The sequence below is a fragment of the Mesorhizobium sp. CA5 genome, assembly GCF_020165105.1.
Lineage (GTDB): Bacteria > Pseudomonadota > Alphaproteobacteria > Rhizobiales > Rhizobiaceae > Mesorhizobium.
Window position 1 is genome coordinate 1 of sequence record NZ_JAIUHJ010000015.1, and the last position, 57671, is coordinate 57671.

51 protein-coding genes and 1 pseudogene (1 of these 52 running past the window's edge) are annotated in these 57671 nt (G+C 63.9%); 29 read left to right on the forward strand and 23 right to left on the reverse strand.

Annotated elements, in window-relative coordinates:
* A pseudogene (locus tag LB529_RS19400) lies at positions 1 to 624 on the forward strand (hypothetical protein); the annotation flags it as partial.
* Positions 625 to 729: 105 nt separating this feature from the next.
* Here the strand turns inward: LB529_RS19400 and LB529_RS19405 are convergent.
* Entirely contained in the window at positions 730 to 1374 is a 645-nt protein-coding gene (locus tag LB529_RS19405) for a hypothetical protein (RefSeq protein WP_224712018.1), read from the reverse strand.
* A gap of 260 nt (positions 1375 to 1634) precedes the next feature.
* Between LB529_RS19405 and LB529_RS19410 the strand changes: the two genes are divergently transcribed.
* Positions 1635 to 2150 (forward strand): hypothetical protein, encoded by a 516-nt coding sequence (locus tag LB529_RS19410; RefSeq protein ID WP_224712019.1) that lies wholly within the window; start codon positions 1635 to 1637, stop codon positions 2148 to 2150.
* 401 nt (positions 2151 to 2551) lie between these two features.
* The gene (locus tag LB529_RS19415; protein ID WP_140633997.1) at positions 2552 to 2785 is read left to right on the forward strand and encodes a hypothetical protein; all 234 of its coding nucleotides are present in this window, start codon (positions 2552 to 2554) and stop codon (positions 2783 to 2785) included.
* Positions 2786 to 2916: 131 nt separating this feature from the next.
* Here LB529_RS19415 and LB529_RS19420 read toward each other — a convergent pair whose 3' ends face one another.
* The gene (locus LB529_RS19420; protein WP_224546736.1) at positions 2917 to 3090 is read right to left on the reverse strand and encodes a hypothetical protein; all 174 of its coding nucleotides are present in this window, start codon (positions 3088 to 3090) and stop codon (positions 2917 to 2919) included.
* A gap of 308 nt (positions 3091 to 3398) precedes the next feature.
* Between LB529_RS19420 and LB529_RS19425 the strand changes: the two genes are divergently transcribed.
* Positions 3399 to 3578, forward strand: a complete 180-nt coding sequence (locus LB529_RS19425) for a hypothetical protein (protein WP_224532755.1) — start codon at positions 3399 to 3401, stop codon at positions 3576 to 3578.
* Positions 3579 to 4525: 947 nt separating this feature from the next.
* Here LB529_RS19425 and LB529_RS19430 read toward each other — a convergent pair.
* From LB529_RS19430 to LB529_RS19440, 3 genes are all read right to left on the reverse strand, one after another.
* Entirely contained in the window at positions 4526 to 5959 is a 1434-nt protein-coding gene (locus LB529_RS19430; RefSeq protein WP_224712020.1) for an aldehyde dehydrogenase family protein, read from the reverse strand.
* A 125-nt stretch (positions 5960 to 6084) separates the two neighbouring features.
* Entirely contained in the window at positions 6085 to 6468 is a 384-nt protein-coding gene (locus tag LB529_RS19435) for an ACT domain-containing protein (protein WP_224712021.1), read from the reverse strand.
* Positions 6469 to 6595: 127 nt separating this feature from the next.
* On the reverse strand, positions 6596 to 7057 hold the full coding sequence (locus LB529_RS19440) for a GNAT family N-acetyltransferase (protein ID WP_224712022.1): 462 nt from the start codon (positions 7055 to 7057) through the stop codon (positions 6596 to 6598).
* A gap of 359 nt (positions 7058 to 7416) precedes the next feature.
* Here LB529_RS19440 and LB529_RS19445 point away from each other — a divergent pair, with 359 nt between their 5' ends.
* The gene (locus LB529_RS19445; RefSeq protein WP_224712023.1) at positions 7417 to 8478 is read left to right on the forward strand and encodes a YeiH family protein; all 1062 of its coding nucleotides are present in this window, start codon (positions 7417 to 7419) and stop codon (positions 8476 to 8478) included.
* Positions 8479 to 8502: 24 nt separating this feature from the next.
* Here the strand turns inward: LB529_RS19445 and LB529_RS19450 are convergent, their stop codons facing one another.
* Positions 8503 to 9012, reverse strand: a complete 510-nt coding sequence (locus LB529_RS19450; RefSeq protein WP_095767767.1) for a GAF domain-containing protein — start codon at positions 9010 to 9012, stop codon at positions 8503 to 8505.
* Between the two features lie 189 nt (positions 9013 to 9201).
* Here LB529_RS19450 and LB529_RS19455 point away from each other — a divergent pair, with 189 nt between their 5' ends.
* The 5 genes from LB529_RS19455 to LB529_RS19475 all read left to right on the forward strand — a co-directional run bounded on the left by LB529_RS19455 (position 9202) and on the right by LB529_RS19475 (position 15367).
* On the forward strand, positions 9202 to 10098 hold the full coding sequence (locus LB529_RS19455; RefSeq protein WP_224712107.1) for a GlxA family transcriptional regulator: 897 nt from the start codon (positions 9202 to 9204) through the stop codon (positions 10096 to 10098).
* A 289-nt stretch (positions 10099 to 10387) separates the two neighbouring features.
* On the forward strand, positions 10388 to 11686 hold the full coding sequence (locus LB529_RS19460; RefSeq protein WP_224712024.1) for a M24 family metallopeptidase: 1299 nt from the start codon (positions 10388 to 10390) through the stop codon (positions 11684 to 11686).
* A gap of 27 nt (positions 11687 to 11713) precedes the next feature.
* Complete coding sequence (locus tag LB529_RS19465; protein ID WP_224712025.1) at positions 11714 to 12391, forward strand: isochorismatase family protein; 678 nt, start codon at positions 11714 to 11716, stop codon at positions 12389 to 12391.
* Complete coding sequence (locus LB529_RS19470) at positions 12388 to 13365, forward strand: alpha/beta hydrolase (RefSeq protein WP_411962549.1); 978 nt, start codon at positions 12388 to 12390, stop codon at positions 13363 to 13365. The genes LB529_RS19465 and LB529_RS19470 overlap by 4 nt, the downstream gene beginning before the upstream one ends.
* A gap of 361 nt (positions 13366 to 13726) precedes the next feature.
* Entirely contained in the window at positions 13727 to 15367 is a 1641-nt protein-coding gene (locus LB529_RS19475) for an ABC transporter substrate-binding protein (protein ID WP_224712027.1), read from the forward strand.
* A 330-nt stretch (positions 15368 to 15697) separates the two neighbouring features.
* Here LB529_RS19475 and LB529_RS19480 read toward each other — a convergent pair whose 3' ends face one another.
* Complete coding sequence (locus LB529_RS19480; RefSeq protein ID WP_224712028.1) at positions 15698 to 16480, reverse strand: hypothetical protein; 783 nt, start codon at positions 16478 to 16480, stop codon at positions 15698 to 15700.
* 149 nt (positions 16481 to 16629) lie between these two features.
* Between LB529_RS19480 and LB529_RS19485 the strand changes: the two genes are divergently transcribed.
* From LB529_RS19485 to LB529_RS19515, 7 genes are read left to right on the forward strand one after another with little or no spacing between them, the layout of a single operon-like run.
* Positions 16630 to 17256: a DUF4129 domain-containing protein gene (locus tag LB529_RS19485; RefSeq protein WP_224712029.1), complete on the forward strand. Its 627-nt coding sequence runs from the start codon at positions 16630 to 16632 to the stop codon at positions 17254 to 17256.
* Positions 17253 to 18467, forward strand: a complete 1215-nt coding sequence (locus LB529_RS19490) for a DUF4350 domain-containing protein (protein ID WP_224712030.1) — start codon at positions 17253 to 17255, stop codon at positions 18465 to 18467. The genes LB529_RS19485 and LB529_RS19490 overlap by 4 nt, the downstream gene beginning before the upstream one ends.
* A complete protein-coding gene (locus LB529_RS19495; protein ID WP_224712031.1) occupies positions 18454 to 19410 on the forward strand; it encodes an AAA family ATPase in 957 nt (318 codons plus the stop codon). Before LB529_RS19490 ends, LB529_RS19495 begins: the two co-directional genes overlap by 14 nt.
* Positions 19407 to 20711: a DUF58 domain-containing protein gene (locus LB529_RS19500; RefSeq protein ID WP_224712032.1), complete on the forward strand. Its 1305-nt coding sequence runs from the start codon at positions 19407 to 19409 to the stop codon at positions 20709 to 20711. Before LB529_RS19495 ends, LB529_RS19500 begins: the two co-directional genes overlap by 4 nt.
* Positions 20708 to 21724, forward strand: a complete 1017-nt coding sequence (locus LB529_RS19505) for a stage II sporulation protein M (protein ID WP_224712033.1) — start codon at positions 20708 to 20710, stop codon at positions 21722 to 21724. The genes LB529_RS19500 and LB529_RS19505 overlap by 4 nt, the downstream gene beginning before the upstream one ends.
* Complete coding sequence (locus LB529_RS19510) at positions 21711 to 22589, forward strand: RDD family protein (RefSeq protein ID WP_224712034.1); 879 nt, start codon at positions 21711 to 21713, stop codon at positions 22587 to 22589. The genes LB529_RS19505 and LB529_RS19510 overlap by 14 nt, the downstream gene beginning before the upstream one ends.
* Positions 22590 to 22604: 15 nt before the next feature.
* A complete protein-coding gene (locus tag LB529_RS19515; RefSeq protein ID WP_224712035.1) occupies positions 22605 to 22964 on the forward strand; it encodes a hypothetical protein in 360 nt (119 codons plus the stop codon).
* A 1-nt stretch (position 22965) separates the two neighbouring features.
* Here LB529_RS19515 and LB529_RS19520 read toward each other — a convergent pair whose 3' ends face one another.
* Positions 22966 to 23652 carry a D-lyxose/D-mannose family sugar isomerase gene (locus LB529_RS19520; protein ID WP_095767778.1) on the reverse strand — a complete coding sequence of 229 codons (687 nt, stop codon included), beginning with the start codon at positions 23650 to 23652 and terminating at the stop codon, positions 22966 to 22968.
* 204 nt (positions 23653 to 23856) lie between these two features.
* On the opposite strand from LB529_RS19520, the gene LB529_RS19525 reads away from it, so the two are divergent.
* Positions 23857 to 24915, forward strand: coding sequence for a D-TA family PLP-dependent enzyme (locus tag LB529_RS19525; protein WP_224712036.1), 1059 nt, complete (start codon positions 23857 to 23859; stop codon positions 24913 to 24915).
* Positions 24916 to 25068: 153 nt separating this feature from the next.
* Here the strand turns inward: LB529_RS19525 and LB529_RS19530 are convergent, their stop codons facing one another.
* The 4 genes from LB529_RS19530 to LB529_RS19545 form a co-directional block, all read right to left on the reverse strand.
* Complete coding sequence (locus LB529_RS19530) at positions 25069 to 25827, reverse strand: heme ABC transporter permease (RefSeq protein ID WP_224544784.1); 759 nt, start codon at positions 25825 to 25827, stop codon at positions 25069 to 25071.
* 216 nt (positions 25828 to 26043) lie between these two features.
* A complete protein-coding gene (locus LB529_RS19535) occupies positions 26044 to 27813 on the reverse strand; it encodes a glucan ABC transporter ATP-binding protein/ permease (RefSeq protein ID WP_224529029.1) in 1770 nt (589 codons plus the stop codon).
* A 374-nt stretch (positions 27814 to 28187) separates the two neighbouring features.
* Complete coding sequence (locus tag LB529_RS19540) at positions 28188 to 36767, reverse strand: GH36-type glycosyl hydrolase domain-containing protein (protein ID WP_224712037.1); 8580 nt, start codon at positions 36765 to 36767, stop codon at positions 28188 to 28190.
* A 270-nt stretch (positions 36768 to 37037) separates the two neighbouring features.
* Positions 37038 to 37625, reverse strand: coding sequence for a HutD family protein (locus LB529_RS19545; protein ID WP_224712038.1), 588 nt, complete (start codon positions 37623 to 37625; stop codon positions 37038 to 37040).
* A gap of 96 nt (positions 37626 to 37721) precedes the next feature.
* On the opposite strand from LB529_RS19545, the gene LB529_RS19550 reads away from it, so the two are divergent.
* Positions 37722 to 37928: a hypothetical protein gene (locus LB529_RS19550; protein WP_263481788.1), complete on the forward strand. Its 207-nt coding sequence runs from the start codon at positions 37722 to 37724 to the stop codon at positions 37926 to 37928.
* A 17-nt stretch (positions 37929 to 37945) separates the two neighbouring features.
* Here the strand turns inward: LB529_RS19550 and hutU are convergent, their stop codons facing one another.
* The 4 genes from hutU to hutI all read right to left on the reverse strand — a co-directional run bounded on the left by hutU (position 37946) and on the right by hutI (position 43451).
* On the reverse strand, positions 37946 to 39619 hold the full coding sequence (hutU, locus tag LB529_RS19555; RefSeq protein ID WP_224712039.1) for a urocanate hydratase: 1674 nt from the start codon (positions 39617 to 39619) through the stop codon (positions 37946 to 37948).
* 31 nt (positions 39620 to 39650) lie between these two features.
* A complete protein-coding gene (hutG, locus tag LB529_RS19560; RefSeq protein ID WP_224712040.1) occupies positions 39651 to 40469 on the reverse strand; it encodes an N-formylglutamate deformylase in 819 nt (272 codons plus the stop codon).
* 220 nt (positions 40470 to 40689) lie between these two features.
* Positions 40690 to 42225: a histidine ammonia-lyase gene (gene hutH, locus LB529_RS19565; RefSeq protein ID WP_224712041.1), complete on the reverse strand. Its 1536-nt coding sequence runs from the start codon at positions 42223 to 42225 to the stop codon at positions 40690 to 40692.
* Positions 42222 to 43451 (reverse strand): imidazolonepropionase, encoded by a 1230-nt coding sequence (gene hutI / locus LB529_RS19570; protein ID WP_224712042.1) that lies wholly within the window; start codon positions 43449 to 43451, stop codon positions 42222 to 42224. The genes hutH and hutI overlap by 4 nt, the downstream gene beginning before the upstream one ends.
* Positions 43452 to 43548: 97 nt before the next feature.
* On the opposite strand from hutI, the gene LB529_RS19575 reads away from it, so the two are divergent.
* Together LB529_RS19575 and hutC are read left to right on the forward strand one after the other, a co-directional pair.
* Positions 43549 to 44904, forward strand: coding sequence for a formimidoylglutamate deiminase (locus LB529_RS19575; RefSeq protein WP_224712043.1), 1356 nt, complete (start codon positions 43549 to 43551; stop codon positions 44902 to 44904).
* A gap of 13 nt (positions 44905 to 44917) precedes the next feature.
* On the forward strand, positions 44918 to 45664 hold the full coding sequence (gene hutC, locus LB529_RS19580) for a histidine utilization repressor (protein WP_224712044.1): 747 nt from the start codon (positions 44918 to 44920) through the stop codon (positions 45662 to 45664).
* Between the two features lie 165 nt (positions 45665 to 45829).
* Here the strand turns inward: hutC and LB529_RS19585 are convergent, their stop codons facing one another.
* Positions 45830 to 46174: a RidA family protein gene (locus LB529_RS19585; RefSeq protein ID WP_140697768.1), complete on the reverse strand. Its 345-nt coding sequence runs from the start codon at positions 46172 to 46174 to the stop codon at positions 45830 to 45832.
* Between the two features lie 220 nt (positions 46175 to 46394).
* Here LB529_RS19585 and aztA point away from each other — a divergent pair, with 220 nt between their 5' ends.
* The 4 genes from aztA to LB529_RS19605 all read left to right on the forward strand — a co-directional run bounded on the left by aztA (position 46395) and on the right by LB529_RS19605 (position 49610).
* Positions 46395 to 47222, forward strand: a complete 828-nt coding sequence (gene aztA, locus LB529_RS19590) for a zinc ABC transporter ATP-binding protein AztA (protein WP_224712045.1) — start codon at positions 46395 to 46397, stop codon at positions 47220 to 47222.
* A complete protein-coding gene (aztB, locus tag LB529_RS19595) occupies positions 47222 to 48097 on the forward strand; it encodes a zinc ABC transporter permease AztB (RefSeq protein ID WP_224712108.1) in 876 nt (291 codons plus the stop codon). The genes aztA and aztB overlap by 1 nt, the downstream gene beginning before the upstream one ends.
* A 35-nt stretch (positions 48098 to 48132) precedes the next feature.
* The gene (aztC, locus tag LB529_RS19600) at positions 48133 to 49074 is read left to right on the forward strand and encodes a zinc ABC transporter substrate-binding protein AztC (protein WP_224632329.1); all 942 of its coding nucleotides are present in this window, start codon (positions 48133 to 48135) and stop codon (positions 49072 to 49074) included.
* Between the two features lie 197 nt (positions 49075 to 49271).
* Positions 49272 to 49610, forward strand: a complete 339-nt coding sequence (locus LB529_RS19605) for a TIGR01244 family sulfur transferase (protein ID WP_042646282.1) — start codon at positions 49272 to 49274, stop codon at positions 49608 to 49610.
* A gap of 155 nt (positions 49611 to 49765) precedes the next feature.
* Here the strand turns inward: LB529_RS19605 and LB529_RS19610 are convergent, their stop codons facing one another.
* Positions 49766 to 50233, reverse strand: coding sequence for an Lrp/AsnC family transcriptional regulator (locus tag LB529_RS19610; protein ID WP_040986687.1), 468 nt, complete (start codon positions 50231 to 50233; stop codon positions 49766 to 49768).
* A gap of 137 nt (positions 50234 to 50370) precedes the next feature.
* Between LB529_RS19610 and hppD the strand changes: the two genes are divergently transcribed.
* The 3 genes from hppD (at position 50371) to LB529_RS19625 (ending at position 52155) form a co-directional block, all read left to right on the forward strand.
* Positions 50371 to 51486, forward strand: coding sequence for a 4-hydroxyphenylpyruvate dioxygenase (gene hppD, locus LB529_RS19615; RefSeq protein WP_224712046.1), 1116 nt, complete (start codon positions 50371 to 50373; stop codon positions 51484 to 51486).
* 70 nt (positions 51487 to 51556) lie between these two features.
* A complete protein-coding gene (locus LB529_RS19620; RefSeq protein WP_128259409.1) occupies positions 51557 to 51781 on the forward strand; it encodes a type II toxin-antitoxin system Phd/YefM family antitoxin in 225 nt (74 codons plus the stop codon).
* Positions 51778 to 52155, forward strand: coding sequence for a type II toxin-antitoxin system VapC family toxin (locus LB529_RS19625; protein ID WP_224712047.1), 378 nt, complete (start codon positions 51778 to 51780; stop codon positions 52153 to 52155). The genes LB529_RS19620 and LB529_RS19625 overlap by 4 nt, the downstream gene beginning before the upstream one ends.
* Here the strand turns inward: LB529_RS19625 and LB529_RS19630 are convergent.
* From LB529_RS19630 to hmgA, 4 genes are read right to left on the reverse strand one after another with little or no spacing between them, the layout of a single operon-like run.
* Positions 52152 to 52694, reverse strand: coding sequence for a DinB family protein (locus tag LB529_RS19630; RefSeq protein WP_140841001.1), 543 nt, complete (start codon positions 52692 to 52694; stop codon positions 52152 to 52154). The two genes, LB529_RS19625 and LB529_RS19630, sit on opposite strands and share 4 nt — an antisense overlap.
* A gap of 10 nt (positions 52695 to 52704) precedes the next feature.
* On the reverse strand, positions 52705 to 53718 hold the full coding sequence (locus LB529_RS19635; RefSeq protein WP_224712048.1) for a fumarylacetoacetate hydrolase family protein: 1014 nt from the start codon (positions 53716 to 53718) through the stop codon (positions 52705 to 52707).
* Complete coding sequence (locus tag LB529_RS19640) at positions 53715 to 54614, reverse strand: MBL fold metallo-hydrolase (RefSeq protein WP_224712049.1); 900 nt, start codon at positions 54612 to 54614, stop codon at positions 53715 to 53717. Before LB529_RS19640 ends, LB529_RS19635 begins: the two co-directional genes overlap by 4 nt.
* Positions 54611 to 55924 carry a homogentisate 1,2-dioxygenase gene (hmgA, locus tag LB529_RS19645; protein WP_224601699.1) on the reverse strand — a complete coding sequence of 438 codons (1314 nt, stop codon included), beginning with the start codon at positions 55922 to 55924 and terminating at the stop codon, positions 54611 to 54613. The genes LB529_RS19640 and hmgA overlap by 4 nt, the downstream gene beginning before the upstream one ends.
* A 129-nt stretch (positions 55925 to 56053) precedes the next feature.
* On the opposite strand from hmgA, the gene LB529_RS19650 reads away from it, so the two are divergent.
* Complete coding sequence (locus tag LB529_RS19650) at positions 56054 to 56497, forward strand: MarR family winged helix-turn-helix transcriptional regulator (protein WP_224712050.1); 444 nt, start codon at positions 56054 to 56056, stop codon at positions 56495 to 56497.
* Between the two features lie 201 nt (positions 56498 to 56698).
* Here LB529_RS19650 and tdh read toward each other — a convergent pair whose 3' ends face one another.
* Positions 56699 to 57671, reverse strand: partial view of an L-threonine 3-dehydrogenase gene (gene tdh / locus LB529_RS19655; protein ID WP_140840991.1) — the 3' portion only. Its footprint extends 62 nt past the window's final position; 973 of the gene's 1035 nt are visible here — the last part of the coding sequence; its start codon lies off the right edge, out of view; its stop codon occupies positions 56699 to 56701.

Here is a 57671-nt window from a genome sequence, read left to right on the forward strand (position 1 = left end):
GAGCGCGACGCGGCTGAACAGGAACGAGCCAAGGCTGTCAAAGCAAAAGAGCGTGCGGAGCAGACCGCAGCCGAGACGGCGCAGGCTCTGACACGAGCACGCGCTTCCGCAGCATCGACCCGTGAGGACCTCGATAAAGCCCGCCTCGAGCGCGACGCGGCTGAACAGGAACGAGCCAAGGCTGTCAAAGCAAAAGAGCGTGCGGAGCAGACCGCAGCCGAGACGGCGCAGGCTCTGACACGAGAACGCGCTTCCGCAGCATCGACCCGTGAGGACCTTAATAAAGCCCGCCTGGAGCGCGGCACGTCCCCAGCACTTTCAGGAGAGGTCACCAGGCTGAACGAAGCTCTGGACAACCAGCGCGAAGCCACTGTTTCTCTGGCCCGCGACCTGGCTGCCAAACGCGCGGACAATGACAAGCTCAGGGCTGAGCGCCGCAGCGCGCAAATTGAGCCGCCGCTGCAGCCTCGCTCTGGCCGCGCATCGGCCGGCACCGGTCAGATAAAGGCTGTCAGCCAGAAGACGACTACACGCAGCAAGCTTCGCAACTCCTCGCAGGTGATCCGCGTGCGTACTATCGCGCTTCCCTTTGCCCTCCGGCCAATACACCCGACGTCGGATTGAATTCAAAACGGATTGCGACGACGGCGAACGCTCCAGTCATTAGCCTGCACCATTCGCAACACACGGAGGCCCGGAAAAGGGGATCGCAAGGAGTTCCGCTCTGCGCTACGTCAGACCGATCACGCTGCCTTTCGCGTTCAATTCGCACCCCACCGGCGCCTCACGCGTCTCCACCCGTCCCTGATGCATATAGTCGATGCTGACCTGAATGGGGGCCGAGATCCTGCGTTTGCTCAACCGACGTATGGAACCTGCGCTGCTGACGCGCACACTGGCCGCACCAAACTTGGCGGCGGCCTGCTCGATTGCGTCCTGGCAGGCTCGAACGACCTTATCCGGGACACCGGGCAGCGCTTCGATCGGGTGGACCGCTGATGGAACAGTGTTGTCTTCGAGAGGCTGCAGGGCGGGCGGGAGGTCGAGCGAATGTCCGCCGCCTGTGGACAGGTCGACAATGGCAGCTGGAGGTGACGGTATTGAGGCCGTTGGAGTGGTGCTGATCCCGTCATCGTTCGACGACGGACTGCCGCTGGCGCCTACGGGATCAGCGGGATCGCCGGCAGGTCCTTTGCCCTTGCCTTTGCCGTTGCCGCCGTTGTCATGGCTGCCATGGCCCCCGTTGTCACCCTGATGGCCGCCACCGTCATGCCCTCCGCCGTGCGGGCCGGCGGCTGCAGCCCCAGCGCAAGCTACCGCGATCGAGCAAGCAAATGCCAAATAAGCCAAGCTGAATCCAAGGGATTGACGCACGGTAGTCTCCAAATGTGCCCAGCCGTCCTTGCGCGGCATGCGGTCAGGACGTCTAAACCGCCGCTGCCCCAAGGCAAAAACTAGCGAATACGGTGCCCACGGAATTAACTAGTGGATCAATCCGCTGCATCAAGGATGCTGTTGGGGGGCGATCGATAGCGGCAACGCAGCAATTTTTCCCAAGACCCAGAAACCACAATGCCGCAACGTATCGCGGCGATGTTTCAGCTCCTTCTCCGCTGCTCACCTTGGAGAAAGTGATGACGACCACAATGTCCCCGTTTCTCACCGCCCTCACCTCCGATGGCCCTTCCGCCGACTGGGCGAAAGACATGGACCTGTACGCTTGGCTGATCGGCAGCTGGGACATGGACACGGTCCACCATCTCGACGATGGCACGATCCGGAAATGGGATGGGGAATGCCATTTCGGCTGGGTGCTCGAAGGCCGCGCCGTCCAGGACCTCTGGATCAGGCCGAGGCGCCCTGCCCGGTCGATCATGTACGGCACCACCTTGCGCGTCTTCGATCCCGGCATCGACGGCTGGCACATCATCTGGAGCGATCCGCTCAACCAGGATTACTCACGCCAGATCGGGCGGCTCGAGGGCAACGACATCGTCCAGATCGGCCATGACTCGCGCGGCCTGCAAGCGAGATGGCGCTTCACCGAGATCACGGCCGGCAGCTTTCATTGGATCGGCGAGGAAAGAGCTGCCGAGAGCGATCCCTGGCAGGTGACTTATCAGCATTTTGCGCGGCGGGCAGGTTCCTGACGCACTGTCTGTGGCCGATCGCAGATTTCCAGGACCGCTCCTCCTTCCGCGCGCGCTCGCTGTAACGAACCACGATCATACGGCCTTGACGATGCTGATTGGGGTGCGTGCCGACGCCTATCCGCGTCCCGGCACATAGGCGGCCTTCAACCGCTTACTTTGAGCCTTTCACCGCCAAGTGCCGATGTCGCTCGAACATCGCCAGTTTGTGCCCATATGTCATCCGCACCTCGGATCGGCACCCTTCGCATCTGAACGTTGTGATGCTCGATGCGCTTCTTACATTAGCAAGCAACGATATATTAATGGCTACTGTGCAGCCTGTTCGACTCGGGAAATCTCCCGATCGACGATCCGGCACTCGGTGTGCCGAGACGCTCGACCGATGCGGAGCAAAACGCATGAGTGTCGAAACAGCATTGGCGCAGCTACTGCGCATGATCCACCGTCGCGCCCTGAATTTGGCTGCACTACCGGACGATGAGAGAGATCCATACTACGATAGCATCCGCCGGTCCTGTTGCGGAGCGGCCGAGCACATCGGTCAATCCCCCGACAATGCCGCCATCACCGCAAACAGCATGGTCGAATTTACCCGGGCGATGGTCGGCATCATCGAGGCGGGGCGCGGATAAATCGCGCGTCAACACGCTCGCGACGAGCTCGGGAGGTGCCGACAAGCGCGGCTACGGCGCGTTGCTTGCGGCTCGCGCGGTGACGATTGCCATGCGCAGGTCGACGAGCGGGCTTCCGAGCGATCGCTATCTCAGATCCCGCCCCAGATGTTCGAGGACAGATGCTTGGTTGTCGGCATCACCGGCCAGCAAATATCCAGCTGATTGTCGGACGGCATGCCGTTCCGTATCCGCGTTGGCCTGCGGGCATCCTGCGCATATTTCAACGCCGCGCCCATGCGATTCAATGTCTTCAGGATCGACATAAAGTTTATCCTCAATTCGCCATGGCTGTAACGGGGCAATCCCGCCGCCTTCTTGATGGCGCCTTAGATGACCGACGAGCGTTTCCGCCGCATTGCACGCAAGCGCAAGGCTCGTAACGAGACAGACAGGCTTTGAAACATTTGTATGCGAACGAACCGCCATCGCTTGCGAGGCGTCTGGCCGGCTCGGCTACTGCCGTTGCCGTTTCGAAACAAATTTGCGTTCAAGCGCCATCAAACCGAAACCAAACTGCAGGAAAACCGCCATCGACCGGCTTGACCGGAATTTAAACAAAGGAAAAATCGAAATGTCCAAGATTGTTCGCAATGCAATTTTCGCTATTGTTGCTGTCGCCGGCTTTGCCGGCTCGGCTTATGCTCAGCAGGCGGCCCTCAATTCGTGCAGCAACCATGACGATTACTACGCCATGTGCCTGGGCGCGAACAACGGCGGCCACCATGATGGCCGCGGAAGCGATCGCCGTTAATCGACTATCCGCTGAAAAAGCCCCGCAGGCATCTCGCCGGCGGGGCTTTTTCGCGCTTCACCACATCCCACCGGAAGACCTATGCCCTCGGGTTGCCAGGCCATTGCTCCAAAAGTTCGGAAAGAACGGCATTTCAAATTGCGGCGGGTGGTGAGCCATGCTGGCAGCCACGCCCAGCTTTTACGCCGGGAGGCGGCCGTTAAGGCAGCCGCCGCATTTAATTAGCGTTAACTAATTATAGACCGCGCTGTTCTATTCTGACACAGCGCGGTCTACTGCCACACAATGACCGTGCAGGCGGCTCTGGCCCAATCCACCCCCCCCAAGCTGGAGCCGCCACTCTCACCATACTCGGCCCGGTTGAACTAATTCTTACCAAATATCCTTTCTGGTGTGTTTCGCAGAAAGGTTGCCTTGTAGCCAAATGCTCGGTCGGTCGAGCACGATGCTTGGCCCTGATCGCGGTTCCGTTGCCAGGAATCACTCTCGTTACAACGCGGCAGTCTGGCGGTCGCAGGACTGAAACATTGCTACTTTAACGTGCTATCGGTGGGTGCATAGGAGCGTGTGGCAAAATGTCGATTCCTAAAAACCTGAATGAGACAGATCTCAGATTCGAATGTCCAAGATGCCGGCATCCGATTATCCGGAAAGGCTCCTGGTTCAAGTCCGTGGCTACATTCAAATGCGGGGGCTGCCAGACACCGATACGGCTTGGATATCCGGCAAAGCTCCGATTGTTCGAGAAACACAGCCAGTCAGCCAGCCCCAATCGCATCAGCCAAGCCTAATAGATACGCGTCATCTCATCCCGACCAGGCGATGTCTCCGTTGGATCAGTCTTTGAGTATAGTGGCCGTCCCTGGTCGACTTGTTTTCAAAGATAAGAACGCGGTTGAACCGCGCCTTTTTTCACTTCAGCGCTGACGATCACTGGCTACGGTGCGCTACTCAGCCGCCGCATACCCCGCGATACCCTTGATCTCGAGAAAATCCTCCAGCCCGTATTCGGCATATTCGCGGCCGTTGCCGGACTGCTTGTAGCCGCCGAAGGGCAGGCCGGCGTCCCAGGCCGGGTAGTTGATGTAGACGGTGCCGGAGCGCATGCGGGCGGCCGCCTGGCGCGCCTTCTCGATGTCCTTGGCCTGGATATAGGAGGCAAGGCCGAAGACAGTGTCGTTGGCTTGCTCGATCGCCTGCTCGACCGTGTCGTAAGGCATGATCGACAGCACCGGTCCAAAGATTTCTTCCCTGGCGATGCGCATGTCATGCGTCACGTTGGCGAAGACGGTGGGGCGGACATAATAGCCGCGGTTGAGCTCGGCCGGGCGGCCGGGGCCGCCGGCAACCAGGGTGGCGCCTTCGTCGATGCCGCTCTGGATCAGGTCCTGGATCTTATCGAACTGCAGTTGGCTGACCACCGGACCGAGCTTCGACGTGGGCGCATCGGCCGGGCCGACGGTGAATTTCTCTGCCGCCTTCTTCGCATAGCCGGCGGCCTCGTCATGTCGGTCGCGCGGCACGAACATGCGGGTCGGCGCGTTGCAGGACTGGCCGCTGTTGCCGAAGCAGCCGGCGACGCCCTTGGTGACGGCCCGCTCCAGATCGATATCGGGGAACAGGATGTTGGCCGACTTGCCGCCGAGCTCCTGATGCACGCGCTTGACCGTGTCGGCCGCCGCCTTGGCGACCAGGATGCCGGCGCGGGTCGAGCCGGTGAAGGACATCATGTCGACATCCGGGTGGCTGGCCAGCGCCTGGCCGACGGTCGGGCCGTCACCGTTGACGAGGTTGAAGACGCCCTTCGGCACGCCGGCCTCGTCGATGATCTCGGCGAAGATGATGGCGTCGAGCGGCGCGATCTCGGACGGCTTGAGCACCATGGTGCAGCCGGCGGCAAGCGCGGGACCGACCTTGCAGGTGATCTGGTTGAGCGGCCAGTTCCACGGCGTGATCAGGCCGACGATGCCGATCGGCTCCTTGACGATGAGCGAGGTGCCCTTGATGTGGCGGAAGGGAAAGGTCTTCAGCACCTCGGCCATCTTCTCCAGATGCGCAAGGCCGACGCCGACCTGGCTGTCCAGCGCCATCTGGCGCGGCGCGCCCATCTCGCGCGAGACCGCGAGCGCAAGGTCCTTGCTGCGCTTCTTGTATATTTCGATGACGCGGTTGAGGATATCGAGCCGCTCCTCGACCGAAGTAAGGCCGAAAGTGGCGAAGGCGCGCTTGGCCGCCGCCACCGCCTTGTCGACATCGGCCTTGGAGCCCAGCGAAATCTGCGCGAAAGCGTCCTCGTTGGAGGGATCGATGACGTCGAGTGTATTGGGCACAACAGGATCGACCCACACGCCATCGATATAGAACTGCAGATTGTGGGACATGATTTCTCCTTGGGCGGGATATCTGATGTGATTGGGGGGCGATCGCCGGATCGTCGCATCGCGTCAGAGATGACGATGCGGCAAGAGCGATGTCAAACGCAAGGGCGGGCAATTGAGCCAGGCGGCTACAGAAGAGTGTGCCCCGCCGCGACCAGAAGCCCCCTTGCCGCGGCTTCATCCTTCACTTTGACGAGCAGATGGTCGCCATCGAAAGTGGATACCAGAAAAATGCCGAGTTCGTTTTCCGACAACGGCTTTATTACCGACAGCACAATGCCCGTTTCGTCGAAGGCAAAGGGACCCTGGAGTTTCAGGGCGACCCAGTCCCTGTCGTGCTGCACCCCGTCCGGCACCCGCTCCTGCAGGCAGACAACCGAAAGCTCGTCCTCGGTCCTGGTGATGCTGACGAAGCCCGGTCCGTCGGCCCAGCCGGGAATGCTCTCTTTTGCTGCGAGGCGCGAAACCGCATACCGCCCCGAGAGTGGCTTCAACCGGACCCTGATTGCCATCCGAACCTCCTCTGTTTGTCGGCGATCACGGATTCGATGCACGTCTGAGCGGCAGCAATCTGCTCCAAACCGAGATTCTCCGTCAACTTGGGAGCAATCCTACAGAGATCATCGATGGCGTTCTGCATCATGCCAGCTTCTTGCTCATATAGACCGTCGTGCCGTTCATGAACGGTTCTTCGCGGTCGATCGTATAGCCGTGCTTCTTGTAAAGCGACACATTGGCTGCGAAGGCGCCATTGGTCAGCAGGCGCAATTCGAAGCGGCTCGCCGCGCGCGCCTTGTGCTCGGCCCGTTCGAGCAACAGCCGGCCAATGCCCCTGCCCTGCGCGTCCGGCGCCACGCAGACATTCTCGATCCAGAGGTGATCCTCCTCCAGCATGGTCTCGATCATGCCGACAATGCGATCGCCCTCGACGGCAAGTTCAAACGGATGCTCGGCAACTGCTCTGTCATAGTCGGCGCGCATCGGCATCGGCTCGCGGCCGATCAACGGCACCCATCTGGAATAGGCGGCGCGCACGATGTCCCTGATCGTGGCAGAGTCAGCACGTTCGGCCGGCCGAAACCGGATGGAAGAATTGGTCACAGCAAGGCTCCAGACATGAAAGCCCCGCCGGCGGATGTCGCGGCGGGGCGGGAAACGAACAAACCGGAATTTATTCGGCCGGTGTTTGTCGTCGCGCAATCGGCTTACCGCTCCCCATCGTATAGAGGCGACGTCGCTTGGTGATGGCGGGTGCAAAAACGAACATGCGCCACGCTGGGACAGGAAGTTCAGCCCGTCAAGATTTTGAGATTGGCCCAGCCTGTCGAATTCGGGAGGTGTTCCATCGTCAGCTCAAAAACCAATCGTTCGTGAAAATCGATCATTCTAACCAGAACAATTCGTTGGAAAGATTTGTTCGGGAATGACATTCCTCCGGCCCACTCGCCTGGAGAATTGCATTGTCTTCCGCCACTCACATCGCGAACGATATTCCGACAAGCCCGATTTCTGCCGATCTGGCCGCGGGCCGCAAGCGGCTCGATTCAGCGTGGAACGGCATTATCCCCGGCATCGTGCTGGTGGCGATGATCACCGCTGTGGCCTTCTCAGCCCACAATGTCTCAGGCTTTGCCTTGTTCAGCCCGATGATCCTGGCCGTGGTGTCCGGCACGATCTATTCCAACGTGCTCGGCCTGCCCGCCCACGCCAAGGCCGGCATCGCCTTTTCGCAAAAGCGCCTGCTGCGCTTCGCCATCGTGCTGCTCGGCTTCCAGCTCACGTTCGGCCAGGTGTCGGGCATCGGCCTTGGCGGCATCGGCAGCGTCGCGGCCACGCTTGGCGCCACCTTCCTCTTCACCGTCGCGCTCGGCAAGCTGATCGGCGTCGATGCCAAGCTGGCCCAGTTGATCGCCGCCGGCACCTCGATCTGCGGAGCTTCGGCAATAGTCGCCACCAACATTGTCACCGACGCGCGCGACGAGGACGTGACCTACGCGGTTGCCGCGATCACGCTGTTCGGCACCACCGCCATGCTCGGCTTTCCGCTGCTGGCGCCGGTCTTCAGGCTCGACCAGCACGCCTTCGGCCTATGGGCGGGAGCCTCGATCCATGAGGTGGCGCAGGTGATCGGCGCCGGCTTCCAGAACGGTTCGCAGGCCGGCGAGACGGCGACCGTCGCCAAGCTGACGCGCGTCGCCATGCTGGCGCCGATGGTGATCGCGCTCGGTGTCATGGCACGCCGCGGCAGCAGTGATGCTTCCGGCGCCAGGCCGCCGCTGCCTTGGTTCGTCGCGGCTTTCGTCGCGGTGGTGGCGCTGAACAGCCTGATCGCGATCCCGGCGCAGATCCATTCGACGATCGCCCTCGCAGCACAGATCATGCTCACCATGGGCCTCGCGGCCATGGGCTTGCAGGCCGATATTTCGGGGCTTCGCTCGCGCGGACTGCGGCCGCTGATGCTGGCCTTCTCAGCCTTCATCTTCATCGGCTGCTTCAGCCTGATGCTGGTGAAGTTCGTGTAAGGCAGGCCGGGGTCGCCTCACCTATCAGCCTTCATCATCGTCCTCGAACTCACAGGCCGCGACATAGATCGCGGCGAGCTTCTCTATGCCTGCCTGGTCTTCCTTGTCGAAGCGCCCGGGCAGCGGGCTGTCGAGGTCGAGCACGCCGAACGCGCCTTCGGCATCGCGCAAAAGCACGACCAGCTCCGAGCGCGAATCGGCATCGCAGGCGATGTGGCCGGGAAATTCGTTGACGTCCTTGACCAGCATCGACATGTCGAGCTCGATGGCCTTGCCGCAGACGCCCTTGCCGACGGCAATGCGAACGCAGGCGGGCTTGCCCTGGAAGGGTCCGAGCACCAGCTCGTCATCGGAGGCGAGGAAATAGAAGCCGGCCCAGTTGAGGTCGGGCACCATCTGATAGATCAGCGCCGCGGTGTTGGCGGCGTTGGCGACGGAATCGCCCTCGCCTTCGAGCAGCGCTTTCAATTGCGTGGCCAACTCCTTGTAGAAGACCGGCTTGTTGCTTGTGTCGATTGCCGTTGCCGCAAACATCGTGTTGTTGCTCCGTTGCAAGCCAGCCGAGGGGCCGGCTACAGTTTGGTCTTCTCTGCCACCAATGCAGCACGTGGGAAATACAAAAACGTGAGCGACAGCCTCGCCAGCCGAAAACGCGACCGTGCGCCGCCGGAACCGCGCGAAGCGCCCCTCACCTTCGCAGTGCTGGTTTTCCCTGGCTTTCCGATGATGGCATTTTCGTCCGTCATCGAGCCGCTGCGCGCCGTCAACATTCTTGCCAAGCGCGACTGCTATCGATGGATGATCGTCGGCGCCGATAGGGGTAGCGTGGAGGCATCGAACGGCGTCGTCATCCAACCCGGTTTCTCGGCCGCCGACGCGCCGAAGGTCGACCGCATCGTAGTGTGCTCCGGCGGCGATGCCGACCATGTCGTGGCCGATGAGGCGATGAGCTGGATCCGCAAAAGCCTGCGTGGCGGCGCGCATATTGGCGCCGTCGCGGACGCCGCCTTCTTCCTCGCCCGCGCCGGCCTGCTCGACGGCCATGCCTGCACCTTGCACTGGACCAGCCAGGCAGCCTTCAGCGAGGCTTTTCCGGATATCGAGCTTCGGCGCGATCTGTTCGTCATCGACCGCAAGCGCTTCACCTCGGCCGGCGGCGTCGGCAGCCTCGACATGATGCTGGAAATCATCACGCGCGACTATGGCGCCGAAATCGCGGCGGGCGTCGCCGAATGGTTCGTGCACTCGCCATTGCGCTCCAGCGTCGACCGCAAGCTGATGCCGCTCAGGCTGCGCACCGGCGTCCAGAACGAGCTGGTGCTGTCGGCCATCGCCATCATGGAGGATGCGGTCGAGGAAAGGCTCGGCATGGCGGAACTGGCGGAACGGCTCGGCGTGTCGGCCGACAAGCTCGAGCGCAGTTTCCGCGCCGAGCTGGATATCTCGCCCAATGGATATTACCGGAGGCTGCGGCTGAAGCGCGCCGCCGACCTGCTGGCGCATTCGACGCTGATGGTGAGGGATGTGGCGCTGGCCTGCGGCTTTGCGTCGATGTCGAGCTTTGCAAGGGCGTTTCGCGAGGAGCATGGGCACGCGCCTAAGGCGATGCGGCGGCATTAGGTGGAGTGGTGCGGCTCCACGCTCCTTCGTCATCCTAGGGCGAAGCGACGCGCAGCGGAGCGAAGACCCTAGGATCCATGCCGTGACCTGAAAGCGTCTCGGCGATGCAGAATTGGCACCCGGCCGCAGCAAGGATTTTCTGCACCGCTGGGTCTGCGCGCGTCGCTTCGCTCCTTGCTCGCCCTAGAACGACGAAGTTATGATGCGGCATCCGGCACGACAATCGCGGAATTCCGCACAAGCTTCAACCCCGGCCCGGCTATGTTCGCCAAGAACAGGAGGCCTGCCCATGAGCATCGTCGTATTCGACCCCGACAGCACCGAGGATGTGGACTTCAAGGATCGCATGCGCCACCCCGTCGCGGCCGATCCGGCCGGCGGCATGTGGCTTTCGGACACGGAGCCGTCCTTCATCGACGCCGACGCGCTGCGCAAGGGGCGGCTGGCCAAGCTGCGCGCCTGGATGCGCGAGGCGGGCTATGGTGGCGTCGTTTTGTTCGATCCATACAACCAGCGCTACGCCACCGGCTCGCGCAACATGTTCGGCTATTTCCTGCGCAACTCGACCCGCTATTTCTTCGTGCCCACCGAAGGGCCGATCGTGCTGTTCGAATATCCGCAGAGCTACCATGTCTCGATGGTGCTCGACACGATCGACGAGGCGCGGCCTTCCAAGCTCGTCTGGTCGTCGGTTTCGGGCCGCGACGACGAGACCGCGGGGCCGTTCGCCGACGAGATCGCCGAGCTTCTGAAGAAGCATGGCGGCGGCTCGATGAAGCTCGGGCTCGACCGCTGCAGCCATCTGCAGGCGCTCGCGCTGGAAAAGCGCGGCTGCGAGGTGAAGGACTGCCAGGGCGAGATACTGGCGGTGCGCGCGGTCAAGACGCCGGAGGAAGTCAAATGCCTGCTGGCCTCGATGGCGGGCGCCGAGGCCGCGGTGGCGGCGGTGCGCGAGGCGATCAAGCCTGGCGTTTCCGAGAACGAGCTGTTCGCCATCATGTATGGCGAGGTGATCCGCCAAGGCGGCGAGTTCATCGAGACCCGGCTGCTCACCTCGGGACAGCGTACCAACCCGTGGTTCAACGAGGCGAGCGGGCGCAAGATCAGGCCGGGCGAGTTGCTGGCGCTCGATACCGACACGATCGGCTGCTACGGCTATTATTCCGACTTCTCGCGCACCTTCCGCTGCGGCCCGGGCAAGCCGACGCCCTATCAGAAATCGCTTTACCGTATGGCGCACGACCAGGTGCAGCACAACATCTCGATCGTGAAGCCCGGCATGGCGTTCCGCGAGATCGCCGAAAAAGCCTGGAAGATCCCGGACCGCTTCGTCGACCAGCGCTACACCTCGGTCATGCATGGCGTCGGCATGCATGGTGAGACGCCTTTCATCGCGCACGCGATGGACTACGAGGCCTATGGCCGCGATGGCATCATCGTGCCCGGCATGGTGGTGAGCGTGGAAAGCTATATCGGCGAGAAAGGCGGTCGCGAGGGCGTCAAGCTCGAGGATGAGATTCTCATTACCGAGACCGGCACGGAATTGCTTTCGCGATTTCCGTATGAAGACGAGTTTCTTGACAATTAGCGCCGACGCATCGACAGCACATTTCGCATGAAAACACCCGTTTCCATCCGACGCGGTACAGTGGCCGCGGTGTTCATCGATCTCCAGGAGGAGCATCGCAAGGACAAGCGCTATCTGGTCGAGGGTTTTGCCGACATCCTCGCCAATGTGCAGCGCCTGCAGGAGGCGGCGCGGCGCAACTTCGTGCCGCTCTATCATTGGGCGTATATCGTCGATCTCGCCGCGGCGCGGCCGTTCCACCCAGTCGATGAAAGCGGCAAATCGGCCTTCTCCGACAAGGACGATCCGCTGACCGCAATCTGCCATGAAGTGGCGCCGCAAAATGGCGAAGCCACGCTGGTCAAGCAGGAAGCTAGCGCCTTCGCCAGGAACGATTTTGGCGACAAGCTCAAGACCTCGGGCATCGAATGGCTGGTGATTGCGGGCGTTTGGACCGAGGCCTGCATCGACGCGACGGTGAAGGACGCGGTAGCGCGCGGCTTTCGCGTGCTTTTGGTCAAGGATGCCTGCGGCAGCGCCAGTGCCGCCATGCACCAGACCGGCATCCTCAACCTCGCCAACCGCCTCTATGGCGGCGCCGTCACCAACACGCTCGACGCCTGCCGGCTGTTGGCGGGAGACACCGTGAAGGTGTGGCAGGTCGAGGGCTCGGTGCCGCTGCGTTTCACCTTCGAGAACGCGGCGCAGCTCTACGCCGAGCTTTGACGGCAGTGACCCGAGCCCAAACCGATCCGTCGAGCCGCGGCCAATATGCCGACCGGCTCGATCCGGAGTTGTGGGATTATATCGACGAGGTCAACAGCTGGTACCCGCCGGAGATCGTCGCCGCGCCGATCGCGAAGCAGCGCGCGGTCTACAATCGGATGTGCGCGGCTTTTCATCAGGCTCGTCCCGAAGGCGTGACGACTAAAGACGGCCTCGTCGCGACGGCGACGCATCCGATACCGGTGCGGCACTATCGCATGGCGGGCAAGGCGGCGGCGGCGACCGTCGTCTATTACCATGGCGGCGGTTTTGTCCTTGGCGACCTCGATAGCCATGACGACATCTGCGCCGAAATCTGCGCCGGCACCGGTTTCGAGGTGGTCTCGGCCGACTACCGGCTGGCGCCGGAGCATCTGCACCCGGCCTCTTACGACGATGCGCTTGCCGTGTTCGAACGGGTCGCCGCGGCCAGCACACTGCCGATCGTGCTTTGCGGCGAAAGCGCCGGCGGAAATCTCGCTGCCGCGGTGGCGCAAGCGACGCGGCGCCATGAACGGCACGCTGTTGGCCAGATCTTGATCTATCCGGAGCTGGGCGGCGACGAGACCGGGCGCTCTTATGTCGAGCATGCCGAAGCGCCGCTGCTCAGCGTAAGCGACATCGAGTTCTACCGTCGCATCCGGTCCGCGCCCGGGCAGTCACAGGACGATCCAACGTTCTCGCCGCTTCGAGACCACGATTTCTCCGGCCTGCCGCCGACGATCATCGTCACCGCCGAATGCGATCCGCTGTCGTCGGACGGCGAAGTCTATCGCGAGCGCATCCTTGTCGCCGGCGGCCACGCCTGGTGGCGCGAGGAGCCGAGGCTGGTGCACAGTTTCTTGCGGGCAAGGATGACGGTGCCGCGCGCGGCGGAGGCGTTCGCGAGGATTGTTGCTGATGTTCACGCGCTCGGCGCAGCGACGAAGCGCTGATCTAGGAGCCTTGAGAGAAATCCTGCAGGACAGAGGCCTGTGAAGGATCGCGGCCCCGGGAGATCAAGGTTCCTCGCCCCACGAAAGTGGGGAGAGGTGGCTCGGCGAAGCCGAGACGGAGAGGGGAGCGCCCTACGAAGGCCCCCTCTCCGTCCGCTTCGCGGCCACCTCTCCCCCGCCTTCGGCGGGGGCGAGGAACCCAAGCTTGGTTACCCTGCGGAACAGCGCACAAGAACTGCGGAAACCCAACCATTTCGCGGCGGAAAGCGGACCTATCATTCCCTCGCAGGCAACGGCGCTCCAGCGGACGCATCCGCCCCCGCACGGCGGCCCGGAGCGCCCAACAACAGAGGGAACGACGATGAAATTCATGCTGACCGACAGAAAACTGCATCCGCAAGCCAAGCCGATCGCCGACGATTTCAGGAAGGGCGCGATCAGCCGGCGCGAATATCTGGCCTTGATGGCCGGCTTCGGCGTCAGCACCGCAGGTGCCTTCGCCCTGGGCGGGATCGCTGCCTCGCCTGCCCGCGCCGCCGAGCCGAAAAAGGGCGGCGTGCTGCGCGTCGCGATGAACGTCAAGGGCTTTAAGGATCCGCGCACCTTCGACGGCGTCGAGATGTCAAATGTCGCGCGTCAGTGCAACGAATATCTGGTGCGCTGGAAAACCGACTTCTCCTTCGAGCCCTGGCTGCTGGAAAGCTGGGAGACCAGCGACGACGCCAAGACGATCACCCTCAATGTGCGCAAGGGCATCACCTGGTCGAACGGCGACATTTTCAACGCCGAGGACGTGATCCACAACCTCAACCGCTGGTGCGATGCCTCGGTCGCCGGCAATTCGGTCGCCGCGCGCATGGGCGCGCTGGTCAATGCCGACACCAAGAAACCTGTCGACGGCGGCATCCAGAAGGTCGATGACTACACCGTCAAGCTCAACCTGCCCAAGCCCGACATCTCGCTGATTGCCGGAATGGCCGACTATCCGGCGCTGATCATGCACCGCTCCTATGAAGGCGATGCCGATCCGAAGAAGGCGTTGGCCATCACCACCGGCCCTTGCGAGCTGGTGAGTTGGGACGCTGAGACGGGCGCCGAGGTGAAGCGCAAGGACAAGCCGTGGTGGAAGGGCGAGTTCTATCTGGACGGCATAAAATGGGTGGACTACGGCTCCGATCCCAACGCCACGCTGTCCGCCTTCGAGTCCGGAGAGATCGACACCGACCACGAGACCACGGCGGATGCCGTGTCGCAGACCGACCAGATGGGCCTGCAGAATTCCGAGATCGCCACCGGCTCGACCATCGTCGCGCGCTTCAATGTCTCCAACGCGCCCTATGACGACCTCAAGGTGCGCCGCGCCGCCCAGCTTGCCGTCGACAATGCGGCCGTCCTGAAGCTCGGGCTCGACGGCCGCGGCAAGCCCGCCGACAACCACCATGTCGGCCCGATGCATCCGGAATTCGCCGATATCGGCCCGGCCAAACGCGATGTCGAACAGGCCAAGAAGCTTATTTCGGAATCCGGCAAGGCCGACCACGAATATGAGCTGATCTCGGTCGACGTCGAATGGCAAAAGAGCACCGCCGACGCGATCGCCGCGCAAATCCGCGAGGCCGGCCTGAAGATCAAGCGCACCGTGCTGCCGGCCGCGACCTTCTGGAACGACTGGGCCAAGTTCCCCTATTCCTGCACCGAATGGCTCGGCCGCCCGCTCGGCGTGCAGGTGCTGGCTTTGGCCTACAAATCGGGCGGCGCCTGGAACGAAAGCGCCTATGCGAACAAGGAGTTCGACGAGCTTCTCGACAAGGCGCTTGCAACGCCGGATGCCACCCAGCGCAAGGAGATCATGGCCAAGATCGAGACCAACCTGCGCGACTCCGGCATCATCGTCCAGCCCTATTGGCGCTCGGTCTACCGCACCTATCGCAAGGGCGTGCAGGGCTGCGAACAGCACCAGGCGCTTGAGCAGCATTTCGAGACGGTGTGGCTGGAGTCCTGATCCTCCCAGGAGCGAGCGGCCGGCGCGACCTTCCCGTCGCGTCGGCCGTTTGCCATTTGCCAGCGATTGCCTTCAGCTCAGATTGCGTCGGCGGCGCCGATTGCTAGGAAAAGACGGCCAACAGTTTGTCGACGCCACCGCCCTCCTTCGCCCGCCGCAAGGCTATGTATGTGGTCGTCGCGACGGCAGGGCGAAAAAGCACACGGCGACCGCCAGCGAGAGAACTGGATTCCGTCCGATGAACGAGAGCGCATTGCCGACTACCCCGCGCAGCCGGAATTTACCGGCTGCACCTGGGCTTTCCAAAGCCATCGGGTTGATCTCTGCTGCCTAGGAGAAGATCTCCGCCAGTTCGTCGATGCTTGCGCCTTCTTTCGCCTGGCGCAGCTCGACATAGCTCACCGCGGTTGCGATCGAGAGTACCATCGAGACCACCGTCTGCACCAGCGCGGCGCCGATCTCGGCGATGATGCCTCCGAACAGCACCAGAACGAGCAGCATCCCCCATTGGATAATCATCGCGATGATGATGAGAATGAGGAACAGGCCGAAAAGCCCCCAGCGGCTGCCCTTGGTGAGGACCCGGCTGCGCGACATCGAGCCGAACACGCCCCGCCGCTCCTGGATCAAGACCGGCACCGACATCGACCAGCCGAGCCAGAGGATAATGCCCGGCACGATCAACAGCATCAGGCCGATACCCGCACCGAGACCGACGAGCAGGCCGATGCCAAGCGTCGGCAGCAGAAAGCGGATCGCAATCTGGATGCAGTCGCCAAAGGACGGACGCTTGCCATTGAGGTCCTCGATGGTCGCCCGCACCAGCGCCGACTGCAGCAGCAGCGCGCACACGAACGAAATCAATCCGGCGATGATGGTGATGTAGGAATTGCGAAACATGGCGCCTGGGTCGGCCATGGTGCCGGGGTCGCGCTGCATCATGGCGTCGATCTGCGGCTGGGTCCACAGCCTGATGAGCAATGCCGGCAGACCGGAAAACAAAGCCGCCAACCCCACGCAAAGTCCGAGGTTTCGGCCAATCACTCCGAAGGTGTTGCTGAATACCTTGCCGATCTCGAATCGGCCGGGTCGTCCCAATGTTGCAGTCGTCATGATAATTTTCCCCCGAGTCACCACTGCGTTCATCGGCGACTTCAAAGTAAATTTGCCAAGATTGAAAGGCTACGTCCAGTGCGCTTGCAATTGTCATGGCGTATTGCCAGTGTCGGCCCCGAACCGCAGGTTGCAGGGGGAACGAGCGGGTGACAGCCGCAGGGACGGAAGAGGCCGGACGGCTGGCGCAGCTGCACAAGCAACTGCTCAGGGACGATTCGATCCAGTTCGCCTTGCCGACCTATGCGCGGCCCGAGCCGCCGGAGTGGCTGAAGCCGCTTCTGGACGGCTTGGCGAAGCTCGGTCCCTATATGATCTATCTCTTCTGGGGCGCGGTCATCATCGGCGTCGCGATCATTGCTTTTCTGCTTTTCCTCGAGGCGAAAGGCATTGCCTGGCGCCTGCCATGGCGGCGAAAACGCGAAGAAACCGAAGCGAAGGAAGAGTGGCGCCCTGACGCGGGCGCTGCCCAGGTCCTGCTCTCCGAGGCCGATGCGCTCGCCGCGCGCGGCGAGTATGACGAGGCGGTGCATCTACTGTTGCGCCGCAGCGTCTCCGATATCGCCACCCGGCTGCCCGATTTCCTGCGTCCATCGCTCACCGCACGCGACATCGCCGCCGCCGGCTCCATCCCCACCCGGCCCCGCGCCGCCTTCAGCGAGATCGCCCGCATCGTCGAGGCCGCCTTGTTTGCCCGCCGACCCGTCGGGGTCGAAGGCTGGCAGCAGGCGCGCGGAGCCTATGAGCGGTTCGCCTTCCGAGATGCCTGGGCATGACCGCGCAGATGACAGGCGCAGTGCAAGAACCGTTCAGCCGCAAGACCCTGTTCTGGGGCATTTTCGCCAGCCTGCTGGCGGCGGCCGGATTTTTCCTGCTGTCCACCTATGCGCCGGATTTCCGCCAGCCCCAGGGCGGTGCCACGCCGTTCTCGAAGGGCGGCACCGGCTATGCAGGGCTTGTCGAATGGCTGAAGCTCACCAACGGACAGGCGCCGCCGATGGAGCGCGGCGAGAAGGACCTCGCGTCCCCCGTGGCGTCGACCTTCCTGCTCGTCGTCACCATCGCGCCGGGCAGCGACCCGGCCGCGCTCGATCGCCTTATCAAGCTGCGCTCTGGCAAAGACACGCTGTTCGTGCTGCCCAAATGGCAGACCTTTCCCTTGTTCAGCCATGAAGGCTGGGAGGAAAAGGTCGAGCGGCTGCCCAACAACGTCGTCAACGACTGGCTCGGCCGCATCGCCAAGACCAAGCTCGGCGAGGCCAAGAACACGCTCTCGCAGATCAACATCGCCGGCCGCATGGTGGCCGCGCCGGAGGAACTGCAATGGGTGGCGGACGACCATCCGCTGATCGCGGCGGGCGACGGCAGGGCTATCCTGACCGAGTTCGACAACGAACCCTTCTACATCCTCACCGATCCCGATTTCCTCAACAATGCCGCGCTGAAGGACGAGCAGAAGGCGGCCGCCGCGCTCGACATCATCGCCATGCTGGAGCCCGCCAAGGGAGCCGTCATGTTCGACCTGACGCTGCACGGCATCGGCGGCAACTACGATCTTGCCAAGCTGCTGATCGAACCGCCTTTCCTGGCTTTGACGCTGTCGGTGCTGGTGGCGGCCGCGCTCGCCTTCCTGCACGGGCTCGGCCGCTTCGGTCCGCCGCGCGCCGAAGGGCGCGCCATCGCCTTCGGCAAGCGGGCGCTGGTCGACACCACGGCGATGCTTTTGAAGCGCGCCGGACGGCTGCAGGAGCTTGGCGACCGTTACGCAACGCTGATGCGCCAGCGCGCGGCCGTCCTGCTCGGCGCGCCGCACGGGCTGCAGGGCGAGGCGCTCGACCGCTGGCTCGATTCCCGCGACAAGGAAGAACAGCACGGCTTCACCGCCCGCTTCAGGGCAATACACGATTCCAACAATCTGGCCGCAATGCACGAAGCAGCCGAAAAGCTGCATGACTGGACGGCAAGGAGGCTCATTGAACGTCGATGAAGTGAAGACCCTGGCGAACGCGATCAGGGAAGAAGTGGCAAAAGCGATCACCGGCCAGCGCGACACGGTCGACCTGATGCTGACGGCGCTGTTTGCCGGCGGGCATATCCTGCTCGAAGGCCCGCCCGGCACCGCCAAGACGATGACGGCGCGCTGCTTCGCGCAGGCGCTTGGCGTCGCCTATGGCCGCATCCAGTTCACGCCCGACTTGATGCCCGGCGATATCGTCGGCGCCAACATCTATAACTTCCAGACCGGGCAGTTCACGCTGACGCGCGGCCCGATCTTCTGCGACCTTTTGCTCGCCGACGAAATCAACCGCACGCCGCCGAAGACTCAAGCCGCGCTGCTCGAGGCCATGCAGGAGCATGCCGTCACCTTCGACGGCACCACGCATTCGCTCGGCCGGAATTTCATGGTGGTGGCGACGCAGAACCCCATCGAGCACCAGGGCGTCTATCCGCTGCCCGAAGCGCAGCTCGACCGCTTCCTGTTCAAGCATCGGGTGAGCTATCCGGATCTCACCGAAGAGCGCGCCATCATCGTCCATCACGGCGGCGGCTCGGCCTCGCACGATATCGAGCAATACGGCATCAAGGCGCGGACCGACCGCGAGACGCTGGAAGCGGCGCTGGCCACGGTCGGCGACGTCACGCTGGTCGACGACGTCGTCGGCTATATCGCGGCACTTGTGCGCGGCACGCGCGAAAGCCCTGACCTGGAAGTGGGAGCGAGTCCACGCGCGGGCGCCATGCTGGCGAGAGCCGCGCGCGCCAGGGCGGCGCTCGACGGCCGCAACTATGTCATCCCCGACGACGTCAAGGCGCTGGCCGTGCCGGCTCTGCGTCACCGTGTCGTTCTCTCGCCGGCCGCGCAGATCGACGGGCGGCTGGTCGAGCAGATCGTCTCCGACCTCGTCGACAATACGGAAGCGCCGCGTTGATCTATCCGAGCGGGCGGGCGGTCTGGGCAGCGGCGGCGGGGGCGATCCCCGCCTTTCTGATCGCGCTCGCATTGCCGCATGTCTGGTATCTCGGCCTGTTGTGGATCTGCCTGCTGCTTGCCTTCCTGGCGGTGGACGCAGCCGCAGGCAGGGGTCGCACCTCGCTCAACGCCACGCTGACGGCGCCGCCGCAGGTGGGTATCGGCGGGCGCTTCACGTTGCACATCGCGGCCGGTGCCGGGGCAAAGCTGCGGCGCCTGCAGGCGCGTGTCGGGCATGACCAGCGGGTCCAGCCATTGGCCGGCACCGGCGGCGCGCTGCCGGCCAATGGCGGCACGCTCGATCTCGAATTCGAGGCCATCCGCCGCGGCATTGCCAGCTTCGACCGGCTGTGGCTGCGCTGGCAGGGACCGTTCGGTCTGATGTGGAACCAGGTCATATTGCCGGTCGACCGCAAGGTTGCGGTGCTGCCCAACGTCAACAGCGCGCGCGATGAGGCGATCACGCTCTTGCAGCGCTCGGCCCTTGCCGACGGCCATGCGCAGAAGCGTGCCGGCCAGGGCCGCGAGTTTGAGTCCCTAAAGGATTACCAGCCCGGCATGGGCCGGCGCATGATCGATTGGAAGCGCAGCGCCCGCCACGGCAAGCTTCTGGCGCGCGAGTTCCGGATCGAGGAGAACAACAACATCGTTCTGGCCATCGATAGCGGCCGGCTGATGTGCGAGCCGGTCGACGGGGTACCGAAGGTCGACCGCGCGGTGACGGCGGCGCTTCTGTCGGCCTTCATCGCGCTCAAGGGCGGCGACCTCGTCAGCCTGTTTTCCTTCGATGCCAGGCCGCGCGTATCGAGCGGCGCGGTGCGCGGCTCGCCGAGCTTCACCATGATCCAGAAGCGCGCCGCCGAGATCGACTATTCGACGGAGGAGACCAACTTCACCTTGGCGCTGACCACGCTTTCGGCGAAGCTCGACCGGCGCTCGCTGGTCATCGTCTTCACCGATTTCGTCGATCCGATCAGCGCCGAATTGATGTTGCGCACCGTCGGCCGGCTGACCGAGCGGCATCTGGTGCTGTTCATGCTGATGAAGGATGTGGAGCTCGAAATGCTGGCCGACATGGCGCCGGCGGCGCCCGAGGATGTCGCCCGCTCCGTCACCGCCGGCGACCTCTTGCGGCAGCGGCAGGTGGTGATCGGCAGGCTCAGGCTGCTTGGCGCGCATGTCATCGAGGCCGACCACCAGCGGCTCGGTCCAGCGCTGGTCGAGCGCTATATCCAGCTCAAGGAGGAGAACCTCTTATGACGCTGTCGGCCGGCACCGATTCCGTGCGCCAGTCGCTGGCAAGCTTCCGCCAGGAGCGCGAGGCCGACTGGAAAGCCTTCGAGGCGCTGCTCGCGCGCGTCGAAAAACGCCCGCCGCGCGCGCTCTCGGAAGACGAATTACTGTCGTTGCCGCTCCTCTACCGTTCGGCGCTGTCCTCGCTTTCAGTGGCGCGCGCGACCTCGCTCGACAGCGCGCTGATCGCCTATCTCGAGGCACTCTGCCTGCGCGGTTATTTTTATCTCTATGGCGCCCGGCGGAGCTTGAGAACGCGCATCGGCGATTTCTTCCTGCACGACTGGCCGGCCGCGATCCGCGACCTTTGGCGCGAAGTATGGACATCGGTCGGGCTCACCGTCATCGGTGCCATTGCCGGTTATTGGCTGGTCGGCGCCGACAAGCGCTGGTACGACGCCATCATCGCGCCGAGTCTGGCGGGCGGGCGCAACCCGGATTCGTCGGCCGAGGCGCTGCGCAGCGTGCTTTACGGCGGCGGCGACCATTTCCTGTCTGGGTTCGCCGCCTATCTCTTCACCCACAACACACAAGTCTCGATCCTGGCCTTCGCGCTGGGCTTCGCCTTTGCCGTGCCGAGCGTGCTGATCATCCTGATGAATGGCTGCATGCTCGGCGCCATTTTCCAGATTTATGCCGCCAAGGGCCTGGGCTTCGAACTCGGCGGCTGGCTTTCGATCCACGGCACGACGGAGCTGTTCGCCATCGCCATCGCGGGAGCTGCCGGCATGCGCATCGGCACCAGCATCGCCTTTCCCGGCGAACTGACCCGCATGGCTGCAGCGGCTCGGGCCGGACGCGTCGCGGCGACCGCCATGATCGGCGTCACGGTGATGCTGCTTTTTGCCGGACTGTTGGAAGGCATCGGCCGGCAGACAATCACCAGCGACCTCGCCCGCTATTCGATCGGCGGCGGCATGCTGGCGCTCTGGATTTCATATTTCTACCTGTTGCGGATGGTGCGGCATGGCGACCGCTAGGACAGCCAAGGCAAAGAACCCTGCCGCGCTGATACGTCCGCTGGTGACACCCGAAGGCGTGGACCTGCGGGTCAAGCTGGCGGATGCTGGCACCCGCGCTTCCGGATTCCTGCTCGACGTGGTGATCATCGTCGTCGCGGCCGTGGTCTTCTCGCTGGTGATGATCTTCGGCCTTGCAGGGCTTGGTATCCAGGATGCGGAGCCGCTGTTCATCGTCTGGATCATCTTCATCTTTTTCCTGCGCAACGTCTATTTCATCGCCTTCGAGGCGGGCCGGCGGGCAGCCACGCCGGGCAAGCGCATGGTTGGCGTGAGGGCCGCGTCGCGCAGCGGCGCCGGCCTCACTATCGACCAAGTCATCGCGCGCAATCTGATGCGCGAGATCGAAGTTTTTCTGCCGCTGTCGATCCTCGCCGCGCGCGCCAGCGCCGATGTCGCCGACACGCTGACGACCATCTTCGGTCTTGTCTGGGCGCTGCTGTTCTCGCTGTTCCCGTTGTTCAACCGCGACCGGCTGAGGATCGGCGACCTGCTCGCCGGCACCTGGGTGGTCGAGGCGCCGAAAGTGGCGTTGGTCGAAGACCTTTCGCAGCGCAAGGACCCGGTCGCGGCCCGCTTCCAGTTCAGCCCCGCACAGCTCGACGCCTATGGCATTGCCGAGTTGCAGAAGCTGGAGGAAGTGCTGCGCCGCGACGATTATTCCGCGCTGAAGGCGGTGGCGGAAACCATCGCCCGCAAGATCGGCGCAAGGGTGGAGCCGATCGATTCAAAAGCCTTTCTCACCGCCTATTACGGCGAGCTCCGGGCGCATCTGGAACGCAAGCTGCTGCTTGGGAATAGGAAGGCGGATAAGTACGCGCGGTAGGTTGGAGCTCTCAGCATGTCCACCACGATCAGCCAAGCCGAGAGCGCCAGGATAGAAAGCGCAATTCAGGCAGCGGTGTCCGGATCGTGGGAGGAATTTGCGAAACTCACCGACGAACCGTTTTCAAACGATGCGTCGATGAAGGAGCAATTCGAAGATTCCTATCCCCGGCTCAAGCAGGCCAGGGGAAATTGGCAAATGACCTCAGACATAGGTGCCGTGCCTGAAGATGGGACGCGCGTGATCACAGTCATACTCAAAGCACCGCCCACCGTGGATATCGTCCTGACACTGCACAGCACAAGCGATCGGGATGACAGCGCCATCAGCATTTGGACGTTTTTTCAGCAGCTGAATTGGGACGATAGGCCCTAGCCTAGCCCACCCACTTCTCGTAATCCGACACCAGCAGGTGCAGCGGCGCCACATCCTCGTCGATGTTGGAGAAGCGGCCGATCGGGTCGCGGAAGACGTTGTCGGTGAGGTCGTCATTGACGGTCGAGACCTCGCCGATCAGCACGTCCTTGCCCTCGGCCCAGAAGGCGTGCCAGACGCCGGGCAGCAGCGTCACGCTCTGGCCCGGATCGAGCTTCAGCAGCCCGCCCGCCGGCAGTCTGGTCATGGTGCCGTCGACCGGCACCGAGACTTCGGCCTTGGGGTCGATGCCGCCGTCGCGGTCGTGCATGAAAAGTTCCAGCACCAGCTTGCCGCCGCCGCGGTTGATGATGTCCTCGGCCTTGATGTTGTGGCGGTGCATCGGCGAGAGCTGGTCCTTGCGCGAGATCATGATCTTCTCGGCATAGAGCATGCCCATGCCGAGCTTCATGTCCTCGTAACGGCCGTTGCGCACGGTGAACAGGAACAGCCCGAGCTCGTCGAACTTCTCCTGGCCGTAGTCGGTGATGTCCCAGCCGAGACGGGAGGTGAAGATGGCCGGGGAGTCGCCCTTATGCGCCTTCATCTCTTCCGGCGACCAATAGGCGAAGGGCGGCATGATATAGCCGAAGGAGCGGATGAAGGCGTCGGCTTCGCGGATGATGTCGTTGATCTTGGAGCGCTTCATGGGTTCTCTTCCTTCCGGCCGCCGCCTGCTGAAATCCGTCCTTCCGAATAGCCCAATGCCGGTCCTCTGTCGACGCAAACCGGCGGATCTGGCCCCGTGACATGGGCTTCGTTCGGGGCCATAACCCAACTGATTTGTTTTAACGCAATGTCTTTGTCCCACAGCGGATCGCCGCGCGGAAGACATGCTCGGACGGGTGATCTCATGGCAAGCATAGCCGATCTCGACACACCGGCGATCCTCATCGATGCTGCCCGCGCCGAGGCGAACATCAAGAAAGCGCAGGCCCATGCGGATGCTCACGGGCTGAAGCTCCGCCCGCATATCAAGACGCACAAGCTGCCTTACTGGGCGAAGAAGCAGGTGGCGGCGGGCGCCGTCGGCATCACCTGCCAGAAGATCGGCGAGGCCGAGGTGATGGCCGATGCCGGGCTTGAGGATATTTTCCTGCCCTACAACATCCTTGGCCGCGCCAAGCTGGGGCGGCTGAAGGCGTTGCATGGCCGCGTCGCGCTTTCGGTGACGGCGGACAGCCACGAGACGCTGGAAGGGCTTGCCGCCACTTTCACCGATGCCGGCCATCCGTTGTCCGTTCTGGTCGAGTGCGACACCGGCATGGGCCGCTGCGGCGTGCAGAGCGCCGACGAAGCGCTGGCGCTGGCGAAGATCATCGACCAAGCCAAGGGTCTCGCCTTCGGCGGGCTGATGACCTATCCGGCGGCGGGGCGCGCCGCCGAAGCGGAGGCATGGCTGAAGGCAGCGCGCGGCGCGCTTGCCGCCGCGGGGCTCGAATGCGAACGCATCTCCAGCGGCGGCACGCCGGACATGTGGCGCTCCGGCGAGGACAGCGTCGTCACCGAATACCGGCCCGGCACCTACATCTATCTCGACCGCTACCAGGTCGCCAAAGGCGTCGGCACGCTGGACGACTGCGCGTTGACCGTGCTGGCAACCGTGGTCAGCCATCCCACGGCGACGCGCGCCATCCTCGACAGCGGCAGCAAGGCGCTGTCGTCCGATACGCTCGGCCTGCCGGAGTTCGGCGAGCTGCTCGGTGTGCCGGGCGCCCGCGTCACGGTCTTGAGCGAAGAGCACGGCACCGTCACGCTTTCGGACGGCGCCAAGCTGCGCATCGGCGAACGCGTGCGCGTCGTTCCCGATCATTGCTGCGTGGTGACGAATTTGTTCGACCAGGTGCATCTGATCGACGGCGACAAGGTGCTGGAAACGCTGCCGGTAGCGGCAAGGGGACGGATGGGGTGAGCGGTCTTTCCTTCTCCCCTTGTGGGAGAAGGTGGCCGCGAAGCGGCCGGATGAGGGGTGCTCCAGGCAACACAGACGTCTCACTCCGCTGGAACACCCCTCATCCGTCTCGGCGCTGCGCGCCGATCCACCTTCTCCCACAAGGGGAGAAGGTTAAGTGCGCTCCGCCTGCCGCGCGGCAACCCTGCGCATCGCGGTCACGCGGCGGCGGAATATCTCCGTGCGCATCGCCATCAGGTGCAGCGCGAAGAACAGCACGGTGAAGCCGAGCGCCATCACGGCCAACGGCCACAGCATAGAGGGATCGATGGTCGGGCCGCCGAGCCGGAACACGGAGGCCGGTTGGTGCAGCGTGTTCCACCAGTCGACCGAGAATTTGATGATTGGGATGTTGATGAAGCCGACCAGCGTGATGATGGCGGCGGCCCAGGCGGCGCGGCCGGCATCATCCAGCGCGCGGGTCAGCGCTATGATGCCGAGATACATCAGGAAAAGCACGAAGACCGAGGTCAGCCGCGCGTCCCATACCCACCAGGTGCCCCACATCGGCTTGCCCCAGATGGAGCCGGTGATCAGCGCCAGCGCGGTGAAGGTGGCGCCGATCGGGGCCGCCGCTTTCAGGGCCACATCGGCCAGCGGATGGCGCCAGACCAGCGTGCCCAGCGCCGAGATCGCCATGATCGTGTAGCACATCATGGCGAGCCAGGCGAAAGGCACGTGAATATACATGATGCGCACGGTGATGCCCTGCTGGAAATCCTCCGGCGCGGTGAAGCTCATGTAGAGGCCGACGGCGAGCAGGATCGCCGCGACCGCCGCCAGCCATGGAACGACTTTGTCCGCCAAGCCGACGAAGCGCGTCGGATTGGCGAGATCGGCCCAGGCGCTCAAGCGTGAGGTGGTGTCGCTCATGCCAACCTAAATAGACCGGAGATTGGCCTGGGGCAATCGGGGGAGTGTCGCGCTTTCCCTTCTCCCCTTGTGGGAGAAGGTGTCGCCGAAGGCGACGGATGAGGGGTGTTCCAGAAAAGCCAGCGTCTCACTCCGCTGGAACACCCCTCATCCGTCTCGGCGCTATCGCGCCGATCCACCTTCTCCCACAAGGGGAGAAGGGAGAAGCGTTCTGCCTTACGCCGCTTCCGTAACCGGACGGCTGAGGCGGCGGACTTCCTCGTCGTTGAGCAGGCCGCCGGCGCGCAGCAGGGCGGCGAAGCGGCCGTTGCGCAGCGACAGCTCGGTGAAGCCGCCCATCTCGACCACCCTGCCCTTGTCCATGAAGACGACGAGGTCGGCGTCGCGGACCGTGGTCAGGCGGTGGGCGATGATGAAGGTCGTGCGGTTGCGGCGCAGCTCGTCGATGGCCTCCTTGACGCGATCCTCGGTTTCGACGTCGAGCGCGCTGGTCGCCTCGTCGAGCACCAGGATCGGCGCATCCTTGAGCACCGCGCGGGCGATGGCGATACGCTGGCGCTCGCCGCCCGAGAGCTGGCCGCCGCGCTCGCCGACGACGGTGTCGTAGCCGCCGCTCTTGGCCAGGATGAAGTCCTGAGCGGCGGCGGCATTGGCGGCAGCGTGAACCTCGTCATTGCTGGCATCGGCGCGGCCGACACGGATGTTGTCCTCGATCGAGCGGTTGAGCAGGCCGGCGTCCTGGAAGACGGTGGCGATCGAATGGCGCAGCGACTTGCGGGTCACCGTGCGGGTGTCGATGCCGTCGATCAGGATGCGGCCGCTGGCGGGCGTGAAGACGCGCTGCAAGAGATTGATGAGCGTCGTCTTGCCGGCGCCGGTCGGGCCGACGATGGCGACCGTCTGGCCGGCCTGGACCTCGAAGGAGACGTCCTCGATGCCGTGGCCCGAATTGGCGAACTCGAAGCTGACATCCTCGAAGCGGACGTGGCCGGTGACGTTGGTCAACTCGCGCAATCCGTCGGGCTCGGCGGTCTCGGCAGCCGAATCCTCGAGGCGATAGAACTCCTCGAGCTTGGCACGAGCCTCGGAAATCTGGGTGGTGAAGGCCGACATCTGGTCGAGACGGGCGATCAGCATTCCGGCAAAGCCGGTGAAAGCAACGACATCGCCGACGCGGAGCTGGCCACGGGTGACGAGATAAGCGCCGATCGAGAGCACGATCATCATCGAGATGGTCGACGACAGGCGGTTCAGCGCATTGGCGATCGCCCACCAGTCGAGAACGGGGTTTTGCGCGTCGAGCAGATCCTTCACATAGCGCTTCAGCGTCGCGGTCTCGTGGGCGATGCGATTATAGCTCTGCAGCACGGCGACATTGCTGACGCTGTCGGTCACGTGGGCAAACACGGTGTGGTAGTGGCGTTCGACGGCAGTCTGCCCCGACTTGGTGCGGCGCATGACGATGCGTCCAATGCCAACGTAAAGCACGCCAAGGCCAAGCAGCACGACGGACATGCGGATGTCCATGGACAGCGCGGTCGGCACCAGCAGCACCAGCGCGATGGCCGTCGAGAGATGCACGCGCATGAATTCGAGCCACAGGCTGAACAGGGTCTCGACCGCGCGCAGCAGCGTGTGAAGGGAATTGGATGTGCCGCGCTGATGGTGCCAGGCAAGCGGCATGGTGATGACGCGCTCGAAGGACTGGCACAGCACTTCGGAGCGGCGGGCATGGGCGAAGCGGTCGGCGCCGCGAGCCACCAGCACGAAGGCGACGACGTTGAAGGCACCAAGAGCGGCCCAGACGGCGAGCGTCGAAAACACCGCGCCTTTTTCGGAGATGGCACCGATCACCCGGCCCAGCAGGATGGGCTCAAGGATCGCGATCGCCGCGAGCGCGACGTTGGCGCCGCAAATCAGCGCAACGCGCTTCTTGTCGGACGCCAGATAACCCAGCGCTCTAAAGTAGATCTGCAGAAGTGACACTTCAGCTACTCCGCCAAACTCTTGTCTGTGCTCAATGCCCGAATTGTGCACCGCACCATTTTCTGACACGTATCGGTTAACGTGTCGCGAAACAATGCGTCGTCTATCGCTTCCGTTCCCATTTAGCGAACAAAAGATGACGACGGTACGAAATCTGACGTGATCACCTAACGGTTTGAGATAAAAGGTGAAATGTCAGGCTTGCGGCAAAATAATGGCACCTGCCTCGCGCTGCCACATTTTTAATCACAAGCTGCTTGCTTAGGCTGCCCTAAAGGAAGGCGCGCGATCGGGCGCGAGAGGCCGCGCCAAGTAAAAAGGGCGTCGGCCGCGCACCCCGAAAGATGCGCGGCCGACGAACCAAACCTTTGATTTTACGCAGGTATCCTGACGACGACCTCGGTCTTGTCGCCAGCTTTCGGCTCGAAAGAGGCCGATTTTTTCTTCGAACCATCGACTTCTAGCGAGATCGACTTGGTCTTTTTGTCGCGGATAACACGAAGCTTGATCTCGCCGTCGAACATCTTGAGCGTCGCGGCGTAGCCGTCCCAGTGCCCGGGCAGCTTCGGCCTAAACGTGATCTCCTTGCCGCGCCGCTCGATACCGAGAATGCCCTCCACCGCGGCGCGGTAAAGCCAGCCGGCCGAGCCCGTGTACCAGGTCCAGCCGCCGCGGCCGCCCTTGCCTTCGCCGGCATAAATGTCGGCGGCCACGACATAGGGTTCCACGCGATAGTGCTCGGCCGCCGCCTCGTCCGAAGCGTGGTTGACCGGGTTCAGCATCGAGAAGCAGCGATAAGCCTCGTCGGTGCGGCCCATTTCAGCCAGCGCGATGACGAACCATGTCGCGGCATGGGTGTATTGGCCGCCATTCTCGCGCACCCCCGGCGGATAGCTCTTGATATAGCCGGGATCCTTCTCGCTCTTGGAGAAGGGCGGCGTGAACAGCTTGACGATCTTGAGCTCGTCATCGACCAGCATCTTGGTCGCCTGTTCCATGGCCGTCGTCGAACGGGCAGGATCGCCCTCGCCCGACAGCACGCTCCAGGACTGGGCGATGGAGTCGATCCTGCACTCGTCCGAATTGTGCGAGCCGAGCGGCGTACCGTCGTCGAAGCTGCCGCGCCGGTACCACTGGCCGTCCCAGGCGGTGCTTTCCAAGGCCCGTTTCAGCGCGTCCGCGTGCTTGGTCCAGGCCTGCGCCCGCTTGGTGTCGCCCTGCCCTTTGGCGACAGGCGCGAAGTCGGTGAGCGTCTTCAGCAGGAACCAGCCCAGCCACACGCTCTCGCCCTTGCCGCCCTCGCCGACACGGTTCATGCCGTCGTTCCAGTCGCCGCCAAGGATGAGCGGCAGGCCGGCGGGGCTGCTGCGCTTGATCGCGAGATCGAGCGCCCGCGCGCAATGTTCATAGAGCGGCGCGGTGTTCTTGGTGATCTCCGGCGTGAAGAAGGCGTCGTGCTCGCCCTCGCCGAGCTGCTGCCCGTCGATGAAGGGCAACTGCTCCTTGAGGATACCGGCGTCGCCCGTCACCTCGATGTAGCGGGCCGTCGCATGCGCCAGCCAGACGACGTCGTCCGAGATCATCGTGCGCACCCCGGCATCGGTGCGCGGCAGCCACCAATGCTGCACGTCGCCTTCCGGGAATTGCCGGCGCGCCGCGTTGAGGATCTGGTCGCGCGCCAGCGTCGAGTCATGCGCCAGAAGCGAGAGCGTGTCCTGCAACTGGTCGCGGAAGCCGAACGCGCCGCTCGCCTGGTAGAAGGCCGAGCGCGCGCGGATGCGGCAGGCCAGGCTCTGGTAAGGCAGCCAATGGTTGACCATGGCGTTCATCGCTTTGTCGGGCGTCTCGACCTGGATGGTGTCGAGGAAGCCGCGCCAGGCGCGCTCGTTATCGGCCAAGCGCTGATCGAAATCCTTGCCGCGATGGGTCTGCACCAGCGCGCTCGCCTCGGCGGGCGTGGCAGCGTCGCCAAGCAGCCAGGACAGTGTCACGTCGCCGCCGGCGGGAATGTCGATGTCGCTGGCGACGACAGCGCAGGGATCGTCGCCCGCCTCGATGCGGCCGGAAAGCGCAAGCCCACCAAGCACGGCCTGCGGATATTCGGTCGTGCCGTGCCTGCCGATGAACTCGCTGCGGTCGGCGGTTACCGAATGGACAGGATGGCTGGCTGCCAGGAAGGCGACACGCTCGCCGAAATCGAGGCCATAGGGATTCTGCGCCAGCATGGCGCCAGTGGCAGCGTCGCGCGACGGCACGATGGTCGCCGCCGTGCGCGAGCGATGGCCGCCCAGCACCCATTCGGCATAGGCGTAAATGCGCAGCCGCGCCGGCGCCGGCCCGGCATTCTGGATGCGCAGCCGGGTGATCTTCACAGGATCGGTGGGATCGACCACCTGCGTCAGGTCCATCGACAGCGAACCGCGCTTGGAGCGGAAGGTCGAGAAGCCCTGGCCGTGCCAGGTCTCATAGGTCATCGACGGATCGCGAACCGTCGCAGCCATCGGCGAGAAGGCCTTGCCGCTCAATTGGTCGAAAATATAGAAGCCTTCGCCCGGCCGGTTCGACACCGGGTCGTTCGACCACGGCGTCAGCTGGTAGTCGCGGCTGTTGCGACTCCAGGTGAAACCGGCGCCTTCGGCCGAGACGTGGAAGCCGAAGGAGGCGTTGGAGATCACGTTGATCCAGGGCTGCGGCGTCGAACGCCGGCCGGTCAGCCGGGTGACATAGTGGCGGCCGTCGCCGTCGAAGCCGCCAAAGCCGTTCCAGAGGCTGAGACCGCTGCCGTCGGCGGCGATATCGGCTCCGCCCCGGCTTGCCGGCACCGGCATGGGGAGCGGCGGAACGGGCTCGCGCGGCGTGCCGCCCTCGGCCTGCATCAAGGCGTCGCGGGCCTGGAGCGCCGCCGTCTCGGCACGTTCGAGCTGATCGAAGATCGTGCCGTTGCGGGTGTGCAGCACGACGCGCGCCACAGACAGCAAGGTCTTGTAGGTCGGCTCGTCCATCAGGTCGCGACGCACCGCGAAGATGTGCTGGCGGGGCCCGAGCTCACGGCCGCGCAGGCGGCTGTTCTCGCACAGCGTCTCCACCGCGCGCTGCAGGTCCTGCACATAGGACGAGGCCTGCTCGTTGACAACGACGAAGTCGATCATCATGCCCCGCGCCCGCATATATTCCTGGAAGCGGAGCGCCTGGGCGACGATCTCGAGATCGGCGACGTCGCCGATGCGCACGAGGAAGATCGGGAAATCGCCGGAGATGCTGGTCGGCCAAAGGCTCGACTGGCGGCCGAGGCCCGACGCTATGGATTCCGCCGGCAGGCGCAGGAACGGATCGGGATAGATCAAATAGCGCGCCAGCTTCTGCACATTGGCGGCGTCGGTGAGGCTGAGCCCCAGATGGCGCGTCTGCACCTGGCTGCGCGTCCAGGCAAGCATGGCCTGGCGGGCGAAGCTCTCCTGATGGTCGAGACGGGCGATCGCCTCGTCGAGCTCGCCGCGATTGGCGCCGACGGCGGTCCAGAAGGTCAGCGATATCTTCTTGTTGGCCGGAACGCGCACCTGGCGGCGCAGCGCCGCTACCGGGTCGAGGGTGAAGCCCTGGCTGCCCGAAAGCCTGACGCCGGGGTCGAAGGCGACGGCATCGGCGATGGTGCGGCCACGGCCGATGAAGGCGCGGCGGTCGGTCTCGGCCTCGGCATCGCGCGACGGGCCGGACGGGTCGGTGACGAAATGCACCATTGTGAGATCGGGATCGTTGTTGTCGCGCTTGCGCCTGGTGGCGAAGATCGCGCTGTTGTTCGGCGCGATCTCGGTCTCGACGAACATCTTGGAGAACGCCGGATGCGCGTTGTCCGACGTCTCGTTGCCGAGCACCAGCTCGGCGAAGGAGGTCACTTCGATGTGCCGGTCGGTGGCGCCGTCATTGTAGAGCGTGATGCGGCGGCCTTCGCCATTGCCTTCTGAAATGACGATGCATTCGACTTCCGAACGCAGCGAACCCACCGTCTTGGTGAAGCTCGCCTTGTCGTCGCCAAACAGCGTCTGGACGCGCTCGCCCTCGGCGCGCTTCGGCTCCGCGGTGGCGGACCACCAGTCGCCGGTCGCCGCGTCGCGCAGGAAGATATAGGAGCCGAGGCGATCCTCGCTCGGATCCGGCTGCCAGCGGGTGACGGCAAGCTCGCCGAAGCGGCTGTAGCCGGAGCCGGTGGCGGTGACCATGACCGAATAGCGGCCGTTGGACATGACGTTGGTCGCCCGCAGCGCCTTGATCGGATCGAGCACGACACGGCTGTCCGGGCTCTCGGCCTCGGTCTCGTCCTTGGAGCGCTCGTCGGCTTCCGTCCTGACGGTCGCCGTCGGAATGTCGCGCGGCGCCTTCTCCTGCAGCAGAAGCTCGGCCGATTCGATCACCGGGTCGCTGTGGAAACGCTCGCGCAGCCGGCCCTCGAAAATAGCGTCGGCTACCGCCGCGATCGTCATGCCGGAATGGTGCGCCATGTAGTTCTGCACCACAGCGTGGTCGGTGCCTTCGGGCACGCGTTGCGGCGTGAAATCGACCGCGTCGTAGAAGCCGTGGCGGCCGAGCGCCCCGATCGAACGCAGCCGCTGCAGGTTCTGCACCGCCTCGCGCGGATTGAACTGTGCGGCCAGGATCGTCGCATAGGGCGCGATCACGGTGTTCTGGCCAAGGCCGCGCTTCAGGCCGAGCCCGGGCACGCCGAAATTGGTGTACTGATAGGTGAGCTCGCGGTCGCGGGCGTTGTAGGCCGCTTCCGAAATGCCCCAGGGCACGTTCTTGGAACGCGCATACTGGATCTGGCGCTTGATGATGAGCTTGCTGGTCTGGTTGAGGATCGAACCCTGCGGCTCCTTCATCACCAGCGGCGGCATCAGATACTCGAACATCGAGCCCGACCAGGACATCAGCGCCCCTTGGAAGCCGATCTCGACGATCGGCCGTCCCAGACGGAACCAGTGCTCGGTCGGCAGGTCGCCCTTGGCGATGGCGAACAGGCTGGTGAGCCGCGCCTCGGAAGCAAGCAGGTCGTAGCAGCTCTCGTCGAGCTGGCGCTCCTCGACGCGGTAACCGATCGAGAGCAGCTTGCGCTCCTGCCGCATCAGGAAGGAGAAATCCATCTCGAAGGCGTAGCGGCGACAGCGCTCGCGCAAGGCGAGCAGCTTGGCGCGCAGAGCGGCGACCGCGCTATCGTCATTGTGCGAGTCGTGCACATGCGCCTCGCAGGTCGCTTCCAGCCTGGCCGCCCAGTCGGCGATGACATCGCTCTTCGGCGACGCCGCCTCGGTGTGGATGGCGGTGGCGAGCTTGCGGATCTCGCCGGCCAGCACCGCAAGGTTGATGGTGCGGATCGACGCCATCTCAGGCTGCGCCTTGATGGTCGCCACCGCGCGGCGCATGCCGTCGAGACGGTCGGCAAGGCGCTGGCGCAGCGGCCGCAGCTGCCGGCGGTCGTCCGGCAGCTCGTCCAGGCTCTCGTCGAGGATGGTGACGGTGTCGATGATGCCTTCGAAATCGCCTTGCAGATGCACGGACGGCGCTTCGGCCCATTCGGCGCAGGACGCCGCCACCGCGACGAGATGTCCAGCGAGATTGCCACTGTCGACCGCCGAGATGTAGAGCGGATAGAGCGGCTTCAGTGTCGTGGTGTCATACCAGTTATAGAGATGGCCGCGATCGCGCGGCATGTTCTCGATGGTCGTCATCGTGGCGTCGATGCGGGTGATGGCGTCCGACAGGCTGATCCAGCCGAAATCGCGCGCCGACACCACCGAGAGGAGATAGACGCCGATATTGGTCGGCGAGGTGCGCGGCGCCACAACCGGCGCCGGGCTTTCCTGGAAATTATCCGGCGGCAGGTGATGCTGCTCGGCCGTCACGAAGGTCTCGAAATAGTGCCAGGTGCGGCGCGCGAAGGTGCGCAGCGCGTGGATGTCGGCGGTCGAGATACGCAGCCTGTCCTCGGTCTCGGCCGAGCGGCTGATCCAGCAGGCGACGGCGGGCGAAGCGATCCAGAAGATGGCGAAGAAGAAGGCGACGAAGGCGCCGGTGGAATCGGCCAGCACCGGAATCGCCAGGCCGACGACGCCGATGATCACCGCGCCATACATCATGCCATAATAGGCGCCGAGATCGTTGCCGCCCTTGGCGGCTTGCGAGGCGGTACGCCATTCCAAAAGATTTTGCCGGCTGACGAAGAGCCGATAGATGGTGCGGATGATGGCATCGCCCATCATCCAGGCGAGATGCGCCATCAAAAGCACTTTCAATGCCACGAGCGCGGTGCCGAACACGGTATCGCGGGCCAAGGCGGAGAAATGGCCCCGCGGCGTCTGGTCGCCGCTCTTCGGCAGGATGCCGTTCACGATGTCGAAGGTCGGCGCCATGAACAGGCTGAGGATCATAAGAGCCTGCCACTGCGCCGCCTGGGTGAAGGGCAGCAGCGTCCAGCCGGCAATGCAGGCCATGACCCAGAAGATCGGGGTGACCGAGCGGCGCAGATTGTCGACCATCTTCCAGCGCGACAGCGCAGGCACGCCGGAGCGCGGGTCGAAGATGTAGCCGAGCAGCTGCCAGTCGCCGCGCGCCCAGCGGTGGTGGCGCGAGGCGTCGACCGAGTAGCGGGTCGGATAGTCCTCGACCAGCTCGACGTCGGTGACCAGCGCGGCGCGCGCCAGCGCGCCTTCGAGCAGGTCATGGCTGAGGATGGTGTTTTCGTCGATGCGGTTCTTCAGAGCCGCTTCGAAGGCGTCGATATGGTAGAGGCCCTTGCCGGTGAAGGAGCCGTCGCCGAAGACGTCCTGGTAGAGGTCGGAGACCGCGAAGACATAGGGGTCGAGGCCGCGATTGGCCGAGAAGACACGCTGGAAGAAGGAGGCGTCGTCGCCGCTGGTGAGCGAAGCGGTGATGCGCGGCTGCAGGATGGTGTAGCCGGCGGTGACGATACGCTTGACCGGATCGAAATGCGGGCGGTTCAGCGGATGGGCGAGCTTGCCGACCAGGTCCGAAACCGCGTCGCGCGTGGTACGCGTGTCGGCGTCGAGCGTCATCACATAGACGACGTTTTCCGGCAGCGGCACGTCGAGCGGCAGGAAGGTAGTGTCGCTGTCGCCGCGCAAAAGAAGGTTCAGCTCATGCAGCTTGCCGCGCTTGCGCTCCCAGCCCATCCAGCAGCCCTGAGCCTGGTTATAGAGCCGGCGGCGATGCAAGAGGTAAAAGCGCGGCGAACCTTCGGACGGATAGCGGGCATTGAGCCTGGCGATCTCGTCGCGGGCATATTGCAGGATCTCGATGTCGGCGACGTCGATCTCGGTCTTGGAATCCGGCCAGTCGGACAACAGCGCGAAACGGATCTCGTCCGCCGTGTTGGCGAGGTGGTGCACCTCGATGTTGCGGATGTTTTCCTCCACGTCGTCGCGCGAGCCGATCAGCGAAGGCACCACGACCAAGGTGCGCGATTCGGCCGGGATGCCGTGCTTGTTGTAATCGTAGCCGACAAGCCTGGTCGGCTTCAGGAACAGCGCCACCACGGTGTTGAAGAAGGCCAGCGCGCCTTCGCTGGCTGGAACGGCGAACAGCGCCAGTATCAGCGTGATCGATTCCACCGACAGGCCGAGATTGACGAGCGCTTTGCCCGACAGCACCAGCAGCAGCGCCGTCAACAGGAAAACCGGCACGACGATGCCCAGCCAGCCGGCGCTGGCAAAGCCTCGTTTGAAGGTCACATAGAAAGGCGGCCGGTAGCCGATCGCCCTTTCCAGCTCCTGCCGGCGCGGGCCGACCAGGAAGAAGCCGACATCGGTGTGCACGGCGGGGTCCGCTGTTTCCGGCACGCCGGACGCATCGGTGAGGCCGGGTGTGTGGCCGGCAAGCTCGATCGCCTTTTCGGCGACGCGGTACTCGGAGAGATGCGAGCGGCGCGCCAGCTGTTCGATCGCGGTGCGGTACTGGTCGCGCGAGAAGAAATCGAGGTTGGCGAAATCGGTCTTGTCGCGCAGCAGCGTGTCGATGCGGCTGACGCCCTCGAACCAGACCGTCCAGTCGACGTCATTGATGAGGCGCAGACCGCGAATGATGTTGCCGGTGGTGACATTGCCCGAGGACAGCGTCTGATGCTCGGAGATGATGATCTCCTCGGCATCGGAACCGGTCTTTTCGAGCTCGCCTTCCAGCCATTCCAGCGCGCGGCCGGCGTTCTGCGACCCGTCGCGCAGGCGATAGAGCAGTTGGGTGGCGAAAGTGGTGTCCTGCGCATGCGCGCTGTAGTGCGACAGGATCCTGGTGCGGTCGGCATTATCGTCGGTCGCCAGAACCCGGTCGGCGACCTCGTTGGCGGTCTGGCGCATCTGCCTGGTGCGCTCGACGCGCACGGCGATGCGGCGCAGATTCTCGATCAGCACGAAGCGCAGCAGCGACGGCAGCGCCCAGAGCTCGCCGATCTTCATCGGCTCGACCGACTGGAAACCCTCGACGATCGCCTTGAACATGTTGGCCGAGACGGAGCTGTCGGAATGCTCGACATAGCTCCAGGCCACGACGAAGGCGCGTGGCAGCACCGTGCCGTCGCCGAGCGTGAGCGTCGGCAACTGCCGGTAGAAGCGGCGCGGCAGGTCGCGCTTGACCTGGAAGATGGTCTCCTCGACCAGATAATTGTTGTCGAGTAGCCATTGCGCGGCCGGCGTGATGGTCTCGCCCTTGGCCTGCGCGGCATTGGTCGAGCGGTAGACTTCGAGAATCTTCTTGGCGCTGTCGCGGATGCGGGCCTGAAACTCGAACGGAGCGAGGCCGAACAATTCCTTGACCTCGCCCTTGGCGAGCGCGACGCCCAAGGCGCGCAGCCGATCCTCAGGCAGGAAATTGGAGCGTATCGGCGCATCCGTCGCCGCCGGGAAGCCGGCGCTTGTCTGTTCGATCTTGTTGGGATTGGTCTGAATGTTCATTGAAAATTCCGTAAGCGGGGGCGCAATGCGGCGTCACCGCCACGGCAATGGCCCTAAAACCGGTTCAATTGCAATTGGTTGCATCACTGATCGGCCGAAAGTTTGTTTTGCGCACCACAACCGGGGCGTGCCCTTTCGACAGCTTGTGGGCGACCGCCCCTCGCTCTCCGCCCCCGGTTGGATCAGGGCAAGGATTCGGGCTTTTTCGTGATACATGCAAGGGGCCGGGCGATAATTCGCCCGAGCCGCGATCATGTTTGGCAACAGCCGTTAATGGTTGGCCGCGAGGCGGTGGAGCCCGATCACGAAAAGCAGGCCCGGCCCCTTGGGCTGAAGCCGCATTTCCGGGCTGTCGCGGTCGAGGATCAGCGTGTCGAGCGGTCCGAGGCTCGACGCATCGTCCGTGAAGAGGGTGGCGCCGGCGCCGACGGCAAGAACGAGCGTGGTGTCGGCGCGCGGCGCGATCCGAATCTCGGCGGTGAAAGACCGGCGCTCGACCTCATGGACCATGCGGCCACGGCGCGTCATGACGTTGAGATCGGTGATTGGACCTCCGATCAGCGCCGCGCCGGTCGGCACGTCGCCCGGAAAGGCGAGCGGCGCCGAGGCCGTGGTCAACCGCGCCGGCGCCTGGCCGGCAATGTCGAGAATGATCCCTTCGCCTTCCAGCACCGACAGTGTTCGATCTATGCCTGCGAAGCTTGAGAACGGCCCGCTCGTCTCGACCCGGGCCATCGAGACGCGCCAGTCGAAATCCTCGAGCCCGGCGCCGTCGGGCGACACGGCGATTTCGGTGGTCGTGCCGCCGCCATTCTTCCACGGCATGACGCGGTAATCGGCGGCACGAAGGATTTTCATTTTTGATCGCATTCCTAGAAATCTGTTTCCGTTATGTTCCGACTTGTGCTAGGCATCGAATCGAACCGAGCGTCATCCGAATCGAGGCTTTTCAACATGATCAAACAACCTGGACTTGATGGTCGCCATAGAGATGAGAATGGCCGTATTAGCGAGAAACACGGCAACACTCTTGTCGGCACACTGAGGGAAACCTACGGCGACAACTTCGCAGAGGGCCGCCGCTCTGACATGAAGTTAAGCACGCTTCTGGAGCAGAGCGGCGCCCAATCTTTGAGTGACTATCTCAAGAACAACAGATAGCCGCCGCCCTTACGTCGTCAGCCCAGGATGCCCGGCAGGTTGAGCTGGTGCTCCTTGGCGCACTGGATGGCGATGTCGTAGCCGGCATCGGCATGGCGCATCACGCCTGTCGCCGGGTCGTTCCACAACACGCGCTCCAGGCGCTTTGCCGCGTCAGCCGTGCCGTCGGCGACGATGACCATGCCGGCATGCTGCGAGAAGCCCATGCCGACGCCGCCGCCATGGTGCAGCGACACCCAGGTCGCGCCCGACGCGGTGTTGAGCAGCGCGTTGAGCAGCGGCCAGTCGGAAATCGCGTCGGAGCCATCCTTCATCGCTTCGGTCTCGCGGTTCGGCGAGGCGACCGAGCCGGAATCGAGATGGTCGCGGCCGATGACGACAGGCGCCTTGAGCTCGCCCTTGGCCACCATCTCATTAAAAGCGAGGCCGAGGCGATGGCGATCACCGAGACCGACCCAGCAGATGCGCGCCGGCAATCCCTGGAACGAGATGCGCTCGCGCGCCATGTCGAGCCAGTTGTGCAGATGGGTATTGCCAGGAATGAGCTCGCGCACCTTGGCGTCGGTCTTGTAGATATCTTCCGGATCGCCCGAGAGAGCGGCCCAGCGGAACGGGCCGATACCGCGGCAGAACAGCGGCCGGATATAGGCCGGCACGAAGCCCGGGAATGCAAAGGCGTTCTCGAAACCCTCGTCCTTGGCGACCTGGCGGATGTTGTTGCCGTAGTCGAGCGTCGGCACGCCGGCGTTCCAGAACGCCACCATCGCCTCGACATGCTCGCGCATCGAAGCGCGGGCGGCCTTTTCGACGGCCTTCGGGTCCGAGATGCGCTTCTCGCGCCACTCGGCCATCGTCCAGCCCTTCGGCAGATAGCCGTTGATCGGGTCATGCGCCGAGGTCTGGTCGGTGAGGATGTCGGGGCGGATACCGCGCCTGAATATCTCCGGCACGATCTCGGCGGCGTTGCCGAGCAGCCCGACCGATTTTGCTTCGCCGGCCTTGGTCCAGCGATTGATCATGTCCATCGCTTCGTCGAGCGTCTCGGCCTTCTCGTCGACATAGCGGGTGCGCAGGCGGAAATCGATCGAGTCCGGGTTGCACTCAATCGCGAGGCAGGAAGCGCCGGCCATGACGGCGGCCAGAGGCTGGGCGCCGCCCATGCCGCCGAGGCCGCCGGTCAGGATCCATTTGCCCTTGAGGTCGCCATTGTAGTGCTGGCGGCCGGCTTCCACGAAAGTCTCGTAGGTGCCCTGAACGATGCCTTGCGTGCCGATATAGATCCAGGAGCCGGCCGTCATCTGGCCGTACATCATCAGGCCCTTCCTATCGAGCTCATTGAACTTCTCCCAGGTCGCCCAGTGCGGCACGATGTTGGAGTTGGCGATGAGCACGCGCGGCGCATTGGCGTGGGTCTTGAAGACGCCGACCGGCTTGCCCGACTGCACCAGCAGCGTCTCGTCCTCGCCCAGCGTCTTCAGCGACGCGACGATACGGTCGAAATCGTTCCAGGTGCGCGCCGCCCGACCGATGCCGCCATAGACGACGAGCTCGTTCGGGTTCTCGGCGACCTCGGGATCGAGGTTGTTCATCAGCATGCGCAGCGGCGCTTCCGTCGTCCAGTAGCGAGCATTGAGCTTGTCGCCGCGGGGGGCGCGCACTTCACGTATGTTGTGACGAGGATCGGTCATCATTGTCCCTTTCAAGCAAGGCGGGCGGCGCGGGTCAGCGCCCGGCCCAGTCAATGGCGGTTTCGAGGATTGTTTTCAGCGTGGCGCGGATCGGCGCGGCATAGCTTGGGTCGTAAGGCACCGGCCAATTTTCCGGCGAACCTTTTTCCGCAGGCTCGCGCATGTAGCCACGGTTGGAGAGCTCCATCTGCAGCGCATGCACGCCGTTCCCGGGCTGGCCGAAGCTTCTGGTGATCCAGCCGCCCTTGAAGCGGCCGTTGACCACCCAGGTCTCGCCGGTCGCGGCCAGGATGGCGGCCACTTTTTCCTGCAGCACGGGATCGGTGCTCTTGCCGTCATTGGTGCCAAGGTTGAAGACCGGCAGCGTGCCGTCGAACAGGCGCGGCAGCACCGAGCGGATCGAATGGCAGTCATAGAGCACGATCTTGTCATGTATGCCGCGCAACCGGTCGATCTCGGCCTGGAGGGCGGCATGGTAAGGCTCGAAATAGGTCTCGCGGCGCTGGTCGATCTCGGATGGGCTCGGCTCCTCACCCATGCGGTAGAGCGGATCGCCGTCAAACGTGTCTGTCGGGCAAAGGGTGGTCGTCGCCTGCCCGGGATAGAGCGAAACGCCCGACGGATCGCGGTTGACGTCGATAACAGTACGCGAGATGGCGGTGTGCACGACGGTTGCGCCGAGGTCGGCGGCGAAATCATAGAGCTTGTCGATCCACCAGTCGCAATCGCGCCGCCCGAGCCAAGTCGAGACGAGGCGCGAGTCGAGGCCTGCCAGGTCGATGCCGGTGTGCGGGATCGAAACCAGCAGCGGCGCGGTGCCCTGGGTGACCGTGAGCCAACTGGGTGAGGTCATGAGAGACCTCCATACGTTGGCGCTCTACGGCGCCCCCCTCTACTCTGCCGGGCATCTCCCCCTCTTGGGGGGAGATCAGATGTCACGACGGCTTTCGCCAATTGCCTGCGTTGAAGGAAGAGCGGCGCCAAAGCCGCTGCTGATCTCCCCCCTAGAGGGGGAGATGGCCGGCAGGCCAGAGGGGGGCGCGAAGGAACTCGATCTAGCCTGGAGAGCGCTCTCACGACGCAACCCCCGGCAGCTTCACGGCACCGGCCGCATTCACCGCGGCGCCGTTGCGGACCATGGCGATCGCCTTTTCCATGTCGGGGTGGAAATGGCGATCATTGTCGAGATGCGGGACTTCGGCCCGGACCAATTTGCGCACCGCCTCCAGCGCCTCGCTGGATGCAAGCGGCGCGTGAAAATCGCAGCCTTGCGCGGCGGCCAGCAATTCGATGCCGATGACGGCGGTCGCATTCTCGATCATGCCGAGCAGCCGGCGCGCGCCGTGGGCGGCCATCGAGACATGATCTTCCTGGTTGGCCGACGTCGGAATGGAATCGACGCTCGCCGGATAGGCCTTCTGCTTGTTTTCGGAAACGAGCGCCGCCGCCGTCACCTGCGGGATCATGAAACCGGAGTTCAGACCGGGCTTCGGCGTCAGGAAGGCCGGCATGCCGGACAATGCCGGGTCGACCAGCATGGCAATGCGACGCTCCGACAGCGAGCCGATCTCGCAGACGGCAAGCGCAATCATGTCGGCGGCGAAGGCCACCGGCTCGGCGTGGAAATTGCCGCCCGAGAGCGCGGTGTCGTCCTCGGCGAAGATCAGCGGGTTGTCGGTGACGCCGTTGGCTTCCGTCTCGAGCGTGTCGGCGGCCTTGCGCAGCACGTCGAGCGCAGCGCCCATCACCTGCGGCTGGCAGCGCAGGCAGTACGGATCCTGCACGCGCTCATCGCCGACACGGTGCGATTCACGAATGGCGCTGCCGGCCATGAGATTACGCAGCGCGTCCGCCGTCTCGATCTGGCCGCGATGCTTGCGCAACAGATGGATGCGCGGGTCGAAGGGGGCGTCCGAACCCTTGGCGGCATCGGTCGACAGCGCGCCGGCGACCAGCGCCGACTGGTAAAGAACCTCGGCCTCGAACAGGCCGGCGAGCGCGAAGGCGGTGGAGAACTGCGTGCCGTTGAGCAGCGCGAGACCCTCCTTGGCGCCTAATGTCACCGCCTCCAGTCCATGCGAGACGAAGGCCACCTTGGCCGGGAACCGGCCATGCGGGGTAAAGCATTCGCCGACGCCGATCATGACGGCGGTCATATGCGAAAGCGGCGCGAGGTCGCCGGAAGCGCCGACCGAGCCTTGCGCCGGCACCACCGGAATGACGTCGTTGGCGAGCATTGCTTCCAGCAATTCTATGGTCTGAGGCCGCACGCCGGATGCGCCCTGGGCCAGGCTGGCGAGCTTCAGCGCCATCATCAGCCGCACCACGGCGACAGGCATCGGCTCGCCGACGCCGGCGGCATGCGACAGCACGATGTTGCGCTGGAGCGTTTCGAGGTCGTTTGCCGGGATGCGGACGCTGGCGAGCTTGCCGAAGCCGGTGTTGATGCCATAGACCGGCTCGCCCTTGGCGACGATGCGGGCCACCGCCTCGGCGCTGTCCCGGATCTTCGGCCGGCAGGCGGCGTCAAGCTTCGGCACGGCGCCGCGATAGATGGCGCGCCAGTCGGCAAGCGTGGCGCTGCCGGGCGTCAGGGTAAGTTCGGTCATTGTCCTCTCCAGATACGGGCATGGAGCGGGTTGAAGCCCATGCGGTAGACGAGTTCGGCCGGGCGCTCGATGTCCCAGATGGCGAGGTCGGCCGATTTGCCGGCTTCCAACGTGCCGGTCTGTTCAAGCAAGCCCAACGCCCGCGCGGCTTCGCGGGTGACGCCAGCCAGGCATTCGTCGACAGTCATGCCGAACAGCGTCGCGGCCATGTTCATGGTGAGCAGCAGCGAGGTGAGCGGCGACGTGCCGGGATTGGAGTCGGTGGCGACAGCCATCTTCACGCCGTGGCGGCGAAAAAGATCGACCGGCGGCTTCTTGGTCTCGCGGATGAAGTAGTAAGCGCCGGGCAGGATGGTCGCCACGGTGCCGGCCTTGGCCATCGCTTCGGCGCCTCCCTCGTCCGTATATTCGAGATGGTCGGCCGATAGTGCGCCATAGCGGGCGGCAAGCGCTGCGCCGTGCAGGTTGGAGAGTTGGTCGGCGTGGAGTTTTACCGGCAGGCCGAGCGCTTTCGCCTTATCGAACACGCGCGCCATTTGCTCCGGCGAGAAGGCGATGCCCTCGCAGAACCCATCGACGGCATCGGCGAGCTTTTCGGCGGCGACTTGCGGCAGGATCGTGCCGGCGACGAGATCGATGAAGGCGTCCTTGTCGCCCTTGGCTTCCGGCGGCAGGGCGTGGGCGGCGAGACAAGTGGTGCGGATCGTCACCGGACGCTCACCGGCCAGACGGCGGGCTGCGCGCAGCGACTTCTTCTCATTATCGGCATCAAGGCCGTAGCCGGACTTGATCTCGACGGTGGTGACGCCTTCGGCGATCAGCGCGTCGAGCCGCGGCAGCGTCTGGGCGACGAGTTCGTCCTCGCTTGCGGCGCGCAGCGACTTGACCGAGGAGACGATGCCGCCGCCGGCGCGTGCCACTTCCTCATATGTGGCGCCGTCCAGCCGCATCTCGAACTCATTGGCGCGGTTTCCCGCATAGACAAGATGCGTGTGACAGTCGATCAGGCCGGGGGTGATCCAGCGTCCAGCGCAATCGACGGTCTCGGCGCCCTGCCCGGCCGCAGCCGGCATGTCGGCTTCGGAGCCGGCATAGACGATAAGCCCGTCACGCGCGGCGACCGCGCCTTTCTCGACGATGCCGAGACCGGCCGCACCCTCGGCCATGGTCGCCAGGCGCGCATTGCGCCAAACCCGATGGCCGCTCCTGTTGTTTGCTCCACCCATCATCTTTTCCATTTGAAAGGATGCTGATTATGTATATACATATTGAAACGCGACGCAAGCAATATCGTCGCTCACGCATCGAGATTTGGAGACGCAGGTGACGGCGATCTTTGCGGAACAGGCGCTTCTGCCCGAGGGCTGGCAAAGCAATGTGAGGATCACTTTCGACGGCAGCCGCATCTCGAAGGTCGAGGCCAGCGCTTCCGTGCAAGCCGGCGACGAGCGCCATGCCATCGTCGTGCCCGGCATGCCCAATTTGCACAGCCACGCCTTCCAGCGCGGCATGGCGGGTCTGGCCGAATTGCGCGGCCCTTCGGCCGACAGTTTCTGGAGCTGGCGCGAGGTGATGTACCGCTGCGCGCTGTCGATGACGCCGGACCAGGTCGAGGCTGTGGCGGCGCAGCTTTATGTCGAAATGCTGGAGGCCGGTTTTTCGCGCGTCGGCGAGTTTCATTATCTGCATCACGACCGCGACGGGCAGCCTTATGCCAATATCGCTGAGATGGCAGAGCGGATCTCGGCTGCCGCCTCAGACACCGGCATTGGTCTGACGCTGCTGCCGGTTTTTTACGCCCATTCGTCCTTCGGCGGCGCGGCTCCCAACCAGGGCCAGCGGCGATTCATCAATGATGTCGACCGCTTCGCACGTCTGCTTGAGAAAAGCCGCGAGGGGGTTCATTCGCTGGAGCAGGCCGTCATCGGCGTTGCGCCGCACAGCCTGCGCGCCGCGACGCCGGATGAGCTCGATGCGGTCGTCGCGATGGCGCCGGACGGACCGATCCATATCCATGTCGCCGAGCAGATGAAGGAAGTCGAGGATTGCGTTTCCTGGTCGGGCAAGCGTCCGGTCGAATTCCTGCTCGCCAACGCCAAAGTGGACAATCGCTGGTGCCTGATCCACGCCACCCATATGACCGAGGCCGAGACGATTGCCATGGCCCGGACCGGTGCCGTCGCCGGGCTCTGTCCGATCACCGAAGCCAATCTCGGCGATGGCACTTTTGCGGCACCTTTGTTTATCGAGCATGGCGGCCGCTTTGGGGTCGGCTCCGATTCCAACGTGCTGATCGGCCTGCCGGACGAGCTTCGGCAGCTCGAATATTCGCAGCGCCTCGCCCATCGCGCCCGCAACGTGCTGGCCCGCGCCGGCGGCTCGACGGGGCGTGCCCTGTGCGATGCTTCGCTCGACGGCGGCAGCCAGGCGCTCGGCGCCGGCCAGTCGCGGATTATCGCCGGCGGCCCCGCCGATTTGGTCTCGCTCGACGCTGGCCATCCTTCGCTTGCCGGCAAGGCTGGCGACGCGATCCTCGACGCCTGGATTTTCGCCAATGGCAGCAAGGTCGATTGCGTGTGGGTGCATGGCAAAAAGCAGGTCAGCGGCGGCAGGCATGCGAAGCGCGAGGCGGTCGCCAAGCGGTTCCGCGAAGTCATGACAGCATTGTCGCAGGCCTGAACAGGAACATCCGATGAGCCTGGTCGAGACAGACGATGTCGAGGGCGGCGAGATCCTCTCGTTGCATCAGCGCATCCTGTCGGACATTCGCGAGAAGATCCTGTCGGGCGCCTGGGCGCCGGGCCATCGCATCCCCTTCGAGCACGAGCTGACCGCTCACTACAATTGCTCGCGCATGACGGTGAACAAGGCGCTGTCGCAGTTGGCCAAGGCCGGGCTGATCGAGCGCCGCCGCCGCTCAGGCAGTTTCGTGCGCCAGCCGCAGTCGCAGGCGGCGGTGCTTGAGCTGCATGACATCCGGATCGAGGTCGAGGCGCTCGGCCTGGCCTATCGCTATGAGCGACTGGAACGCTTCAAGCGGCGCAGTGGCGCCGAGGACCGTGCGCGTCTCGGGCTTTCCGCGCCGGGTCCGGTGCTGGCGCTGGAGGGCCTGCATTTTGCCGGCGAACGTCCGTTCGCGCTAGAGCAGCGCCTGATCAATCTTTCAGCGGTGGCCGAGGCAGCCGAGGAGGAATTTCTCGACATCGCGCCGGGCCCGTGGCTGATCGGCCGCGTTCCGTGGAGCGAGGCCGAGCACCGCATCCGCGCCATGGCCGCCGACGAGACGATCGCCGATGCGCTGGATATCGACGTGGGCGCGCCCTGCCTGGTGGTCGAACGCCGCACCTGGAGCGCCGAGCATCCGGTGACCCATGTACGGTTCATCTATCCGGCGGAGAGCCACACGCTGGTGGCGCGGTTTACCCCATCACAGGGGTGAGCTCTTCTCCTTCTCCCCTTGCGGGAGAAGGTGGGTCGGCGCGCAGCGCCGAGACGGATGAGGGGTGTTCCAGCGGAGTGAGACGCTGGCATTCCCTGGAGCACCCCTCATCCGGCCGCTTCGCGGCCACCTTCTCCCACAAGGGGAGAAGGGAAAGTCGGCGCCTCAGATCGCCGCAGTCACAATAATCTCGACCAGATATTCCGGGGCGGCGAGCTTGGCTTCGCCGGTGGCGCGTGCCGGGGTATGGCCTTGCGGCACCCACTTGTCCCATTCCGAGTTCATTTCGGCGAAGGTGCCCATGTCGGCCAGCCAGATGATCGCCTGGACGATCTTGGTCTTGTCGGTGCCGGCCTTGGCGAGCAATTCGTCGATGGTCTTGAGGATGTCGCGGGTCTGCGAGGCGACGTTGCCGCCGGGCTCGCCGACCTGGCCGGCCAGATAGACGGTGTTGCCATGGATGACGATCTGGCTCATGCGCGGGCCGACATCGATGCGACGAATGCTCATTGGAGGTTCCTTCGTTGTGGGACTCGCTGCTCTTTAGAGTCCGGGCGGACGCGGAGCAAGGCCGGCGGACGCGAAACCAATTGAGCCAAGTGTCCGGTCTCTGCCGCCCACCTACACGGCGAGTTGACCGGTCGTGACACAATTGCGCCAGCCTGGCGTGTTGACTAATGTAATAACATCACATATCGACAGCTCGCTCGATTTCGCGGACCGCCGCCCGATGACCAATGCCTGCCTGACTTTCCGCGACCTGACGCTGGGCTACAACAGCCACGCGGCCATCCATCATTTGAACGGCACCGTCCGCAAAGGTTCGCTAACCGCGGTGGTCGGCGCCAACGGCTCGGGCAAATCGACGCTGATGAAGGGCATCGTCGGCGTGCTGAAGCCGATGGAAGGCGCGGTGGTTCGCATGCCGGGTGTCCGCACCGCCTATCTTCCGCAGCAGTCGGAGCTCGACCGCTCCTTTCCGGCGCGCGTCGTCGATCTGGTCTCGCTCGGCCTATGGCCAAAGCGCGGCATGCTCGGGCGCTACACCAAAGAGGACCGAGAATCCGTCAGCAAGGCGCTGATGGCGGTCGGGCTCGGCGGCTTCGAGAAGCGGCCGATCGACACGCTGTCCGGCGGCCAGCTGCAGCGCACGCTGTTTGCCCGCGTGCTGTTGCAGGACGCCGACCTCATCCTGCTCGACGAGCCGTTCAACGCGGTCGACTCCAAGACCGTGGGCGATCTCATCCAGTTGATAAAGCGCTGGCATGGCGAGGAGCGCACGATCATGGTCGTGATTCACGACCTCGACCTGGTGCGGCAGAATTTCCCCGAGACGCTGCTGCTTGCCCGCCAGCCCGTTGCCTGGGGTGACACCAAGGAAACGCTGCGGCCGGAAAATCTGCTCAAGGCAAGGCGCTTCCACGAGGCGTGGGAAGAAAATGCGCCGTGGTGCGAGCCGAGTGAGCATGAACACAGCCATGATCACGCGCACGATCATGATCATGGGCATGACCACCGACACGACCATCATCACGGCTCCGGACCGAGGGCGGCATGATGGATTTCCTCTACGGCCTGTTCATCGCGCCCTTCGCCGACTTCGCCTTCATGCAGCGGGCGCTGTTCGGCTCGCTGATGCTGTCGCTCGGCGCCTGCCCGGTCGGCGTCTTCCTGATGCTTAGGCGCATGAGCCTGTCCGGCGACGCGATGGCGCATGCCATCCTGCCGGGCGCCGCCGCCGGCTTCCTGCTTTATGGCCTCGAAATCCTGCCGATGACCGTCGGCGGGCTGATCGCCGGCATCATCGTCGCGCTCGGCGCTGGCGCCGTCTCTCGCTTCACCATCCAGCGCGAGGACGCCTCCATGGCGGCCTTCTATCTCATCTCGCTTGCCGTCGGCGTGCTGATGGTGTCGGTCCGCGGCTCCAGCGTCGACCTGATGCATGTGCTGTTCGGCACGGTGCTGGCGCTCAACGATGAGGCGCTCATCCTGATCGGCGGAATCGTGGCGGTGACGCTCGCCTGTCTCGCCATCTTCTGGCGCGCGCTTGTCGCCGAGTGCCTCGACCCGCTGTTCCTGCGCTCGGTGAGCCGCATGGGCAGCCCGGTGCATTTCATTTTCTTGGGCCTTGTCGTGCTCAACCTCGTCGGCGGCTTCCAGGCGTTGGGCACGCTGCTGTCGGTCGGACTGATGATGCTGCCTGCCGCCGCGGCCCGCTTCTGGACGGCGCGCGTGGAGCCGATGTGCGCGCTCGCCGTGCTGATCGGCTTCGCCTCCTGCATCGCCGGGCTGCTCTTGTCCTATCACGCCTCGTTGCCTTCCGGTCCGGCGATCATCCTTTCGTCCGGCGTCGTCTATTTCTGCTCGATCCTGTTCGGCACGCGCGGCGTGCTGCGCGCCCGCATCGTGCATCACCGGCACCGCACCGCCTGACCCTCATTCCCACCCCTTAAAAGGAGACGTTGCCAATGCTGAAATCCTTCCGAGCCGCCCTGGCGTTGAGCGTTATAACATTAAGCGCCTTCGCAACCTCGTCAGCCTTCGCGGTGCCGCTCAAGGTCGTGGCGAGCTTCACTGTGATTGCCGACTTCGCGAAAAATGTCGGCGGCGACCGGGTTAACATCACCACCATTGTCGGGCCGGACGGCGACGCGCATGTCTATGAGCCGAGCCCGGCGGACGCGGTGGCGATGGCCAAAGCCGATGTCGTGCTGGTCAACGGCCTGCATTTCGAGGGTTTCCTGCAGCGCCTGGTCGACGCCAGCGCCACCAAGGCCGCGATCGTGACGCTGACCAAGGGCGTGACGCCGATCGACTTCAAGCCGGAATTCGCCGATGCGGACGCCGCCGAAGGTGCTGGCACCGGCGGCGGCAAGACCGTCACCGATCCGCATGCCTTCCAGTCGATCGCCAACGCCAAGATCTATGTGAAGAACATCGCCGACGCGTTCTGCACGGCCGATAGCGCAGGCTGCGACAGCTACACGGCCAATGCCGCCGCCTATATTGCCAAGCTCGATGGGCTGGAGGGCGAGGTGAAGGCGGCGATCCAGTCGATCCCGGAAGCCAAGCGCGTGGTCATCACCTCGCATGATGCCTTCGGCTATTTCGAACATGAATACGGGCTGACCTTCCTCGCGCCGGAAGGCATCTCGACCGAATCCGAGCCCTCGGCGGCCGATGTCGCCAAGCTGGTTAGCCAAGTGAAGCAGGACAAGGCGGCGGCGATCTTCGTGGAAAACATCACCAATCCGCGGCTCATCGAGCAGATCGCCGGCGAGACCGGCATCAAGGTCGGCGGCACGCTCTATTCGGACGCGCTGTCTCAGCCCGATGGTCCCGCCTCGACCTATATCGACATGATGCACAACAACATCACGCAGATCAAAGGCGCGATCCTCGGCAGCTGAGCGGCGAGGCGTCAACCGGCCCGGCATCTTGGGTTGCCGCAGCGTCCATTACGTATCCAAGAGGTACGCGGCGCTGCGGGAGCCGGTTGGATTTTCCGGCGCACATTCTCTATTTGGCAGAGAAATCCGCTCGTACGGATTGCCGCTCATGCCCCGGGGTGGCATGACTGCGCCAAAGAGATTGCGAGGACCACATCATGGAATACCGCCAGATCAGCGACGACTATTCGGTCTCCGGCCAGATCCAGCCGCAGGATATTGCCGCCATCAAGGACGCCGGCTTCAAAAGCGTGATCTGCAACCGGCCGGACGACGAGCAGCCGGGCCAGCCTTCGGCCGATAGCGTCAAGGCAGCGGCCGAGGCGGCCGGCCTTGCCTTCCGCTATATCCCGGTCATCAGCGGCCAGATCACCATGGACAATGTCGAGGACCAGGCCGCCGCGCTCGACGAGCTCGAAGGCCCGGTCTTCGCCTATTGCCGCTCAGGCGCGCGCTGCACCAACCTTTACGGACTGATCCAGCAGCAGCGGGGGTGACGGATTTGCCGCGAAAGTGTGCTGAGATTCAGGTCAGGCCGAGCCGAAAATGGTGGCTTCCGAGAACCGGAGCGGAGCGTACTTAAAGTACGTGAGCACCGGAAGCGCAGGAAGCCGCCATTTGCAGGCCGGCCTCACCTGAATATCGGCACACTTTAAATCGGCAGCGCGCCGGTCTCCTTCAGCGTCTCCAGCACGATCGCGGTCTTCACGTGCTGCACGGATTCGTGCGGCAGGAGCACGCCGTTGACGAATTCGGACAACGACTTGAGATCGGGCGTCACCACCTTCAGAATGTAGTCCATCTCGCCGGTCAGCGCGTGCGCCTCCTGCACTTCGGGCAGGCGGGCGACCAGCTCGCCGAAGCGGCGGGCGTTGTCGCGATTGTGGGTGGCTAACGTCACCGAGATGACGTTGACCAGCGAAAAGCCCAGACGGTCGCGGTCGAGCACGGCACGGTAGCCCTTGATATAGCCGTCTTCCTCGAGCCGCAGACGGCGACGCGAGCATTGCGAGGGCGACAGGTTCACGCGCTCCGCCAGATCGTTGTTGGTGAATCGCGCATCATCCTGCAAAAGTGCCATTATCTTGCGGTCAAATTGATCAAGTCGCGCATCGTCCATGAATTTTTCCCTGTTCATGCACAAATTGCGCACATGATGAGCATTTCAAGCGGTTGAATGCAAGCACCGTGCGGACACTGCGCGCTATCATCGTTGAAATTGGCCAAGCACGGCCGCGACAGTTTTCGGAGGACTCCATGGGCCCCTTCCCGCACGACGCCCCGCCCGCCAAGATCAACAAGCAAAACCCAGCCGGCACCGACGGTTTCGAGTTCGTCGAGTTCGCGCATTCGGAGCCCGAAAAGCTCGCCGATTTGTTCACCCGCATGGGTTATGTCGCGGTCGCAAGACACCGCAGCAAGGACATCACCGTCTGGCGCCAGGGCGACATCAACTATGTCGTCAATGCCGAGCCCGGCTCGCATGCGATGAAGTTCGTTGAAAAGCACGGCCCCTGCGCCGCCTCGATGGCGTGGCGCGTGGTCGATGCCAAACATGCCTTCGACCATGCCGTCTCAAAGGGTGCCACGCCCTATGAGGGAAGCGACAAAGCGCTCGACGTGCCGGCGATCGTCGGCATTGGCGGCTCGCTGCTTTATTTCATCGAAGGCTATGGCGAAAAAGGCTCAGCTTATGACGCCGAGTTCGAGTGGCTGGGCGAGCGCGACCCGAAGCCCGAAGGCGTCGGCTTCTATTATCTCGACCACCTCACCCACAACGTCTATCGCGGCAACATGGACAAATGGTGGGATTTCTACCGCGATCTGTTCGGCTTCAAGCAGATCCATTTCTTCGACATCGACGGTAAGATCACCGGCCTTGTCAGCCGCGCCATCACCTCGCCCTGCGGCAAGATCCGCATTCCGCTGAATGAGTCCAAGGACGAGACCAGCCAGATCGCCGAGTATCTGAAGAAGTACAATGGCGAGGGCATCCAGCACATCGCGGTCGGCACCGATGCGATCTACGAGGCCACCGACAAGCTCGCCGCCAACGGGCTGAAATTCATGCCCGGCCCGCCCGACACTTATTATGAGATGTCGCATGAGCGCGTGCACGGCCACGACGAGCCGATCGAGCGCATGAAGAAGCACGGCATCCTGATCGACGGCGAAGGCGTCGTCGACGGCGGCACGACCAAGATCCTGCTGCAGATCTTTTCCAAAACCGTGATCGGCCCGATCTTCTTCGAGTTCATCCAGCGCAAGGGCGACGAAGGTTTTGGCGAAGGCAATTTCCGCGCGCTCTTCGAGTCGATCGAGCAGGACCAGATCAAGCGCGGCGTTATCAAGCTGGGCGGCAAGGCGGCTTAGACGATCCGATTCGGATAGCTTGCGATGCGATCAATTATGACCTAAATTATGGTCATAAAGGATCGCATCCATGAATGTCTCCATCGCCGAAGCCAAGGCCAAATTGTCGGAACTCGTAAGCCGCGCCGAAGCCGGCGAGGAGATTGTGCTTACGCGCCATGGCAAGGTTGCCGCGCGTATTGTACCTCCAGAGGTGGTCGAGCCGCTTCCGCGTATCGGCGCCCTGAAAGGGAAGATATGGATTGCGGACGACTTTGACGAACTCGGTCCCGAATGGGACGAGTACGTCAAATGACGCCAGGTCCGTTTCTCGCCGATACGCACATTATCCTCTGGTCGATTTCGGACGACCGACGTCTCAGCGAACAGCACCGCGCCATCCTGAACTCGGAAGCCATGGTGTTCGCGAGCGCGGCAAGCGTTTGGGAAATCGCCATCAAACGGTCAATTGGAAAACTTCAGGCGCCAGATGACCTGCCGGGATTGCTTCCGAGGATGCGATTTCAGCCCCTCGCCGTTACCTTGCAGCATGCGCACGCCGTCGGCGACTTACCTCCGCACCACGGCGATCCATTCGATAGGTTGCTGATTGCGCAAGCACAGGTGGAGAACCTGACCATCCTGACATCCGACTCGCATTTCGCTCGATACAGCATTGCGCTTGCCTAACTTTCCAGCCCTAGCCGCTCGACCTCGTCCTTCCTCAGCTTGACGTCGTAGTCGAGCAGAAACTCATCCAATTGCGGCGGCGCCACCGAAGTGCCGGAGAGCATCGCATGCACTTGGCCGCGATGGTGAATGTCGTGCAGGAAGACGTGGGCGAGAATGTCGCCGATCCGTTCGGGGATCATGCCGTCCTCGCGCCGGTCGGTGACGACGCGCCGGTCGAGATCGGCTTCCGACAGGCCGTCGCAGAAAGCGATGAGCTTGCGGTCGAAATCAGCCTGTGCCGCTGCCAGGCTTGCGGCGGCGTCTAACGGTATGAAGTCGTCGTAAGCCGCGGCACCCATGCCGCCATCGGTCAGGAAGTCGAAATAGAGAAGGTCGACCGCCAAGATGTGATTGAGCGTCTCCCTGATCGAAGGGAAGAAGCTGACGCGCCCGGCCTCGAACTCGCCGGGCTTGAGCGCGAGCACCGCGCGGTAGAGCCGGTCGTTCGACCACAGATTGTTGCGGGCCATGCGGCGCAGGTGCTCGAGCAAGGTCACCGTCGGGTTCTCACCCCCCGTATTTCTCGACCTTCTGCTCGATGGCGCCGAAGATCGAATGGCCGGCCTTGTCCTTCATCTCGATGCGCACGGTGTCGCCAAAACGCAGGAAGGGCGTTTTCGGTTCGCCGGACTCGAGGGTTTCGATCATGCGCAGCTCGGCGATGCAGGAATAGCCGGCGCCGCCGGCCGAGACGGGTTTGCCCGGCCCGCCGTTCAGCTTGTTGGAGACGGTTCCGGAGCCGATGATGGTTCCGGCGGCGAGCGGCCGGGTCTTTGCGGCATGCGCGATCAGCGTTGGGAAATCGAAGGTCATGTCGACGCCCGCATTGGCGCGGCCGAACGGCTTGCCGTTGACGTCGACCAGCAGCGAGAGATTGACCTTGCCGCCGTCCCAGGCATCGCCCAGTTCATCCGGCGTGACCGCGACCGGCGAGAAGGCCGAAGAGGGTTTCGATTGGAAGAAGCCAAACCCTTTTGCCAGTTCCGGCCCGGTGACGGCGCGCAGCGTGACGTCGTTGACCAGCATGACGAGGCGGATTGCCTCCTTCGCTTCTTCCAGACTGGCGCCCATCGGCACATCGTCGACGATGACCGCGACCTCGGCCTCCATGTCGATGCCGAAGGCCTCGTCGGCCATGCGGATCGGGTCGCGCGGCGCAACGAAGGAGTCCGAGCCGCCCTGGTAGATCAGCGGGTCGGTCCAGAAGCTTGCCGGCATCTCCGCGCCGCGTGCCTTCCGCACCAGCTCGACATGGTTCACATAGGCGGAGCCGTCCGCCCATTGATAGGCGCGCGGCAGCGGGGAATGCGCGTCGTGCTCATGGAAACGCGCCGAGGGAACCGCGTTGGTCTCAAGCGATTCGGCCATGGCCGCCAGATGCGGCGCAATGCGGCGCCAATCGTCGAGCGCAGCCTGCAGCGTCGGCACCAGGAAGGAAGCGTCGGTGAACCGCGTCAGATCGCGCGAGACCACGACCAGTTTTCCGTCGCGCGTCCCGTTCTTCAATGTGGCAAGCTTCATGCGGTTTCCTCTCCTGAAGCGGCCTTCTGACCGCCTAGCCCCACAACAAGGCCGTCGCGGGCAATCGTCAAGTCGCCGGACCAAGTTTTCCTGACGGCGTCGATCCAGTCGTCCTCGCCGATCGCCGGATCGTCGGCTGGAATGAGATGGTTGAGCACCAGCCGCTTCACCCCGGCATCGCTGGCGATGCGGCCTGCTTCGTCGGCAAAACTGTGGCTGGCTAGGAGATGCTCGCGCAGCCGCGCGCCGTTGCCGGTCCGGGCGACCAGTCGCTCCACGCCTTCCTCCAGCATGGCCTCATGGACGAGGATGTCGGCAGCTTTGGCAAACTCAGCCAGTGGCGGAAAGAAGGCAGTGTCGGCGGAAAACACCACGCTCTTGCCGCCCTGCTCGAAACGCAGCGCAAAACAGTCGGTGACCGGCGGATGGTCGACGCGCAACGAAGTCACCGTCAGACCTCGCTCGTCCAGAATCGAGCCTTCGCCGAACTCCTCGACCGTGATCAGGTCGCGGATGTCCGGCCTGCCTTCGTCGATGATGCGGATCTCGATGTCGAACTCCATCGCCTGGCAGAAGCATTGCCAGTAATGCCCCGTGCCGGGTGGGCCAAAAACGGTCACCGGCGTCGCCAGACCCGCCGTCCAGGCCGTGTGGATCAGCGGCCCGAGTTCCAGAACGTGGTCCGAATGAACGTGCGTGACGAAGATCAGATCGAGCGCTTTGAGGCTGACGCCGGCATCAGTCAGCGCACGCGTGACGCCAAGTCCGCAATCGACGACGATGGTGCGCCCGCCGATTTCAAGCAGCGACGAACTCGGCCAGGGTCCGCCTGGCCGGACTGCCGGGCCACCCTTGGAGCCGAGCAGGACGAGCCGGTCCACGTTTTCGGTATTCAAGACCAGTCGCCTTCCGGGGTGCCGTTGAAACGCTTCTTCAGGTCGGCCCAGCAGTCGATGTAGTTCTCCTGCAAGGTGCCGAGCTCGGCGGCGTAGCGCGTCAGCATCTGCGGAAAGCGCGTCTCGAACATGAAGGCCATGGTGTTGTCGAGCTTGACCGGCTTCAGGTCGGCGCGCGTCGCCTTCTCGAAGCCGGAAGCATCCGGGCCATGCGCCAGCATCTGGTTGTGCAGGCTGATGCCGCCGGGCACGAAACCTTCCTCCTTGGCGTCGTACTGGCCATGGATCAGGCCCATGAACTCGCTCATGATGTTACGATGGTACCAGGGCGGCCGGAACGTATTTTCGGCCACCAGCCAGCGCGGCGGGAAGATGACGAAGTCGACATTGGCCGTGCCCTCCTCGCCGCTCGGCGCCGTCAGCACGGTGAAGATCGATGGATCGGGGTGGTCGAACAGGATGGCGCCGACGGGCGAAAACGTCGCCAGATCATATTTGTAGGGCGCGTAGTTGCCATGCCAGGCGACGACGTCGAGCGGCGAATGGCCGAGTTCGGTAATGTGGAAGGCGCCGCACCATTTGACGATCAGCCGGCAGGGCGTCTCCTTCTCCTCGAACCAGGCGCAGGGCGTTTTGAAATCGCGCGGATTGGCCAGGCAATTGGCGCCGATCGGGCCGCGGTCGGGCATGGTGAACTTGGCGCCGTAATTCTCGCAGACATAGCCGCGCGCCTCCTTGTCGGCGAGCTCGACCTTGAAGACGAGGCCGCGCGGCAGCACCGCGATCTCGCCGGGGCGAAGCTCAATCACCCCCATCTCGGTGACGAAGCGCAGCGCGCCCACCTGCGGCACGACCAGCAATTCGCCGTCGGCGTTGAAGAAATGGTCGTCCACCATCGACCGGTTGGCGACATAGACATGCGCTGCCATGCCCGACTGGCCAACCGCATCGCCGGCCGTGGTGAAGGTCCGCATGCCGGAAATGAAGTCGGTCGGCTCGGTCGGCATCGGCGTCGGGTTCCAGCGGTATTGGCCGAGCGCCAGCTCGTGGTCGCCGATATTGGGGCCTGTCTTCCACAAGGGGTAGCTGGCGCCCTTGAATCGGCCGGTGTGCTTTACGCTCGGGCGAATTCGATAAAGCCAGGAGCGCTCGTTGGTGCCGCGCGGCGCGGTGAAGGGCGAGCCCGAAAGCTGCTCGGCATAGAGGCCGTAGGCCGGCCGCTGCGGCGAGTTGCGGCCCTGCGGCAGCGATCCGGGCAGCGTCTCGGTCTCGAAGTCATTGCCGAAACCCGGCATGTAGGAAAAGCCCATCCGATCCTCCCTGATCCGACTTGCAAGCTTCAAGAATTTGGCCTGCAGGCGATGTTGACCAAACTGGTTTCATTTGTAACCATCGAAAATGTAACTATCAACGACCACGATGCATCCCGGGAGCGCTTCATGGAACCGGATATCCTCGAGTTGGAAAGCTTCCTGCCCTACCGGCTCTACCGGCTTGCCGACACCGTCAGCCGCGAGTTCTCGCGCATCTACAAGGAGCGCCACGGCCTGACACGGCCGGAATGGCGCACGCTCTCCGGGCTGGGTGAACGCGGAACGATGACGGCGACGGAACTCGGCGAACAATCGGCCATGCACAAGACGAAGGTGTCGCGGGCAGTGGCGGAGTTGGAACGGCGACGCTGGCTGACACGCACGCCGGATGAGAGCGACCGGCGTGTCGAGCATCTGGCGCTGAGCAAGGCAGGGCTCGCCGCCTATCGCGAAATGGTGCCGCTGGCGAAGGCGTTTGAAAGGGAACTGCTGGGGAGGCTGAGTGTGGAGGAGCGGGTGGCGATTGCGAGGGGGGTGGCTGCGCTGGAAGGGGCGTTATCCGCAACGTAGCGATCCTTCACACCCCCCTCTGTCCTGCCGGACATCCCCCCCGCAAGGGGGGAGATCGGACTTCGCGAAGACTTTCGCCAATCTCATCCACTGCAGAAATGGCGAGGCGTTGAAACAGCTCAATCTCCCCCCTTGCGGGGGAGATGGCCGGCAGGCCAGAGGGGGTGCTGTCCCGCCGTGCTTCTCTAATAGTCCCGGCCCCTACCAATCCATCACAACCTTCCCAGAACTCCCACTCCGCATCGCATCGAACCCCACCTGGAAATCGTCGATCCCGATGCGATGGGTGATCAGCCCCGAGACATCCAGCGGGCCTTGCACCAGGGCGATCATCTTGTACCAGGTCTCGAACATCTCGCGGCCGTAGATGCCTTTGAGATGCAGCATCTTGAAGATGACCTTGTTCCAGTCGATCTCGAAGCCGGTCGGCGCGATGCCGAGGATGGCGATCTTGCCGCCATTGTTCATAGTGTCGATCATGTCGCGAAAGGCAGGGGCCGCGCCTGACATCTCCAGCCCGACGTCGAAACCCTCGCTCATGCCGATCGACGGCATCACATCGCGCAGCTTTTCCTTCGAGGCGTCGACGACATGCTGGACACCGAGTTTTCGCGCCAGATCCAGCCGGACCGGGTTGATATCGGTGATGACGACCTTTCGCGCGCCGACGCATTGCGCCACCAGCGCACCCATGATGCCGATCGGCCCGGCGCCGGTGACCAGCACGTCCTCGCCGACCAGATCAAAGGACAAGGCTGTGTGCACGGCATTGCCCAGCGGATCGAAGATAGCGGCGATCTCGTCCGGCACATCGTCGGGGATCGGCACGACATTGTGCTGTGGGATCGCCAGATACTCGCCGAAGGCGCCGGGGCGGTTGACGCCGACGCCGAGCGTGTTGCGGCAGAGATGCCCTCGCCCGGCGCGGCAGTTGCGGCAATGGCCGCAGACGATGTGGCCTTCGCCCGACACGCGCTGGCCGACCTTGTATTCGGTGACCGCGGAGCCGAAATCAGCGACCGTGCCGACGAATTCGTGGCCCGTCACCATCGGCACGGGCACCGTCTTCTGCGCCCACTGGTCCCAATTGTAGATATGGACGTCGGTGCCGCAGATCGCGGTCTTCTTGACCTTGATCAGCACGTCGTTGGGGCCGATCTCCGGCACCGGCACC

Bases quoted from the DNA above. Each gene is read 5' to 3' on its own strand.
- LB529_RS19480 (WP_224712028.1), bottom strand. From the start codon at position 16,480: ATGACGACTGCAACATTGGGACGACCCGGCCGATTCGAGATCGGCAAG.
- LB529_RS19410 (WP_224712019.1), top strand. From the start codon at position 1,635: ATGACGACCACAATGTCCCCGTTTCTCACCGCCCTCACCTCCGATGGC.
- LB529_RS19450 (WP_095767767.1), bottom strand. From the start codon at position 9,012: ATGTTTGCGGCAACGGCAATCGACACAAGCAACAAGCCGGTCTTCTAC.
- LB529_RS19475 (WP_224712027.1), top strand. From the start codon at position 13,727: ATGAAATTCATGCTGACCGACAGAAAACTGCATCCGCAAGCCAAGCCG.
- LB529_RS19465 (WP_224712025.1), top strand. From the start codon at position 11,714: ATGAAAACACCCGTTTCCATCCGACGCGGTACAGTGGCCGCGGTGTTC.
- LB529_RS19430 (WP_224712020.1), bottom strand. From the start codon at position 5,959: ATGTCCCACAATCTGCAGTTCTATATCGATGGCGTGTGGGTCGATCCT.
- hutC (WP_224712044.1), top strand. From the start codon at position 44,918: ATGAGCCTGGTCGAGACAGACGATGTCGAGGGCGGCGAGATCCTCTCG.
- LB529_RS19525 (WP_224712036.1), top strand. From the start codon at position 23,857: ATGGCAAGCATAGCCGATCTCGACACACCGGCGATCCTCATCGATGCT.
- aztC (WP_224632329.1), top strand. From the start codon at position 48,133: ATGCTGAAATCCTTCCGAGCCGCCCTGGCGTTGAGCGTTATAACATTA.
- LB529_RS19435 (WP_224712021.1), bottom strand. From the start codon at position 6,468: ATGGCAATCAGGGTCCGGTTGAAGCCACTCTCGGGGCGGTATGCGGTT.
- LB529_RS19520 (WP_095767778.1), bottom strand. From the start codon at position 23,652: ATGAAGCGCTCCAAGATCAACGACATCATCCGCGAAGCCGACGCCTTC.
- LB529_RS19585 (WP_140697768.1), bottom strand. From the start codon at position 46,174: ATGAGCATTCGTCGCATCGATGTCGGCCCGCGCATGAGCCAGATCGTC.
- LB529_RS19550 (WP_263481788.1), top strand. From the start codon at position 37,722: ATGATCAAACAACCTGGACTTGATGGTCGCCATAGAGATGAGAATGGC.
- hutI (WP_224712042.1), bottom strand. From the start codon at position 43,451: ATGGGTGGAGCAAACAACAGGAGCGGCCATCGGGTTTGGCGCAATGCG.
- LB529_RS19650 (WP_224712050.1), top strand. From the start codon at position 56,054: ATGGAACCGGATATCCTCGAGTTGGAAAGCTTCCTGCCCTACCGGCTC.
- LB529_RS19460 (WP_224712024.1), top strand. From the start codon at position 10,388: ATGAGCATCGTCGTATTCGACCCCGACAGCACCGAGGATGTGGACTTC.
- LB529_RS19505 (WP_224712033.1), top strand. From the start codon at position 20,708: ATGACGCTGTCGGCCGGCACCGATTCCGTGCGCCAGTCGCTGGCAAGC.
- LB529_RS19515 (WP_224712035.1), top strand. From the start codon at position 22,605: ATGTCCACCACGATCAGCCAAGCCGAGAGCGCCAGGATAGAAAGCGCA.
- LB529_RS19420 (WP_224546736.1), bottom strand. From the start codon at position 3,090: ATGTCGATCCTGAAGACATTGAATCGCATGGGCGCGGCGTTGAAATAT.
- hmgA (WP_224601699.1), bottom strand. From the start codon at position 55,924: ATGGGCTTTTCCTACATGCCGGGTTTCGGCAATGACTTCGAGACCGAG.
- LB529_RS19625 (WP_224712047.1), top strand. From the start codon at position 51,778: ATGACGCCAGGTCCGTTTCTCGCCGATACGCACATTATCCTCTGGTCG.
- aztA (WP_224712045.1), top strand. From the start codon at position 46,395: ATGACCAATGCCTGCCTGACTTTCCGCGACCTGACGCTGGGCTACAAC.
- hppD (WP_224712046.1), top strand. From the start codon at position 50,371: ATGGGCCCCTTCCCGCACGACGCCCCGCCCGCCAAGATCAACAAGCAA.
- LB529_RS19415 (WP_140633997.1), top strand. From the start codon at position 2,552: ATGAGTGTCGAAACAGCATTGGCGCAGCTACTGCGCATGATCCACCGT.
- LB529_RS19635 (WP_224712048.1), bottom strand. From the start codon at position 53,718: ATGAAGCTTGCCACATTGAAGAACGGGACGCGCGACGGAAAACTGGTC.
- LB529_RS19490 (WP_224712030.1), top strand. From the start codon at position 17,253: ATGACCGCGCAGATGACAGGCGCAGTGCAAGAACCGTTCAGCCGCAAG.
- LB529_RS19540 (WP_224712037.1), bottom strand. From the start codon at position 36,767: ATGAACATTCAGACCAATCCCAACAAGATCGAACAGACAAGCGCCGGC.
- LB529_RS19530 (WP_224544784.1), bottom strand. From the start codon at position 25,827: ATGAGCGACACCACCTCACGCTTGAGCGCCTGGGCCGATCTCGCCAAT.
- hutG (WP_224712040.1), bottom strand. From the start codon at position 40,469: ATGACCTCACCCAGTTGGCTCACGGTCACCCAGGGCACCGCGCCGCTG.
- LB529_RS19610 (WP_040986687.1), bottom strand. From the start codon at position 50,233: ATGGACGATGCGCGACTTGATCAATTTGACCGCAAGATAATGGCACTT.
- aztB (WP_224712108.1), top strand. From the start codon at position 47,222: ATGGATTTCCTCTACGGCCTGTTCATCGCGCCCTTCGCCGACTTCGCC.
- LB529_RS19545 (WP_224712038.1), bottom strand. From the start codon at position 37,625: ATGAAAATCCTTCGTGCCGCCGATTACCGCGTCATGCCGTGGAAGAAT.
- LB529_RS19620 (WP_128259409.1), top strand. From the start codon at position 51,557: ATGAATGTCTCCATCGCCGAAGCCAAGGCCAAATTGTCGGAACTCGTA.
- LB529_RS19605 (WP_042646282.1), top strand. From the start codon at position 49,272: ATGGAATACCGCCAGATCAGCGACGACTATTCGGTCTCCGGCCAGATC.
- hutU (WP_224712039.1), bottom strand. From the start codon at position 39,619: ATGATGACCGATCCTCGTCACAACATACGTGAAGTGCGCGCCCCCCGC.
- LB529_RS19455 (WP_224712107.1), top strand. From the start codon at position 9,202: ATGATGGCATTTTCGTCCGTCATCGAGCCGCTGCGCGCCGTCAACATT.
- hutH (WP_224712041.1), bottom strand. From the start codon at position 42,225: ATGACCGAACTTACCCTGACGCCCGGCAGCGCCACGCTTGCCGACTGG.
- LB529_RS19510 (WP_224712034.1), top strand. From the start codon at position 21,711: ATGGCGACCGCTAGGACAGCCAAGGCAAAGAACCCTGCCGCGCTGATA.
- LB529_RS19425 (WP_224532755.1), top strand. From the start codon at position 3,399: ATGTCCAAGATTGTTCGCAATGCAATTTTCGCTATTGTTGCTGTCGCC.